At 70.2% G+C, this 54,866-nt stretch carries 56 protein-coding genes, 3 tRNA genes and 1 pseudogene (1 of these 60 cut by a window edge); 43 read left to right on the forward strand and 17 right to left on the reverse strand.

The genetic code is table 11. The features are described from left to right. The 4 genes from AAEX60_RS12260 to purE all read left to right on the forward strand — a co-directional run. On the forward strand, positions 1 to 270 hold the 3' portion of the coding sequence (locus tag AAEX60_RS12260; protein WP_342103840.1) for a biotin--[acetyl-CoA-carboxylase] ligase. It extends 528 nt beyond the left edge of the window; the window shows 270 of its 798 coding nt (coding positions 529–798); its start codon lies beyond the left edge, outside the window; the stop codon is at positions 268 to 270. A 36-nt stretch (positions 271 to 306) separates the two neighbouring features. Next, complete coding sequence (locus tag AAEX60_RS12265) at positions 307 to 840, forward strand: PH domain-containing protein (RefSeq protein ID WP_342103841.1); 534 nt, start codon at positions 307 to 309, stop codon at positions 838 to 840. A gap of 83 nt (positions 841 to 923) precedes the next feature. Beyond that, a complete protein-coding gene (locus AAEX60_RS12270) occupies positions 924 to 2,132 on the forward strand; it encodes a 5-(carboxyamino)imidazole ribonucleotide synthase (RefSeq protein WP_342103843.1) in 1,209 nt (402 codons plus the stop codon). Beyond that, complete coding sequence (gene purE / locus AAEX60_RS12275) at positions 2,125 to 2,655, forward strand: 5-(carboxyamino)imidazole ribonucleotide mutase (RefSeq protein WP_342103845.1); 531 nt, start codon at positions 2,125 to 2,127, stop codon at positions 2,653 to 2,655. The genes AAEX60_RS12270 and purE overlap by 8 nt, the downstream gene beginning before the upstream one ends. Positions 2,656 to 2,666: 11 nt before the next feature. On the opposite strand, the gene AAEX60_RS12280 is transcribed toward purE, so the two are convergent. From AAEX60_RS12280 to AAEX60_RS12290, 3 genes are all read right to left on the reverse strand, one after another. Then, a complete protein-coding gene (locus AAEX60_RS12280; RefSeq protein WP_342103847.1) occupies positions 2,667 to 3,650 on the reverse strand; it encodes a hypothetical protein in 984 nt (327 codons plus the stop codon). A gap of 1 nt (position 3,651) precedes the next feature. Further along, entirely contained in the window at positions 3,652 to 4,707 is a 1,056-nt protein-coding gene (locus tag AAEX60_RS12285) for an ABC transporter ATP-binding protein (protein ID WP_342103849.1), read from the reverse strand. 115 nt (positions 4,708 to 4,822) lie between these two features. Beyond that, positions 4,823 to 6,196 (reverse strand): LCP family protein, encoded by a 1,374-nt coding sequence (locus AAEX60_RS12290; RefSeq protein WP_342103850.1) that lies wholly within the window; start codon positions 6,194 to 6,196, stop codon positions 4,823 to 4,825. 186 nt (positions 6,197 to 6,382) lie between these two features. On the opposite strand from AAEX60_RS12290, the gene AAEX60_RS12295 reads away from it, so the two are divergent. Beyond that, complete coding sequence (locus AAEX60_RS12295) at positions 6,383 to 7,438, forward strand: glycosyltransferase family 2 protein (RefSeq protein WP_342103851.1); 1,056 nt, start codon at positions 6,383 to 6,385, stop codon at positions 7,436 to 7,438. Positions 7,439 to 7,446: 8 nt separating this feature from the next. Here the strand turns inward: AAEX60_RS12295 and AAEX60_RS12300 are convergent, their stop codons facing one another. After that, positions 7,447 to 8,151: a TIGR03089 family protein gene (locus AAEX60_RS12300; RefSeq protein WP_342103852.1), complete on the reverse strand. Its 705-nt coding sequence runs from the start codon at positions 8,149 to 8,151 to the stop codon at positions 7,447 to 7,449. Positions 8,152 to 8,250: 99 nt separating this feature from the next. Between AAEX60_RS12300 and AAEX60_RS12305 the strand changes: the two genes are divergently transcribed. The 5 genes from AAEX60_RS12305 to AAEX60_RS12325 all read left to right on the forward strand — a co-directional run bounded on the left by AAEX60_RS12305 (position 8,251) and on the right by AAEX60_RS12325 (position 15,007). Then, positions 8,251 to 9,330, forward strand: coding sequence for a mannose-1-phosphate guanylyltransferase (locus AAEX60_RS12305; protein WP_342103853.1), 1,080 nt, complete (start codon positions 8,251 to 8,253; stop codon positions 9,328 to 9,330). Between the two features lie 112 nt (positions 9,331 to 9,442). Beyond that, complete coding sequence (locus AAEX60_RS12310; protein ID WP_342103854.1) at positions 9,443 to 10,246, forward strand: hypothetical protein; 804 nt, start codon at positions 9,443 to 9,445, stop codon at positions 10,244 to 10,246. Positions 10,247 to 10,429: 183 nt separating this feature from the next. Then, a complete protein-coding gene (locus AAEX60_RS12315; RefSeq protein WP_342103855.1) occupies positions 10,430 to 10,687 on the forward strand; it encodes a WhiB family transcriptional regulator in 258 nt (85 codons plus the stop codon). Positions 10,688 to 10,751: 64 nt separating this feature from the next. Beyond that, positions 10,752 to 13,715, forward strand: a complete 2,964-nt coding sequence (locus AAEX60_RS12320) for a glycosyltransferase (RefSeq protein WP_342103857.1) — start codon at positions 10,752 to 10,754, stop codon at positions 13,713 to 13,715. Further along, entirely contained in the window at positions 13,712 to 15,007 is a 1,296-nt protein-coding gene (locus AAEX60_RS12325; protein WP_342103859.1) for a DUF5719 family protein, read from the forward strand. The genes AAEX60_RS12320 and AAEX60_RS12325 overlap by 4 nt, the downstream gene beginning before the upstream one ends. Before the next feature lie 30 nt (positions 15,008 to 15,037). Here the strand turns inward: AAEX60_RS12325 and AAEX60_RS12330 are convergent, their stop codons facing one another. Beyond that, positions 15,038 to 15,472, reverse strand: a complete 435-nt coding sequence (locus AAEX60_RS12330; RefSeq protein ID WP_342103861.1) for a metallopeptidase family protein — start codon at positions 15,470 to 15,472, stop codon at positions 15,038 to 15,040. A 25-nt stretch (positions 15,473 to 15,497) separates the two neighbouring features. Between AAEX60_RS12330 and AAEX60_RS12335 the strand changes: the two genes are divergently transcribed. The 6 genes from AAEX60_RS12335 (at position 15,498) to AAEX60_RS12360 (ending at position 19,595) form a co-directional block, all read left to right on the forward strand. Beyond that, positions 15,498 to 15,896: a DUF3499 family protein gene (locus AAEX60_RS12335; protein ID WP_342103863.1), complete on the forward strand. Its 399-nt coding sequence runs from the start codon at positions 15,498 to 15,500 to the stop codon at positions 15,894 to 15,896. A 60-nt stretch (positions 15,897 to 15,956) separates the two neighbouring features. Next, a complete protein-coding gene (locus AAEX60_RS12340; protein ID WP_342103864.1) occupies positions 15,957 to 16,151 on the forward strand; it encodes a Trm112 family protein in 195 nt (64 codons plus the stop codon). Positions 16,152 to 16,154: 3 nt separating this feature from the next. Next, positions 16,155 to 17,201: an SIS domain-containing protein gene (locus AAEX60_RS12345; RefSeq protein WP_342103865.1), complete on the forward strand. Its 1,047-nt coding sequence runs from the start codon at positions 16,155 to 16,157 to the stop codon at positions 17,199 to 17,201. Continuing rightward, complete coding sequence (locus AAEX60_RS12350) at positions 17,198 to 17,623, forward strand: type II 3-dehydroquinate dehydratase (RefSeq protein ID WP_342103866.1); 426 nt, start codon at positions 17,198 to 17,200, stop codon at positions 17,621 to 17,623. Before AAEX60_RS12345 ends, AAEX60_RS12350 begins: the two co-directional genes overlap by 4 nt. A 211-nt stretch (positions 17,624 to 17,834) precedes the next feature. Then, on the forward strand, positions 17,835 to 19,103 hold the full coding sequence (locus AAEX60_RS12355; protein ID WP_342103867.1) for a peptidase C39 family protein: 1,269 nt from the start codon (positions 17,835 to 17,837) through the stop codon (positions 19,101 to 19,103). A 126-nt stretch (positions 19,104 to 19,229) separates the two neighbouring features. Further along, positions 19,230 to 19,595 (forward strand): hypothetical protein, encoded by a 366-nt coding sequence (locus AAEX60_RS12360; protein WP_342103868.1) that lies wholly within the window; start codon positions 19,230 to 19,232, stop codon positions 19,593 to 19,595. Between the two features lie 76 nt (positions 19,596 to 19,671). Here the strand turns inward: AAEX60_RS12360 and AAEX60_RS12365 are convergent, their stop codons facing one another. After that, positions 19,672 to 19,938: a DUF3039 domain-containing protein gene (locus tag AAEX60_RS12365; RefSeq protein WP_342103869.1), complete on the reverse strand. Its 267-nt coding sequence runs from the start codon at positions 19,936 to 19,938 to the stop codon at positions 19,672 to 19,674. 245 nt (positions 19,939 to 20,183) lie between these two features. Between AAEX60_RS12365 and AAEX60_RS12370 the strand changes: the two genes are divergently transcribed. The 4 genes from AAEX60_RS12370 (at position 20,184) to malQ (ending at position 25,794) form a co-directional block, all read left to right on the forward strand. Beyond that, the gene (locus tag AAEX60_RS12370) at positions 20,184 to 21,572 is read left to right on the forward strand and encodes an MFS transporter (RefSeq protein ID WP_342103870.1); all 1,389 of its coding nucleotides are present in this window, start codon (positions 20,184 to 20,186) and stop codon (positions 21,570 to 21,572) included. 482 nt (positions 21,573 to 22,054) lie between these two features. Beyond that, positions 22,055 to 22,912 (forward strand): RDD family protein, encoded by an 858-nt coding sequence (locus tag AAEX60_RS12375; RefSeq protein ID WP_342103871.1) that lies wholly within the window; start codon positions 22,055 to 22,057, stop codon positions 22,910 to 22,912. Beyond that, on the forward strand, positions 22,909 to 23,580 hold the full coding sequence (locus tag AAEX60_RS12380) for a DUF2510 domain-containing protein (RefSeq protein WP_342103872.1): 672 nt from the start codon (positions 22,909 to 22,911) through the stop codon (positions 23,578 to 23,580). Before AAEX60_RS12375 ends, AAEX60_RS12380 begins: the two co-directional genes overlap by 4 nt. A 63-nt stretch (positions 23,581 to 23,643) precedes the next feature. Continuing rightward, the gene (gene malQ, locus AAEX60_RS12385; protein WP_342103873.1) at positions 23,644 to 25,794 is read left to right on the forward strand and encodes a 4-alpha-glucanotransferase; all 2,151 of its coding nucleotides are present in this window, start codon (positions 23,644 to 23,646) and stop codon (positions 25,792 to 25,794) included. Between the two features lie 231 nt (positions 25,795 to 26,025). On the opposite strand, the gene AAEX60_RS12390 is transcribed toward malQ, so the two are convergent. The 5 genes from AAEX60_RS12390 to AAEX60_RS12410 all read right to left on the reverse strand — a co-directional run bounded on the left by AAEX60_RS12390 (position 26,026) and on the right by AAEX60_RS12410 (position 30,032). Beyond that, entirely contained in the window at positions 26,026 to 26,598 is a 573-nt protein-coding gene (locus tag AAEX60_RS12390; RefSeq protein ID WP_342103874.1) for an isochorismatase family protein, read from the reverse strand. A 92-nt stretch (positions 26,599 to 26,690) separates the two neighbouring features. Continuing rightward, positions 26,691 to 28,052 (reverse strand): nicotinate phosphoribosyltransferase, encoded by a 1,362-nt coding sequence (locus AAEX60_RS12395; RefSeq protein ID WP_342103875.1) that lies wholly within the window; start codon positions 28,050 to 28,052, stop codon positions 26,691 to 26,693. 94 nt (positions 28,053 to 28,146) lie between these two features. Beyond that, complete coding sequence (locus tag AAEX60_RS12400) at positions 28,147 to 28,536, reverse strand: hypothetical protein (RefSeq protein ID WP_342103876.1); 390 nt, start codon at positions 28,534 to 28,536, stop codon at positions 28,147 to 28,149. A 430-nt stretch (positions 28,537 to 28,966) separates the two neighbouring features. Next, the gene (locus AAEX60_RS12405; protein ID WP_342103877.1) at positions 28,967 to 29,677 is read right to left on the reverse strand and encodes a hypothetical protein; all 711 of its coding nucleotides are present in this window, start codon (positions 29,675 to 29,677) and stop codon (positions 28,967 to 28,969) included. A gap of 1 nt (position 29,678) precedes the next feature. Then, positions 29,679 to 30,032 (reverse strand): PadR family transcriptional regulator, encoded by a 354-nt coding sequence (locus tag AAEX60_RS12410; RefSeq protein ID WP_342103878.1) that lies wholly within the window; start codon positions 30,030 to 30,032, stop codon positions 29,679 to 29,681. Between the two features lie 250 nt (positions 30,033 to 30,282). Between AAEX60_RS12410 and AAEX60_RS12415 the strand changes: the two genes are divergently transcribed. The 6 genes from AAEX60_RS12415 to AAEX60_RS12440 all read left to right on the forward strand — a co-directional run bounded on the left by AAEX60_RS12415 (position 30,283) and on the right by AAEX60_RS12440 (position 34,315). Further along, positions 30,283 to 30,546: a hypothetical protein gene (locus AAEX60_RS12415; protein ID WP_342103879.1), complete on the forward strand. Its 264-nt coding sequence runs from the start codon at positions 30,283 to 30,285 to the stop codon at positions 30,544 to 30,546. After that, positions 30,530 to 30,847, forward strand: a complete 318-nt coding sequence (gene clpS / locus AAEX60_RS12420; RefSeq protein ID WP_446721320.1) for an ATP-dependent Clp protease adapter ClpS — start codon at positions 30,530 to 30,532, stop codon at positions 30,845 to 30,847. The genes AAEX60_RS12415 and clpS overlap by 17 nt, the downstream gene beginning before the upstream one ends. Next, the gene (locus AAEX60_RS12425; protein WP_342103881.1) at positions 30,844 to 31,485 is read left to right on the forward strand and encodes a DUF2017 domain-containing protein; all 642 of its coding nucleotides are present in this window, start codon (positions 30,844 to 30,846) and stop codon (positions 31,483 to 31,485) included. The genes clpS and AAEX60_RS12425 overlap by 4 nt, the downstream gene beginning before the upstream one ends. A gap of 186 nt (positions 31,486 to 31,671) precedes the next feature. Next, positions 31,672 to 31,935: a FeoA family protein gene (locus AAEX60_RS12430; protein ID WP_342103882.1), complete on the forward strand. Its 264-nt coding sequence runs from the start codon at positions 31,672 to 31,674 to the stop codon at positions 31,933 to 31,935. Further along, positions 31,932 to 34,007, forward strand: coding sequence for a ferrous iron transport protein B (feoB, locus tag AAEX60_RS12435; RefSeq protein WP_342103883.1), 2,076 nt, complete (start codon positions 31,932 to 31,934; stop codon positions 34,005 to 34,007). The genes AAEX60_RS12430 and feoB overlap by 4 nt, the downstream gene beginning before the upstream one ends. Continuing rightward, the gene (locus AAEX60_RS12440; RefSeq protein WP_342103884.1) at positions 34,004 to 34,315 is read left to right on the forward strand and encodes a FeoC-like transcriptional regulator; all 312 of its coding nucleotides are present in this window, start codon (positions 34,004 to 34,006) and stop codon (positions 34,313 to 34,315) included. The genes feoB and AAEX60_RS12440 overlap by 4 nt, the downstream gene beginning before the upstream one ends. A 1-nt stretch (position 34,316) precedes the next feature. On the opposite strand, the gene AAEX60_RS12445 is transcribed toward AAEX60_RS12440, so the two are convergent. Beyond that, entirely contained in the window at positions 34,317 to 34,748 is a 432-nt protein-coding gene (locus AAEX60_RS12445; protein ID WP_342103885.1) for a hypothetical protein, read from the reverse strand. A 91-nt stretch (positions 34,749 to 34,839) separates the two neighbouring features. Between AAEX60_RS12445 and murI the strand changes: the two genes are divergently transcribed. From murI to AAEX60_RS12460, 3 genes are all read left to right on the forward strand, one after another. Next, positions 34,840 to 35,664, forward strand: a complete 825-nt coding sequence (gene murI, locus AAEX60_RS12450; RefSeq protein ID WP_342103912.1) for a glutamate racemase — start codon at positions 34,840 to 34,842, stop codon at positions 35,662 to 35,664. A 528-nt stretch (positions 35,665 to 36,192) separates the two neighbouring features. Further along, positions 36,193 to 37,281, forward strand: coding sequence for an S-(hydroxymethyl)mycothiol dehydrogenase (locus AAEX60_RS12455; protein WP_342103886.1), 1,089 nt, complete (start codon positions 36,193 to 36,195; stop codon positions 37,279 to 37,281). Between the two features lie 34 nt (positions 37,282 to 37,315). Further along, the gene (locus AAEX60_RS12460) at positions 37,316 to 37,927 is read left to right on the forward strand and encodes an MBL fold metallo-hydrolase (RefSeq protein ID WP_342103887.1); all 612 of its coding nucleotides are present in this window, start codon (positions 37,316 to 37,318) and stop codon (positions 37,925 to 37,927) included. A gap of 19 nt (positions 37,928 to 37,946) precedes the next feature. On the opposite strand, the gene AAEX60_RS12465 is transcribed toward AAEX60_RS12460, so the two are convergent. Next, positions 37,947 to 38,324 carry a DoxX family protein gene (locus AAEX60_RS12465; RefSeq protein ID WP_342103888.1) on the reverse strand — a complete coding sequence of 126 codons (378 nt, stop codon included), beginning with the start codon at positions 38,322 to 38,324 and terminating at the stop codon, positions 37,947 to 37,949. A gap of 98 nt (positions 38,325 to 38,422) precedes the next feature. On the opposite strand from AAEX60_RS12465, the gene rph reads away from it, so the two are divergent. From rph to AAEX60_RS12480, 3 genes and pseudogenes are all read left to right on the forward strand, one after another. Further along, positions 38,423 to 39,172, forward strand: a complete 750-nt coding sequence (gene rph, locus AAEX60_RS12470; RefSeq protein WP_342103889.1) for a ribonuclease PH — start codon at positions 38,423 to 38,425, stop codon at positions 39,170 to 39,172. Continuing rightward, positions 39,169 to 39,813: pseudogene (locus AAEX60_RS12475) on the forward strand (non-canonical purine NTP pyrophosphatase); the annotation flags it as partial. The gene rph and the pseudogene AAEX60_RS12475, both read left to right, overlap by 4 nt. 103 nt (positions 39,814 to 39,916) lie before the next feature. Then, positions 39,917 to 40,729 carry a thymidylate synthase gene (locus tag AAEX60_RS12480; RefSeq protein WP_342103890.1) on the forward strand — a complete coding sequence of 271 codons (813 nt, stop codon included), beginning with the start codon at positions 39,917 to 39,919 and terminating at the stop codon, positions 40,727 to 40,729. A 104-nt stretch (positions 40,730 to 40,833) separates the two neighbouring features. On the opposite strand, the gene AAEX60_RS12485 is transcribed toward AAEX60_RS12480, so the two are convergent. After that, a complete protein-coding gene (locus AAEX60_RS12485; protein WP_342103891.1) occupies positions 40,834 to 41,967 on the reverse strand; it encodes a TIGR03364 family FAD-dependent oxidoreductase in 1,134 nt (377 codons plus the stop codon). Positions 41,968 to 42,107: 140 nt separating this feature from the next. Here AAEX60_RS12485 and AAEX60_RS12490 point away from each other — a divergent pair, with 140 nt between their 5' ends. The 4 genes from AAEX60_RS12490 to AAEX60_RS12505 are packed head-to-tail and all read left to right on the forward strand — an operon-like array spanning position 42,108 to position 45,928. Further along, positions 42,108 to 42,869 carry a GntR family transcriptional regulator gene (locus tag AAEX60_RS12490; RefSeq protein ID WP_342103892.1) on the forward strand — a complete coding sequence of 254 codons (762 nt, stop codon included), beginning with the start codon at positions 42,108 to 42,110 and terminating at the stop codon, positions 42,867 to 42,869. Next, positions 42,866 to 43,552, forward strand: a complete 687-nt coding sequence (locus tag AAEX60_RS12495; protein WP_342103893.1) for a phosphonatase-like hydrolase — start codon at positions 42,866 to 42,868, stop codon at positions 43,550 to 43,552. The genes AAEX60_RS12490 and AAEX60_RS12495 overlap by 4 nt, the downstream gene beginning before the upstream one ends. 58 nt (positions 43,553 to 43,610) lie before the next feature. Then, positions 43,611 to 44,582 carry a dihydrofolate reductase gene (locus AAEX60_RS12500; protein WP_342103894.1) on the forward strand — a complete coding sequence of 324 codons (972 nt, stop codon included), beginning with the start codon at positions 43,611 to 43,613 and terminating at the stop codon, positions 44,580 to 44,582. Further along, complete coding sequence (locus AAEX60_RS12505; protein ID WP_342103895.1) at positions 44,579 to 45,928, forward strand: DNA polymerase IV; 1,350 nt, start codon at positions 44,579 to 44,581, stop codon at positions 45,926 to 45,928. Before AAEX60_RS12500 ends, AAEX60_RS12505 begins: the two co-directional genes overlap by 4 nt. A 301-nt stretch (positions 45,929 to 46,229) precedes the next feature. Here the strand turns inward: AAEX60_RS12505 and AAEX60_RS12510 are convergent, their stop codons facing one another. After that, complete coding sequence (locus AAEX60_RS12510) at positions 46,230 to 47,561, reverse strand: serpin family protein (protein WP_342103896.1); 1,332 nt, start codon at positions 47,559 to 47,561, stop codon at positions 46,230 to 46,232. 168 nt (positions 47,562 to 47,729) lie between these two features. Continuing rightward, positions 47,730 to 48,941 carry a GNAT family N-acetyltransferase gene (locus tag AAEX60_RS12515; protein WP_342103897.1) on the reverse strand — a complete coding sequence of 404 codons (1,212 nt, stop codon included), beginning with the start codon at positions 48,939 to 48,941 and terminating at the stop codon, positions 47,730 to 47,732. Between the two features lie 121 nt (positions 48,942 to 49,062). Here AAEX60_RS12515 and AAEX60_RS12520 point away from each other — a divergent pair. After that, positions 49,063 to 49,147: transfer RNA gene (locus AAEX60_RS12520), tRNA-Leu, on the forward strand. Positions 49,148 to 49,172: 25 nt separating this feature from the next. Here the strand turns inward: AAEX60_RS12520 and bcp are convergent. Further along, entirely contained in the window at positions 49,173 to 49,652 is a 480-nt protein-coding gene (gene bcp / locus AAEX60_RS12525; protein ID WP_342103898.1) for a thioredoxin-dependent thiol peroxidase, read from the reverse strand. A 163-nt stretch (positions 49,653 to 49,815) separates the two neighbouring features. On the opposite strand from bcp, the gene AAEX60_RS12530 reads away from it, so the two are divergent. From AAEX60_RS12530 to AAEX60_RS12555, 6 genes are all read left to right on the forward strand, one after another. Beyond that, positions 49,816 to 50,148, forward strand: coding sequence for a DUF3618 domain-containing protein (locus AAEX60_RS12530; protein WP_342103899.1), 333 nt, complete (start codon positions 49,816 to 49,818; stop codon positions 50,146 to 50,148). A 405-nt stretch (positions 50,149 to 50,553) separates the two neighbouring features. Then, positions 50,554 to 51,864, forward strand: a complete 1,311-nt coding sequence (locus tag AAEX60_RS12535; protein ID WP_342103900.1) for an ABC transporter substrate-binding protein — start codon at positions 50,554 to 50,556, stop codon at positions 51,862 to 51,864. Positions 51,865 to 51,955: 91 nt separating this feature from the next. Beyond that, positions 51,956 to 53,035: a carbohydrate ABC transporter permease gene (locus AAEX60_RS12540; protein ID WP_342103901.1), complete on the forward strand. Its 1,080-nt coding sequence runs from the start codon at positions 51,956 to 51,958 to the stop codon at positions 53,033 to 53,035. Further along, a complete protein-coding gene (locus AAEX60_RS12545) occupies positions 53,032 to 53,964 on the forward strand; it encodes a carbohydrate ABC transporter permease (RefSeq protein WP_342103902.1) in 933 nt (310 codons plus the stop codon). Before AAEX60_RS12540 ends, AAEX60_RS12545 begins: the two co-directional genes overlap by 4 nt. A 141-nt stretch (positions 53,965 to 54,105) precedes the next feature. Then, positions 54,106 to 54,181 (forward strand) — tRNA-Lys (locus AAEX60_RS12550). Between the two features lie 425 nt (positions 54,182 to 54,606). Next, positions 54,607 to 54,682: transfer RNA gene (locus AAEX60_RS12555), tRNA-Lys, on the forward strand. Positions 54,683 to 54,866 lie beyond the last annotated feature (184 nt).

Below are 54,866 nucleotides of genomic sequence, written 5' to 3' on the forward strand. Positions count from 1 at the left end.
CTGTCCGAGGACAAGGCGGCGGTGCTGGCGGCCATCTTCACCGAATTCGCCCGGCTGTACGAGCTGTGGGAACGCGACGGGCAGGTGCACGACGAGTACGCCGAACGCTGCGCCTCCATCGGGGCGGCGCTGCGGGTGATGGTGGACGAGCACACCAATGTGCTGGGCACGGGCGATTCGGTGGACCAGTGGGGCCGGCTGGTGGTGCGCACCGCGGACGGGTTGCAGGCCTTCAGTGCCGGCGACGTCTTCCACCTGCGTCTGCAGTAGTCAATCGGCTGACCGGGGCGCGGGTACTGTGGCAGCATGGCGAACTCTTCCCCGCGCAGCCGCAAACACCTGGGTGCCGACGAGCAGGTGGTGCGCCGGATGCACACCCACGCCAAGGCCCTGATCCTGCCGGTGATGGCGCTGTTGGCGCTGGCGCCGCTGGTTGGCTTCGGGCTGGCCTGGTTGCCGGCCGACGCGCAGCCGTGGGGGAGCTGGGCGTTGCTCGGTGTCGGGCTGGTCCTGCTGCTGGGCCTGGTGGTGCTGCCGATCCTGCGCTGGTGGTGCAATACCTGGACCCTGACCACCCGTCGGATCATCCACCGGCAGGGCATCCTCACGCGCAGCGGCCACGACCTGCCGCTGACCCGGATCAACGACATCGCCAGCGAGCGCGGCCTCATCGACCGGGTGCTGGGCTGCGGCACCCTCAAGCTGACCACGGCCGCGGAGGACCCGGTCTACCTGCGCGACATCCCCGACGTCGAACGGGTACACGTGATGCTCTCCGAGCTGCTGTTCGGCTCCCCGGACCAGGCCCTGGAGCAGGCCGACGAGGAATGGCGCGACTGAGCCGTCGTCGTCGGGCAGCGCACCCGTCGCCGCGGGGGCCGACGGGCATGCGGTCACGAAGGCCGACGAGGTAAGGTCTGCGCGTGGATTCCCAGAGCAGCAGCGCACGACGTCCCTATGTGATCGGCATCATCGGCGGGGGGCAGTTGGCCCGGATGATGCACCAGGCCAGCATCGGCCTGGGTGTGCGCGTCCGGCTGCTGGCCGAAGGGCCCGACGTCTCGGCCGCCCAGGTGGTGCGGGATGTCACCGTCGGCGACTACACCGACCAGCAGGCCACCCTGGACTTTGCCAGGGGATGCGACGTGGTGACCTTTGACCATGAGCACGTGCCCACCGAGCTGCTGCACCAGATCGAGGCGCTCGGGGTGGCCGTGCGGCCCGGCCCCGACGCCCTGGTGCACGCCCAGGACAAGGCCGTGATGCGCGCCAGGATGGCCGAGCTGGGCGCCCCCAACCCGCAGTGGCAGGTCTGTCAGGGCGTCGAGGAGCTGGTGGCCTTCGGGGAGCGGATCGGCTGGCCGGTGATCGCCAAGACCTCGCGCGGCGGCTACGACGGCAAGGGCGTGTGGAAGATCGACGGCCCGGACCAGGCCCGGGAACCCTTCGAGGCGCTGGCCCAGCAGGCCACCACCGTCGACGGCGGCGTGATCGACCGGAGCGGCACCGTGATCGTCGCCGAGGAGTTCGTGGACTTCGCCCGGGAACTGTCCTGCCTGGTGGTGCGCTCGCCGCAGGGCCAGGCCGTCGCCTACCCCGTCAGCCAGACCCTGCAGACCGACGGGATCTGCGCCGAGACCATCACCCCCGCCCCGGACATGTCCGAGGAGCAGGCCAGCGAGCTGCAACAGCTGGCGCTGCGGATCGCCGGGGAACTGGGCGTGGTCGGCTTGCTGGCGGTGGAGCTGATGCAGCGGCGCGACGGCTCGGTGGTGGTCAACGAGCTGGCGATGCGCCCGCACAACACCGGCCACTGGAGCATCGACGGCGCCAACACCAGCCAGTTCGAGAACCACCTGCGCGCCGTGCTGGATTTGCCGCTGGGCGACCCCGGGCTGCGGGCACCACACGTCGTGATGACCAATGTGCTGGGGGGGTCAGAGCCGGACCTGACCGGCGCCCTGCAGCACTGCTTCGCCCGGGACCGCCGGCTGCGGGCGCACCTGTACGGCAAGGACGTCAAGGCCGGCCGCAAGGTGGGTCATGTCACCACCTACGGTGATGACCTGGCTGACGTCACCAAGCGCGCCCGCCACGCCGCCGGCTACCTGATGGGAGACCGCAATGCCTGATCTGGAGAACACTGTCCCGGCCGGTGGGTCATCCCCGCTGGTCGGAGTCGTGATGGGCTCGGATTCGGACTGGCCGACGATGGAGGCCGCCACCGCCGCGCTGGACGAGTTCGGGATTGCCTGGGAGGCCGACGTCGTCAGCGCCCACCGGATGCCGGAGGACATGGTGCGTTATGGTCGCGAGGCGCACACCCGTGGGCTGCGCTGCATCATCGCCGGTGCCGGGGGAGCAGCCCACCTGCCGGGCATGCTGGCCGCGCTCACCCCGCTGCCCGTGATCGGGGTTCCGGTGCCGTTGAAGTACCTGGACGGGATGGACTCCCTGCTGAGCATCGTGCAGATGCCGGCCGGCGTCCCGGTGGCGACGGTGAGCATTGGCAATGCCCGCAATGCCGGCCTGCTGGCGGCCCGGATGATCGCCGCCGGTGACCCGGAACTGACCCAGAAGATGCTGGACTTCCAGGCCAGCCTGCGCGACGTCGCCCTGGCCAAGGGTGAGAAGGTGCGCGCGCGCAACCGCTGAGTGGGCCGCCGTCAGTTCACGTCGCGATGGTGGAAGACCGCCCAGCCCAGCGCGACGGCCAGCAGCGCCACCCCGAAGAGCACCGCGGCGCCGTCCATCCGGTCCAGGGTGTGGGCGGGCCAGGTGCAGTTGATCCGGCCCAGGTCGCAGACCTCCACGGTGTATTCGGCCTTGCCGGTCATCCACGCCTCGAAATTGGACAGCAGACCCCAGCGCTGCAGGCGGCTGCCGCTCCCGCCGTCGACCACCACGGTGAAGCCCAGCCAGACCCCGCACAGGGCCACCACGGCCGCGGTGTGCCGGGTGAGGAAGGCCAGTCCGGCGGCCGCCAGCCCGGCGGCGGTGGCCAGGATGGTGACCCGCCCCAGCCCGAACAGCACCGAGAGCTGGTTGCGCGGGGTCAGGTCCGGTTTGAGGTGGTTCAGCTGGGCCACCAGCCAGACCCCGGCCAGGTAGACCAGGCTGGCCGTCAGGCACAGCGCCACACAGCCCAGGGCCAGCGCCAGCAGCTTGGCCCAGAAGACCCGGCTGCGGCGGGGCTCGAAGACCAGCCAGCTGCCGATGTTGCCGGTGCCGAACTCGGCCCCGACGAAGCTGGCCCCGATCAGCAGGCAGGCCGACGACAGGCCGACGGCCAGCGCCATGTCCAACCCGACCACCAGGCTGGTCACCCCCTGCGGCTCCATCGCGGTGGGGGGCAGGCCGGGCCCAATGTTCGCCTCGGTGCAGGGCCAGGTGGGGGTGCCGTTCTGCCGCGCGAGGGCATTGTCCGCCTCGCACTGCTTGATGATCTGGGCCTTGTTCTTGTCCCAGTCGGCCTTGGCGGCCTGCCAGGACTGCAGGTACGCCTCCTGCTGGGCCTGGCTGGGCATTTTGGTGGACTCCCATGCGGCCCACCCCAGCAGGCCCAGACCCAGCAGCACCAGCAGCAGGGTGAGCAGGGTCAGCCGACGTCGGACGAGCCGGTGCAGTTCCGCGATGACCAGGCGTAGCATGTCAGTTCTCCTCGTCCGCGGGGCGGGCCTCGGTGATGCGGGACCCGGTGGGGCGGGACTCGGTGGAGCGGGCGACGATGTCGTCCCGCCGTCTCTGGCTGGGCAGCAGGGGTGGCAGCTCGATCCCCGGGCCGACGGTGGGTTCCAGCCCCTGCTTGCGGGTGAGCTCCAGGTAGACCGCCTCCAGGTCGCGTCGCACGCTGACCAGTTCCCGCAGGTAGAGGCCCTCGTCGGCCAGCAGCCGGGTGATCCGGGCCGGGTCGCCGGAGCCCTCCACCAGCAGGGCGGTGCCCTCGGGGATCACGGCCAGCCCCTGCTGCACCAGCAGCTGCGCGGCGCGGGTGGAGTCGTCCACCTGGATCCGCATCCGGCTGGCGCGGGCGCCCAGCAGGTCCACCACGGAGCCGCTGGTCAGCAGCCGGCCCTTGCCCACGATGCTCACCGTGTCCGCCATCTGCTCCACCTCGGACAGGATGTGGGAGCTGACCAGCACGGTGCGCCCCTCCCGGCCCAGGCTGCGGATGGTCTCCCGCACCTCGTGGATGCCCGACGGGTCCAGCCCATTGGTGGGCTCGTCGAAGATCAACAGCTCCGGGTCCTTGAGCAGCGTGGCCGCGACGGCCAGCCGCTGCTGCATGCCCAGGCTGTAGGTGCGGTAGGGGTCCTTGGCGCGCTCGGTCAGGCCCACCTGGTCCAGCACCCGGCCCACCCGGGCGCGGGGCACCCCGGCCGCGTCGGCGGCCAGCTCCAGGTTGAGCCGGGCGGAGAAGTTGGGGAAGAAGCGGGGGCGTTCCACCACGGCGCCCACCTGGCCAATCACCTCGGGCAGTCGACGCGGCACGGCGCGGCCCAGGATGGTCATCTGACCCCGGTCCGGGCGCACCAGCCCCAGCAGCATCCGGATGGTGGTGGTCTTCCCGGAACCATTGGGCCCCAGGAAGCCGTGCACGCCGCCGCGCGGAACCGCCAGGTCCAGGGAGTCGACGGCCACCCGTCGCCCCCGCAGGGTGCGGTAGCTCTTGCGCAGCCCGGCGGTGCTGATCGCCAGCTCGGTCATCTGCCCACCTTCGTCATCCTCGGCCCACCCTGGGCACGGTCCGACGCTAGGTGAGCGGAATCGGGGCTGTCAGCGTCGTCCGGGCAGACCAAGACCGTGGTCGTACCGGCTCACCTCACTTGGCGTACTGCTCCAGCCCGGAGGTGTCACCCTGCGCCATCTTCCCGAACATGGCGCCGGCCTTCTCATCGTCCCAGAGCACCGAGGAGCCGGCCTGGGTGTGGGCGTCGGGATTGCTCACCGGCACCGCCAGGGTGAGGCCCTCGCCGCTGGAGATCGCGCGCATCGCGTTGGCGGCGCTGGCGACGTCACCCAGCCCGGTGTCCTCACCGCGGCCGACGGCGTGCGCGCCGGCCATGTTGAGCCGCCAGTAGCGCACCGGGTTGATGAAGGTCCAGGGGCTGGTGGCCTTCTTCATGATGGCGCCGATCATCTCCCGCTGGCGCTTCATCCGGCCCAGGTCGCCCATCGGGTCGGCCTTGCGCATCCGGACATAGCCCAGGGCATTGGTGCCGTTCAGGTTCTGGCAGCCGGCCGGCAGGTTGGTGTGCGAGTCCTTGTCCACCATCGGCTTGTCCAGGCACATCGTGATGCCGCCCAGGGCATCCACGACGCCGGCGAAGCCGTCGAAACCGATCTCCATGTAGTTGTCTACCCGCAGGCCGGTGTCCTGTTCGACGGTCTTCACCAGCAGCTGCGGCCCGCCCAGAGAGTAGGCGGAATTCAGCTTATTGCGGCCGTGCCCGGGGATCTCCACGTAGGAGTCCCGGGGCAGGCTGACCAGCACCGGCTTCCCGCTGGGCGGGGTGTAGAGCAGCATCATGGTGTCGGTCCGCTTGCCGGTCTCGGTGCCGGTGCCCAGCTGCGCCTGCTGCTCCTTGGTCAGTGCCTCGCGGGCGTCGGACCCCACCAGCAGCGTGGTGGTCCCGGGCTGCTGGCCGGGACGCTCGCCGTCGGGCTGCTCCTTGACCTTGGTGCCGCTGGTCAGGGCGATCAACGGCACCACCACCAGCCAGACCAGCCAGGCCGCCAGCGCGATCAGCAGCCAGCGCAACCACGGCTTGCGGCCGCGGCCGCGGGCGCCCCGCGCGCCGGTGGGACGCGGCCCGGCCGGGCGGTTCCTGGGCTGCGGCGTCGACGGCTGGGCCGTGGCGGGGCGAGCGGCCTGCTGCTGCGGGATCCGCGGGGCCGGCTCGGGGCGCGGGCGGGGCTTGCTGGCGCTCGGGCGGGCACCGCTCACCTCCGCCTCGGTGTGCACCACCCTGGAGGGGCGGTCACCCGCACCCGCGGCCCGGTCCGGGTTGTCCTGGTTGGCGCGCTGGGCGGCCTTGGCGCCCGCCGCGGCGGCGGCACCCGCGGCCAGGGCGCGACGACGCTCCAGCTCGGCCAGCTCGCTGGCGTCCATGATCTTGGTCTTGTCATAGTTCGGCCGCTCGGAGCCGTACAACCAGTCCAGATCGGCCTGGCGGGAGTCGTCGCGAGAATCCATGACAACACCGTAGCGAGGTCATCCCAAGCGCTGGCTGAGGGCGGGCGGGCCGGCAGGGACCAATCAGCCTGCGCGCCTGGGTTGCGGCGCGGCAGGTGTCGCGGGGAAGCCAGTCCGGGCCCGGGCCGTGCTGGCTGCGGCGTGCCGGTTGTGGGGTGGCCCGCCGGGGCTGGAAGAATGTCCCCCATGACCAATTTGCCCTCCGACGCCGAGTCCGAAACCAGGCGTGCGGAGGCACGGCCGGTCAGCGTCGTCATGCCCGTGCTGAACGAGGAACGGCACCTGGCGGCCTCGGTGGCGGGCGTGCTGGCGCAGGACCACCCGATGGAGATCATCCTGGCCGTCGGCCCCTCGCAGGACCGCACGGAACAGATCGCCCGGGAGCTCGCGGCGGCCGATCCCCGGATCAGCGTCGTGCCCAACCCGTCGGGGACCACCCCGGACGCCCTGAACCTGGCGATTGCCGCCAGCCGGTACGACGTGATCGTCCGGGTGGACGCCCACGGTGAGCTGGCCCCCGGCTACATCGACAAGGCCGTGGATCTGCTGGAATCCACCGGCGCGGCCAATGTGGGCGGACTGATGGCGGCCCGCGGCACCACGCCCTTCGAGAAGGCCGTTGCGGTGGCCTACACCTCCAAGATTGGGCTGGGCGGCGGCAGTTTCCACCTGGCCAGCTCCAAGGAGGGGCCGGCCGATACCGTCTTCCTGGGGGTCTTCCGCCGCGACGCGTTGCAGGCCGTCGGGGGCTATGACCCCACCCTGCTGCGGGCGCAGGACTGGGAACTCAACTACCGGCTGCGCAAGCGGGGGGAGACCGTCTGGTTCTCGCCCGAGCTGGAGGTCACCTACCGGCCCCGCTCCACCGTGCAGGCCCTGGCCAAGCAGTTCTTCAAGACGGGTCAGTGGCGACGCGAGGTGATGCGCCGCAACCCGGACACCATCAGCCCCCGCTACCTGGCGCCGCCGGTGGCGGTGCTCGGCATGGGAGCCGGCACGGCGCTGGGCCTGGTGGGCCTGGCGACGGGCTCCCGCGCGCTGCGGCTGGGGCTGCTGCTGCCGGCCGGCTACGCGGCCTCCATCGGTTTGGCCTCGGCCCTGATCCGACGCGAGTTGGAGCCCGGGGTCAGGGCCCGGCTGCCGCTGGTGCTGGCGGTGATGCACCTGGCCTGGGGCGCCGGGGCGCTGAAGGGGCTGCCCTCGGACCAGCGCGACCGCGCCACGGACCCCGACCAGCCCTAGCACTCAGGTCACGGCAGGGCGCGCTCGGCTTCGACAATCCGCGCCAGCTCGGCTGGGGCCGCGTCGCCGCGCACCAGCACCACGGACCCACCGCCCAGCAGCGGGCAGATCAGCATTCGGGAGAGGTCCTGCCAGACGTCACCGCAGGGCTGCACCAGCCGGCGCCCGGCGTCGGGCCCAAGGGTGCCGAGCTCGGCGGTGGTGACGCGTCGTTCCCCGTCGTCCAGCCACAGGTCGGGGGCGTCATTGCGCCAGTGCACGTCGGGCTGGCTGAGCACCTCGGCATAGTCGGTGACCCCGGGCACCGGCGTGGGCAGCCCGGCGCCCAGCGGGTGCAGGGAGCAGACGACGGTCTCCACCCCGGGGACGGGATGGGCGCGCTGCGGGCCCACGACGGCCAGCTCCACCCGGTCCAGGTCATCGCGCGGCAGGGCCAGCACCCGGCCACCCACCTGCCAGGTGGCCATCGCCCAGACCAGGCCCACCCAGTGGCCCGGATGGGTGAGCAACAGCGGCAATCCGATGTCGCCACCCTCATCAAGCCCCAGCGAACCGATCAGGTTGGCCGTCTTGTCCACCCAGTTGGCGAAGGTGCGGGCGGAGAACTCCACCCGGGACCCGTCCGCGGCGTCGTAACAGGTCAGCAGGGGTTGGGCGCCATCGGCCTGCACGCGGGCTTCCAGCGCGGCGACCGGGTCGAGAGGGCTGCTCATTGGGCCATCGTAGGGCGCGGGCGCCGACGCGGGGCAAACGGGGGCGCGGGGCCAAGCGGGATGGGGCGGGATCGGCCGGCTTTTGGCTAGGCTCGCGGCATGAGACATGTGGTGATCATGGCCGGAGGTTCGGGGACCCGGTTGTGGCCGCTCTCCCGCAAGGGCGAGCCGAAGCAACTCCTGGAACTCATTGACGGCAAGAGCCTGCTGCGGCTGGCCTACGAACGCGTCGCCGGCACGGTGCCCGACGCCAACATCCTGGTGTGCTGCGGGGCGGCCTACACCGACGTGGTGGCGCGGCAACTGCCGGAACTGCCTGAAGACAACCTGTTGGGCGAGCCGGTGGGCCGGGACTCGCTCAACGCCGTGGCGTGGCCGGCGGCGGTGCTGCAGGCCCGCGATGCCGAGGCGGTGGTGGCGGTGCTCACCGCGGACCAGATCATCACCCCGGTGGCGGAGTTCACCCGGGCCTTGGACCAGGCCTTCCAGATTGCCGAGGCGGATGCGTCCGCGCTGGTCACCTTCGGCGTTGTGCCGGACAGTCCGCACACCGGCTACGGCTACCTCAAGCGGGGCGAGCCGGTGGCCGGCTTCCCGCAGGCCAGTCAGATCGTCGAGTTCAAGGAGAAGCCGACGCTGGAGGTGGCCGAGCAGTACCTGGCCAGCGGGGACTACTGGTGGAATTCCGGGATGTTCGTCTGGCGGGCGGCCACGGTGCTGGAGCAGCTGCGGATCCTGGAGCCCGCCACCCACGGCGGGGTGCTGGAGCTGGCCGAGCATCCGGACCGGCTGGACCAGATCTACCCGGAGCTGAAGAAGACCTCGGTGGACTACGCCGTGATGGAGCCGGTCAGTCAGGGCCGGGGCAGCGGGCATGTGGTGGCGGTGCCGCTGGAGATCGAGTGGTATGACCTGGGCGGCTATGCGGCGCTGGCCGAGCAGCTGGCCCACGACGAGCACGGCAATGCCCGGGAGGGGGTGACCGTCGCCCTGGACTCCAGCAACAACCTGCTGATCAACCGCGGCCGTCCCGGCACCGTGGTGGCCGTCGCCGGCCTGAGCGGGATGGTGGTCTGCGTCACCGAGCAGGCGACCCTGGTGGTGCCGCTGGCGGACTCCCAGCGGGTCAAGGAAGTGGTGGCCCTGGTGGCCGATCAGGTGGGCCCGGAACTGGCCTGAGCCTGTGCTGCCGCTCGGGTTTCGTCATCCCGCGTCGGATCAATCCGACGCGTCGTGACGCAACCCGAGCGGCTGACTTCTTTTGTCGGTGCTGACCTCTACGCTGTGATCCATGGCAGAGACCGTGAAGCGCATCCGCGAGACCATCGCCCGCGTCGTGCTGGCCGTCAGCGTCGGCTACATCCTCATCTCCCTGGTGCGCGGCGGCTACCTGCTGTACCGGCAGACCCCGCTGGCCGAGACTGCCCGCCTCCTGGGTGGGAGTTCGCTCAGCATCGTGATGGTGCTGCTGGTGGTGGCTTCGGGCCTGGCCTGCGTGCTGGTGCGCCCGGCCACCGCGCGGGGCAGCAAGCTGGCCCGGATGGGGGCCGTCGTGATCGGGGTGGCCGCGCTGCTGGAGGCCCTCTTCCTGGTGGTGGGCATGTTCCAGACCAGGGTCAGCCTGTTCGTCACCGTCCTGGAGGTGCTGGGCGGGGTGCTGGAGATTGCCATCAAGGCGGTGGCGGCGCACGTGCTGTGGCGGGCCAGCGCCGCGACGGCGGGTGCCCCGGCCGTCGAGCCCGTCGAGGCCAAGCAGTCCCAGCAGCCGGTGTCGGCCGCGGAACCGGCGCAGCAGGCCAGCTGGCGGGCCGACCAGGCCGCCGGTGCGGTGTGGACCCGGGCCGGCGATGCCGCCAGCGGTGCGGCCGCCAGCACCTGGGGTCACCCGGGTGCCAAGTCCGGTGGTTGGACGGTGCCCGATGGCCCCGCCGCGCTGGAGGCGCCCGCCCAGACGGCCCCGCGCGGCCCGTGGGCAACGGCCGGTGACCTGGCCACGGGAAGCGCCCTGCCGCCCGGTCAATCCGACGCTGACAACGCCGCGGAGGCTGCCCGCGCGGAGCAGGTGCGGTGGGAGCCCGTTCGACGCCCGGACTGAGGCTTGGCTGAGGGCTGTCAACTCGACGCGCTGATGCTGTTTGTCAAATCCTGATCCCGGCTTGACGCACGGCAACTACACGCATGTAATTAACCGCAGGGGACGCACATTTGCGATCCCCTGACGACGGTTTGGGCCGCCGTCGGTGCCCGATGCGCAAGCGCCGCCGAGAGGACATGAGGCATGGCTGAGCTGCTGACCCTGATCACGGAGGCCGAGGATGGAGTCCTCGGCTGGCAGGAGCGTGCCCTGTGTGCGCAGACCGACCCCGAGGCCTTCTTCCCGGAGAAGGGCGGATCCACCAGGGAGGCCAAGAAGGTCTGCCAGACCTGCGAGGTGAAGGCGGAGTGCCTGGAGTACGCGCTGGGCAATGACGAGCGGTTCGGCATCTGGGGCGGTCTGAGCGAGCGGGAACGTCGCAAGCTGAAGCGCCGCGCCTGAGACCATGACATGGTGATGGCATGACCTTGCACAGCCCCACCACCACCGGGACGGGTTGAGCGCAATGACCACTCCCCAACCGGAGGACGAGGCCCCGGGCCACGTCGCCCCCGATCCGGTGCAGGACTGGTCCTGGGCTCACCAGCCGGACGCAACCGACCCCCGAACGGTTGATCCGGCAGGCGTGGCCGCGGTGCTGGTGGTGCACAATGCCGATGCCTGGCTGGGCCGCAGCCTCGCGGCCCTGACCGCGCTGGATCCGCGACCCCACGTGCTGGCCGTCGACAATGGTTCCAGCGACGGCTCCGCCGACCTCCTGGCCGAGGCGCTGGCCGACGGCCGGATCGACGGGCTGATCCCGGGCCGGGCCGAGGACGGCTTCGGTGCCGCCGTCGCCCGCGCCGAGGCCGAGCTGGACCCACAGGTCGGGTGGCTCTGGCTGCTGCACGATGATCTGGAGCCCCGCCCGGATGCCCTCGCCCGGCTGTTGCTGGCGGCCGAGGAGGGACAGGACGTGGCCGACGGGGATTCCGCCCGGCCGGTGGGCGTCGTCGTCCCCAAGCTGCTGCAACCCCGCCGTCGCAACCATCCCGACCGGATCAGCGAGCTGGGGCAGACCATCTCCCGCACCGGGGAGCGGGTGCTCACCGTCGAACCGGGGGACCTGGACCAGGACCAGCTGCCGTCCGGCGAAGTGCTGGGCGCCTCCACCGCCGGCCTGCTGGTCAGCCGCGAGGCCTGGCGGCGGCTGGGTGGGATGAGCCCGCAGTTGCCGCTCTTCCGCGACGGGATGGACCTGGGCTGGCGGGCCCAGCGCGCCGGCTACCGGGTGCTGACCTGCCCGGATGCCGCCCTGTACCACCGTCGGGCCGGCCGCAACTGGGACCGCACCAGCGCCCTGGCCGGCAATCCGGCCCGCGCCGACCGGCTGTTCGGGATGCGGCTGGTGGCCGCCCACGCCCGGGTTCCGGCGCTGGCCGTGGTCCGGCTGGTGCTGCACAGCATGCTGGTGGCGCTGGGCCACCTGCTGGGCAAGGCTCCCCGTCAGGCCGCCGATGCCCTGGGCAGTGCCTGGGACCTGGCCCGGACCGGGGCCGCCACCACGTCGCTGCGAGACGAGATCCGCTCCGCCCCCGGCCAGCGGGAGGTGACCGCCCTGCGGCCGCGGCGCAGCCGGATGGTGCGGCTGCGCGCGGACCAGGCGGCCGGCTGGGTGGCCGACCGGCTGCTGCCGGAACGTGAGGGCGAGACCAGCCTGGACGAGTTGACCGCCGACGCCGCCGACCAGCGCAACAGCCGGCGCCCGCTCCTGGTGCCGGCCGCCATGACCGTCGTGGTGCTGCTCAGCCTGGTGGCCGGGCGACGCCTGTTCGGGATGGGGTCCTTGGCCGGGCCCGCGCTGGCCCCCGCACCGGAGACCCTGTCCGGGGCCTGGGATGTGTGGCTGCGCACCCCGCCGGGGGAGTGGGCCAATGCCGGCTGGCTGGGGCTTGGCGCGGTGGGGTCCACCCTTGCCCTGGGCCGGCCGGACTGGTTCGCCACCTTGGCCCAGTTGCTGGCCGTCCCCGTGGCCGCCGGCGCCAGCCTGCCGCTGTGGCGACGCCTGTTGCCGCGTGGCAAGCAGTGGCGACGCGTGCTGCTGGCCCTGTTGTGGGGGCTGGCCCAGCCGCTGGTGGGGGTCACCGGCGGCGGATCCCCCGGGGCGCTGCTGGTGGCCTGCCTGGCGCCGCTGGCCGCCAGCGCCTGGCTGGACTGGCGACGCCAGGAAGCCGAGGGTGCGGAGGCCCTGCGGGCGCCGGCCCGCTATGCGCTGTGGGGTGGCTTGGCCTGCCTGGCTGTCCCGGTGCTGTGGTTCGCCGTGGCGGTTGGTGCGCTGGTGGCCGGCACCGGCCGACGCGCGGTGGACCTGCGCGGCATCCTGGTGGCCTTGCTGGGCCCCCTGGCCCTGCTGGCGCCCTGGGGACACCGGCTGATGACCGAACCGGTCCGCTGGTTCACCACCACCGATCCGCTGCTGGCCGGTAGCACCATGGCGGCGCTGCCGGGGTGGGGCAACACCCCGTGGTGGTTGCTGCTGCCGGCCGGGCTGCTGCTGTGGGGGCTGGCCGGCTGGGCGCTGCTGGGCCGGTCCGGCGCGCGCCCGGCTCCCGTGGGACGTCGTGCTGGCGCCCATGCCGTGCCGCAGCCCGGGCCGGGCACCGAGGGCCTGTGGCTGGCGCTGGCCGCCGCCCTGTGCACCTTCCTGGGGCTGTTCGCGGGGCGCAATCGGCTGACCCTGGATGGCACCGCGGTGCACCCGGACCCGCAGGTCTGGCTGCTGCTGGCCGTGCTGCTGCTGCTCTGCCTGACCAGCAACCTGCTGGCCCGCTCCCCGGCGCTGCGCCAACCCGCCCCGATCCTGCTGTGCCTGGTGCTGGCCATCCAGGCCGGCTGGTGGCTGAGCGGCGCCGGCGCCCCGGTGCATCGTCAGGCCAGCGCCCTGCCCGCCAACATCACCGCCGTGCAACACACCACCCGGGCCACCCGGGCGCTGCTGGTGGAAGCCTCCAGCCAGCCCGTGCGGTGGTCGATCACCGCCGCCGACCAGCCCCGGTGGGGCAGCGCGGAGTTCCCCGTAGTGCCCGACGCGCGGCAGCGTGCCACCGCCCAGGCCCTGGCCACCAGTCTGGCCGAAGGTCGCGGCTCGGACGCGCTGGCCCAGCAGGCCCGGGAACTGGGGATCGGGCACCTGTGGCTGAGGGGAGCCAGCCCGGACGCCGTGGCCGCCGTCTCCGACAGCCCCGGGCTGGGGCCGGCCGAGGACCGGGGGGAGGCTCACAGCTGGACCGTCACCGGCCTGGTCAGCCGCACCCCGGCCACCGAGTGGTTTGGTCCGCGACGCTGGTGGCCCGCCGCCGCCCTGTTCGCGACCCTGGCGGTGCTGCTGGTACTGGCAGCGCCCTCCTCGGCGGGGGACCAGGGGCCCCGACGGGCCGCCGTCGAGCGCTCCGGACGCACCCCCAGACACCGCGCGGGAGGAAACCAATGACCGCCGCACGTGACCTTCTGCCCGCCGTCGGGGTCTTGCTCACCGCCGCCGGGCTGACAGTGGCTGCCCTGACTGTGCCGCCACTGAGCACGGGCGCCGATGGGGCGCCGGGGGCGGGTGGCAGCCAGAGCCTTGCGCCGCAGCCGAGCACCCACGCCCTGGCCTGCCCCAGCGCGCCGCCGGGGCAGAGCGCCGCGCAGCTGCTGGACAACTCCGCCTCCGCCGAGAAGGTGGCGGTGGGCCACGTGGGCAACGACGTGGCGGCTGCCGCCCGGCTGCTGCCGGCCGGCCAGCACCAGGCCGTCGGCGGGGTGTGGCTGACGGGGGCGCCCCGGGCCGATGTCAGCTGGTGGGGGCCGTGCCTGCCGGGGGCAGCGGACCAGCTGGTGCAGCTGGCCAACCCCACGGGTGCCAAGCTCCTGCTGGCCAATCCCGGCGCCAGCGACGCCCGGGTGGACCTCACCCTGTACGGCGCGCAGGGGCCGGTCAGGGCCATCGGGACCTCCGGGATCACGGTGCCGGCCGGCGCCCAGCAACTGGTGCCGATCTCCGTCCAGGCGCCCGCCGGGAAGCCCGTCGGGGCCCGGATCGTCGCCTCCCAGGGGCGGGTGGCGGCCTGGGCGATGGTGGACGACGGCGGCGGGGCCGACTACCTGCCCGCAGCCACGGTACTGGGCAGCCAGGTGCTGCCCGCGGTGCCGATGGGGGGCACCAGTCAGGTGCTGCTCACCAACCCGGGGGAGCAGCGGTCCACGGTGAAGCTCACCGCGCACGGTCGGCGCGGCGCCTTCCAGCCGACGGGCGCCGCCGAGACCATCGTCGAGCCCGGCAGCACGGTGCTGGCCGATGTCAGCCGCTCCTTCGCGGGGGAGGTGGGCTCGCTGAGCCTGGCCTCCGACCAGCCGGTGGCCGCCAGCCTGTGGTCCCGGGTGGGCAAGGACCTGGCCCTGGCCCCGGGCATGCCGCTGCTGGGCGGCGGTGAGCTGGTGCTGCCGGCCGCGGCGACGGTGATCCTGACCAATCCCGCCGGGGCTGACCAGCAGGTGCAGGTCCGCCAGAGCGACGGCAGCCAGAAGGAGTGGACGGTGCCCGGTGGTGGGGTGGTGACCATCGAGCCCCAGCCGACCACCGGCCAACCCGGGACGGCGGCACCCGGGCTGATCCGATTCACGGGTGGCCAGGTGGCCGCGGGAGCCGTGGTGACCGGCGCGGGCACCAGTCTGGTGCCGGCGCAGGGGGCCGCCGCGGCGCGCGGGGACTCGACCCTGCGGCAGGACCCGGCGCTGCGCTGAACCCGCCGGCGCTGCGCTGAGCCCGGCCGCTCAGTCCTCGTCGTCCAAGGAGGGGTCGATGTCCCGGACATGCTGGGCGGTCAGGGCCGCCAACTGTTCCACCAGCGTGCGGTGGACCAGTTCCCGCAGCTCGGAACGGGTACTGGCGCGGTGCTCCAAGGGACGTCGGTAGACCACGATCTGGGCCGGCCGCAGGCTGGTGGCCTCGACGCAGACCGCCAGCGGCACCCGGTCACCGCTCCACATGGTGGCCAGGTAGGGCACCTCCTCGACGCCCACGTCCACCCCGTCCAGCCCGCCCGGATAGGTGTCGGCAATCCGGGCGAGGGCATCGGTGACGGCCTCGGTGAAGAACTCCTGCCGGCTCACCCCGCGACGCAGCGGCACCTGCCGTCCGGTCAGGGCATTGGGCAGGGCGATCGGCCCGCGAAGGCCCCGGTCATGGCGGTCACGTCGGCGAGGCATGGCGCCACTGTAGTACCCTCGCCCGGTGGCCCTGAGACGCTGTACGAAGACCGGTTGCGGTAGTGCCGCCGTCGCCACCCTCACCTATGTGTACGCCGATTCCACCGCGGTGCTGGGCCCCCTGGCCCCGGAGCACGTGCCTGGCAGCTACCACCTGTGCGTGCAGCACTGCCGGGACCTCTCGGCCCCCCGCGGCTGGGAGGTGATCCGGCTGCCCGGGGCGGGTCAGCCCGTCGCGCTACCCGCCGACGACGATGACCTGCTGGCCCTGGCCAATGCCGTGCGGGAGGTGGGCACTCTCCCGGAGGAGGTGCCGCTCGTCGCGCCGCAGCAGCAGCCCGTACCCGATGACGAGGCGCAGGTGGTGGTGCTGGCGCAGAAGCGGCACCTGCGGATGATCGGCGACGTCGACGGCCGCCGCTAGGGCCATAGACTGGCCCAGCCGGCCCGAACCTGCGGGCGCCCAGCCACGACGGAGACCAACATGCCCGACCAGATGGAACTGTCGCCCACGTTCCTGGAGATTGCCGCCTGCCCGGCCTGCCACAGCAAGTTCGCCGTCGACTATGACCGGCATGAGCTGGAGTGCACCAACAATGCTTGCCGCCTGGCCTTCCCGGTGCGCGACGGGATTCCGGTGCTGCTGATCGACGAGGCGCGCCGACCCGAGGGCAAGTGACCCGTGGCCGCGCCCGCCTTCGACGACAGCCGGTTGGATGACCCGGTGGCCCTGCAGGCCATCGACGACCAGCTGCGCCAGCTGGCCTCCGCCGGTGCCCGGGTGCGGGTGCTGGGCGACGCCGCCCGCCCCGCCGACCCCGCCTGGCTGGAGGTCCGGCCGCGGGGAGTGGTGGCGCTGGGCGCCGAGGCGCGGCTGGTGCGGGCCATGCTGGAGCCGGTCTGCCCGGTGCCCTTCGTCGCCTGGCCGGCCGGCGGCCTGCCCGGCTGGGTTGGCCCCCTGGACCTGGTGGTGGTGCTGGCCAGCGAGGGCAGCGAGCCCGACCTGATGGGCACGGTGGCCGAGGCGGTGCGCCGCGGCGCCCTGCTGCAGGTGGCCGCCAACCCGGATTCGCCGATCGCCGAGCGGGCGGCCTCCCGCAACACCTTCGTCCTGCCCACCGGCCACAGCGACCCGCTGGCCACCGTCGTGGTCACCCTGGAAGTGCTGCACCAGCTGGGCTTGGGGCCGGCCGTCAGCCACCAACGGGTTGCCGACCAGGCGGACCTGGTGGCCGAACAGTGCTCACCCCACCGGGACCTGGCGCAGAACCCGGCCAAGGACCTGGCCGTCGCCCTGGCCGAGGCCCAGCCGCTGGTCTGGGGCGGTTCCGTGCTGGCCGCGCGGGCGGCCCGTCGGATCGCCGAGGCCCTGCGTCGGGCCAGCGGCCGGCCGGCCCTGGCCGCCGACGCGAGTGCGCTGTTGCCGGTGCTGGAGGCCTGCCAGCCGCGCGATCCCTTCCGCGATCCCTTCGACGAGGAGAGCGCCACCCTGCCCGGTGTGTTGCTGCTGGTGGACGACGGGGTCCTGGACGAGCGGGTGCGACGGGAGCGCGGCCAACTGGTCAGCGCCGCCGAACGGCACGGGGTGCGGGTCTGCGAGATCGGCTCGGGCACCGCGGAATCGCTGTCCTCCCTGGACCGGTACGTGGAGCTGCTGCAACGGGGCCGCTATGCCGCCAGCTACCTGGCGCTGGGGCTGGCCGAGAACGAGGGGAGTATCCCGCGATGAAGGTACTGGTGTTGAACGGTGTGAACCTGGGTCGGCTGGGCAAGCGCCAGCCGGAGGTCTACGGCGCCACCACCCACGCCCAACTGGCCCAGCGGCTGGTGGCCGTGGGCGCCGACCTGGGGTTGACGGTGGAGGTGCGCCAGACCGACGTCGAGGCGGAGATGATCGGCTGGCTGCACGAGGCGGCCGATTCCCAGACCCCGGTGGTGCTCAACCCGGCCGCCTGGACCCACTACTCGATTGCCCTGGCCGACGCCGTGGTGCAGGTGCCCCGGGTGATTGAGGTGCACATCAGCAATGTGCACGCCCGGGAGGACTTCCGTCGCCACAGCGTGGTCACGCCGTATGCCGAGGGTGTGATCGCCGGGCTGGGGCTCGGCGGCTATGAACTGGCGCTGCGCCACCTGGCCGTCACCTCCTGAACCCTCGCCCACGGTCCCGGGCCCGCAACCCCGGTCCCTGGGCTGGTCGGACACGTTCCCGAGCTGGTCGAAGCCACGTTCCCCGAGGTGGTCGAGGGGCGGCTCCGGGGTCCGAAGCACGTCCGATCCCTGAGCGCGTCGAAGGGGTCCGGCCCCGGCGCGGCGGCCACGACCCTTGGTTCCATGCAGGTCGTCATGGTTGACTGCCGCCATGGCCGAGAATTTCCCCCGATTCCTGGGCGCCGACCCGCGCGGTGCCGCCCTCACCCGTCGCTCCCTGTTGGGCGGCGCTGGCGCCGCGGCGCTGCTGCTGGCGTCCGATCTCTCGTCGGCCCAGGCGGCCGGCAGCCGGACCAGCTCGCTGGCCCGATTCACCGGGATCCGGTTCGGCGTCACCCGCCGCCGCAGCTACCGCGACCCGCACGCCGGGCGCACCCTCACCCATGACGTGTCCACCTGGCGCAGCCGCCCGACCCTGACCGGGCTGGCCGCCACCCAGCTGGTCGCCTCCTGGAGCGCCTCGACCCCGCCGGGAACCGCCGTGCGGATCCAGCTGCGGGCACGCTCCCGCTCCGGCGCGTGGTCCCGCTGGTTCACGATGGGGCTGTGGGCCTCGTCGGCGGCCTCGGCCACCACCCCCACCCGCACCAGCGTCAATGACCAGTCCGACGCCATCGCCCGGGTCAGCACCGACACGCTTAAGGCCCAGTCCGGGGTGACCATCGACGCCTTCCAGGTGCAGCTGGAGCTGATGCGGCCGCCCGGCACCCGGCTGGCGCCCAAGGTCTGGCAGGTCTGCGTCGCCTCCTCGACGACGCCGGCCAGCACCACCCCGGTCAGCCCGGCCGGCGTGGCCCGCGGGGTCAACCTGGCGGTGCCCGCCTACAGCCAGATGCTGCACGTGGGCCACTACCCGCAGTGGAATGGCGGGGGAGAGGCGTGGTGCTCCGCGGCGTCGACGGCGATGGTGCTGGACTACTGGAAGGTGGGTCCCACCGCCACCGAGACCGCGTGGGTGCGGCCCACCCCGCACACCAATCCACAGGTGGAGCAGGTGGTGCGCGGCGTCTGGGATGCCGGCTACCAGGGGACGGGAAACTGGCCGTTCAACGTGGCCTACGCCTCGGCCCGCGGCCTGACCGGCTTCGTCACCCGGCTGCGCAGCCTGAATGAGGCCGAGCGCTTCCTCAAGGCCGGCATCCCGCTGGTGGTTTCCACCAGCTTCAGCCGGAGCCAGCTGACCGGCGCGGGCTTCGGCACCAATGGGCACCTGATGGTGATCCGCGGCTTCGACGACGCCGGGAATGTCCGGGTCAATGATCCGGCGTCGGGCATGCAGGCCAGCAATGGGCTGGTGCCCCGCACCTACAACCGCGCCCAGTTCGAGTCGGCCTGGGGCCGCAGCGGCGGGCTCACCTACGTGATGCACCCCTTCGGCCGGGCGCTGCCCGCCCGTCCCGCCGGGCTGGCCGCCTGGTGAGGCATGTCGTGAGCCAGATCGCCTGACACCTGCAAGTCCTTTCACCAGCCGGTGGACTGCCCTTGCTCCGGTGAGACGCTCCCGGGAGACCCGGCCGGCGCGTGTCCTGCGGGCTACGCTCGGGTCATGAGGACACGGAGCCTGGTGGTGGTGCTGATCGCGATGAGCGCCAGCGCGGGCTGCCTGAAGCCGGCGCCACCCCTGGCCGAGGATCCGCACGCCGTGCTGAGCGCCCACACCTATGGCCGGCCCACGGGTAGTTGGAATCCCACGCAGGAGTCCCGGCTGGTCTTGCGGGCCAGCTGCACCGGCAAGGGCACCCTGCACGTCGAGGCCCAAGGGCAGGACCGGCTTTCGGTGGACCTGGCCTGCCCCGGCAACCTGGAGCAGGCCGGAGTGGCCGTTGCCGTCCGGCGGACCGTCACGCTGACGGTCCGCGGGGATGCGAAGACCGTCGATGGCTGGGCCCAGTTGGTCCCGGCCCGCAGCTGAACACCCCCCCCGGGCGCCGCTCAGCGGTTGGCGTGGCGTCGGTCCTGGTGCGCCTGCTGAGCCACGGCCCCGCTGCTCAGGCGTCGGGATCCTTGGGGCCACCCTTGTCATTGAGGCTTTCCCAGATCTCCTTGCACTCCGGGCAGACCGGGAACTTCTCCGGGTTGCGGCTGGGCACCCAGACCTTGCCGCACAACGCGACGACGGGGGTGCCCATCACCATGGCCTCGGTGAGCTTGGCCTTGGGGACGTAGTGGCTGAAGCGCTCCTGGTCTCCCGCCTCCATCTCCTGGGTGCGTTCGTCGATGACCGTCTGGGAACCGGGTGCCAGCTGTTGACTCATGCGCCCCAGTCTAGGCAGGCCTGGTCAAGGCTGTTCCGCTCGCGGACCGGGAGGGCTTCGCCGCCAGGTCAGGGGCCCCACTGCACCGGTGAGGGGGCCACGGGCTGGGTCAGGATGCGTTGCCGGGGTCAGGGTGCGCCACCGGGGCCGGGTGCGGTGCGGGTCGTCGTGCCCCAGGGATGGCGCCGGGCGACCCCACCCGGTTGTCGCTTGTCCGTGCGGCCCGGCTCTGGTGGGATGACCGGGTGACCCAGCCCGACGCCAGCACCCCCGACGCCCCGGTCGCGGGGCGTGCTGCCCTCACCGTGGGCCTGCTCGCTGGGGTGGTCTGCGTCGCCTTCGAGACGGTGGCCGTCGCGACGGCCATGCCGCAGGCCGCCAAGGAGCTGGGCAACCTGGGCCTGTACGCCTGGGCCTTCACCCTCTTCGTGCTGGGCATGGTCTTCTCCACCGCGCTGGCCGGCCGGCTGGCGGACCGGGTGGGGCCGGTCAGGCCGCTGGCCATCGGCACCGCCCTCTTCCTGGCCGGCCTGCTGGTGGCCGGCGCCGCCCCGTCGATGCTGATCCTGGTGCTGGCCCGCTTTCTCCAGGGGGTGGGTGGCGGCGCGATGAACCTGTGTCTGATGGTGGTGGTGGCCCACGCCTTCGACGAGCGGCAGCGCGCCGGGATCATGACCTGGTTCAGCGTGTGCTGGGTGATGCCGGCCTTCCTCGGGCCGCCGATCTCGGCCGCGATCACCCACCGCTGGGGTTGGCACTGGGTCTTCTGGGCGCTGGTGGCGCCGCTGGTGGCCGCCACCGCCCTGGCGGCCCGGCCACTGGCCCGGTTGCACGCCGAACACCGGGCGCCCGACCCCGGCCAGGCCAAACCGGTGCCCCTGTGGGCGGCGGGGCTGGCGGCCCTGTCCGTGGCCGCGCTGCAGGGCGCCGGGCAGATCCTGGGCTGGCGAGGGGCTCTGCTCGGAGCCATGGCGCTGCTGGGCCTGGGGGTGTCGGTGCCGCCGCTGATGCCCCCGCGCTTCCTGCGGGTGGGGCAGGGCCTGAGCGCCGTCGTGTGGAGCCGGGCCGCGCAGGCCGGCGCCTTCTTTGCCACCGAGGCCTTCCTGCCGCTCAGCCTGGTGGAATTGCGCGGGATGACGCTGTTTCGGGCCGGATTGGCGCTGACCATCGGATCCCTGGGCTGGACCGTCGGCTCCTGGGTGCAGTCCCGCCCGTGGCTGCGGCTGCGACGAGACCAGATCATCCTGCTCGGGGTGGGCTGCAGCGCGGTGGGGATCGCCGCGATGGCCCTGTCCGCCTGGCATCCCCAGGGCACCCTGCCGCTGGCGGCGGTGGGCTGGACCGTGGGCGGGTTCGGCATGGGTCTGGCCATCGCCAGCGGATCGCTGGCCGTGATGACCCTCAGCGAGCCGGCCCAGCTGGGCCGCAACACCTCCTCGCTGCAGACGGCGGAGGGCCTGGGCAATGCGCTGATCGGGGCCCTGGCGGGCACCATCTTCCACGCCCTGCACGCCAGCTCGTCGGAACAGCGGACCTTCGGCCTGGTCTTCGCGGCGACGGCCGCCTGCGGGCTGTTCGGCATCCTGACCGCCGGCCGGATCGGCCCGGTGCGCAATGCCTCGGCCGCGGACTGAACCCCAGCCCATGCCCCGTTGACCGCCCGGTGCGGAAGGCTGACGTCTGCCTGGCCCCACCCAGGTGGCCGCGCAGCCGAGTTCCAGTGACGGGCGATCGAGGCTGGCGTCTGGCCCCACCCAGGCGGTCATGCAGCACCTGACCGATCAGGGCCGGCGGTCGCGCCATGAATGTCCAGGCGGCCGCCCCGGGGCTGTGCAGCCCGCCACAACAAATGCGGCAGGTCAGATGTCCAACGCGCTCGTGGGCCACTTGGACATCTGACCTGCCGCATTTGTTGTGTTCGATGCCCGGTGCCTGCTTGATGCCCGGTCCCTTCTTGATGCTCAGTGATTGCTTGATGCCAGTGTTTCCTTGGTCTTCCGTGTCTTCCTGCTGCTCGGCGCCCGGTTCGCTACGCAGCGTCCCGTGGGCCGGCGGCGTTCCGGCCGCTGTTTTGCCCGCATGAGATATTGGGGTGGTGACCTCGAACAACCCGCCCATGGACTGGTACCCGGACCCGGCCGATCCCGCGCGCGAGCGCTATTGGGACGGCGAGCGCTGGACGCACAACACTCGGCCCGTCAACAATCGCCCGGCGCCCCAGGCGCCGCCGACGCAGGACCCGTGGGCCGCCGCCCAGCCGATGCCCGGACAGGCCGGCCCCGGCCAGTCGGTCGGCAACCCGCAGGGGCAGTGGACGCAGCCGGGGCAGGGCGGCCAGTGGGCTGGCCAACAGCAGGGTTATGGCTACGGCCCCTACCAGGGCGGCGTGCCCGCCCCGGGGTCGGGGGTCGGCCCCTACACGCCGCTGGTGGGCGGCAAGGCGCAGCAGACCGCCGACGGAGTGCCGCTGGCGGGCTGGTGGCCGCGAGCCTTCGCCTGGTTGCTGGATTCCGTGCTGCTCACCCTGGTCACCCTCGGCCTGGGCTGGAAGTTCGCCCAGCAGCTGTTCACCAACTGGTCCACCATGTGGCGTGAGCTGTTCGCGCAGGCCCAGGCCGGCCAGGAGCCGCCCAGCCAGGCCGAGTTGATGACCAAGTACCACCTGACCGACGGCATCTACAGCCTGCAGGCCATCAGCATGGCCGTGATGCTGGCCTACCTGGTGCTGATGTGGCGCTTCCTGGGCGCCACCCTGGGGCAGCTGCTGCTGGGCATCCGGGTGGTTCCGGTTGACCGGGGCCGCGCGCCCAAGCAGCTGGGCTGGGGCGCTGCGCTGGGTCGGGGCATCGCCTTCACCCTGCTGGGCCTGATCTGGTTCATTGCCCTGGTCAACTACCTGATGCCGCTCGGCACCGAGAAGCGCCAGGCCCTGCATGACATGGTTGCCCGCACCCAGGTGGTCCGCGGCCGGTGACCACTCCCGTCGCCGGCTGGTATCCCGACCCCAGCGGCCAGGCCCCGCTGCGCTGGTGGGATGGCGCCGGATGGAGCGGCACCGTCACCTGGGGGCCGGCGCCGTCCGTCGCCGCCCAGCCGTGGCGCACCGCCGGCTGGTGGGCGCGGGTGCGCGGCTACCTGCTGGACGCCAGCCTGCTCTGGCTGGCCTCCTTCTTCCTGCTGCAGCGCTGGCACACGCCCTTCGTGAACGAGCTGGTGGGCATCGTGCGGATGTCGATGATGACCGGCGGCGGGAAACTGCCCGGCCCGGCGCTGTGGTGGGACTACGGCCTGATCCAGATGTGGCTGGTCACCGCCATCCCCGGCGCGCTGATGCGGGTGGTCCATGACATGGCCTTCCTGGTCTGGCGGGGCGCGACGATCGGCCACCAGCGAGTCGGGCTGCGGGTGGTGGCCCAGGACCATCCCGACGGCGTGGCCCCGCCCGGGGGCGGCCTGGTCTGGCACCGGGCGCTGCGCCGCAGCCTGGTGCTCCGGCTGCTGGCGCCCACCTGCCTGGGCTGGCTGCTGTGCGTGCTGTGGCCACTGGCCGACGCCCGGTCCCGCACCCTGGCGGACCTGGCGGCCGGCACCCGGGTGATCGCTGCCAGCGAACCGGGTCCCGGACACCAAACATGGGCGTGATCCGCCCGTCGGTGCGGCTAGGCTGGCCGGGACCGCTCACCTGAACGACGGACTGGACCCACGATGGCACTTGACAACCCACTGCTCGCCGAGCTCGCGGACCACTTCGGGATCGCCTCGGAATTCTGGGACTGGAAGGGTCGCCAGACCCAGATCAGCGAGGAGACCGTCGTCGCCGTGCTGAAGAGCCTGGAGATCGACGCCTCCACTCCGCAGAAGGCCCAGGAGGCCGTCGACGAGCTGCGGATGCGGCCCTGGCGGCGCAGCCTGCCGCCGTGCGTGGTCTTGGAGCAGGGGCAGCCCGGCTGGGTGAACGTCCACGTGAACTCCGGCGCGGACGCGGAGCTCTACCTGCGGTTGGAGAATGGCGAGACCCGCCCCACCTGGCAGAGCACCAATGACGCGCCCGACCGGGAGATCGACGGCCAGTGGATCGGTGAGGCCACCTTCCAGCTTCCCGCCGACCTGCCGCTGGGCTACCACCGGATGGTGCTGCGCAGCCAGGGCGTGGAGGTGGAGTCCAGCCTGATCATCACGCCCAGCTTCCTTGGCCTGCCGGCCAGCATGAACAACCGTCGGATCTGGGGCTACGCCACCCAGCTCTACAGCGTGCGCTCCAAGAACTCGTGGGGTGTCGGGGACCTGACCGACCTGGCCGACCTGAGCGTCTGGTCTGCCACCCAGCAGTTCGCCGGCTATGTGCTGGTAAACCCGCTGCACGCCGCCCAGCCGATGCCGCCGCTGGAGCCCTCGCCCTACCTGCCCACCAGCCGGATGTACGTCAACCCGCTCTACATCCGGCCGGAGGCGATCGAGGAGTACGCCACGCTGTCGGAGGCCGACCGGCGCCAGATCCAGGTGCTGCGCGACGAACTGCTGCAGGAGCTCGGCGATGTCGACGAGATCCGACGCAACCCGTCGTGGGAGAAGAAGGCCGAGGCGCTGCGCCTGATCTTCGCCAGCGGACGTCGGGCAGCCCGGGAGATGGCCTTCAACGACTTCATCCGCCGGGAGGGGCGCCAGCTGCGCGACTTCGCCACCTGGTGCGCGCTGTACGAGGTGCACGGCCCGGACTGGCGGCAGTGGCCAGCCGAATTGCAGCGCCCCACCTCCCCGCAGGTGGCCGAGTTCTACCGCGCCAACCAGCAGCGGATCCAGTTCTACAAGTGGCTGCAGTGGATCGCGGAGAACCAGCTGTCCAGCACACAGCAGGCCGCGCGGGACGCCGGCATGCCGATCGGCATCGTGAGCGATCTGGCGGTCGGTGTGAATGCCGCCGGTGCGGAGACCTGGATGCTGTCCGACGTCTTCGCCCAGGGCTGCACCGTGGGGGCGCCGCCGGATGCCTACAGCCAGCTGGGCCAGGACTGGGGTCAGCCCCCGTGGCGGCCCGACCGGCTGGCCGACCTGGCCTACGCCCCCTTCCGGCAGATGGTGCAGAACGTGCTGCGCCACGCCGGTGGCCTGCGGGTGGACCACATCATCGGCCTCTTCCGGCTGTGGTGGGTGCCGCAGGGCAAGACCGCCAAGGACGGCACCTATGTCCGCTACGACCACGACGCCCTGATCGGGATCCTGGCGCTGGAGGCCCACCGGGCCCAGGCGCTGGTGATCGGTGAGGACCTGGGCACCGTGCAGCCCTGGGTGCGGGAATACCTGAGCCGCCGCGGGCTGCTGGGCACCTCGGTGATGTGGTTCGAGCAGGGTGACGACGGCCACCCGCTGCCGCCGGAGAGCTGGCGGGAGTACGCCATGAGCTCGGTCACCACCCATGACCTGCCGCCCACCTCGGGCTACCTTGCCGGGGACCACATCCGGTTGCGGGACAAGCTGGGAATGCTCACCGAGAGCCTGGAGAGCGAGCTGGAGCACGGCCGGGCGGAGCAGCAGGCGATGATCGAGGCGCTGCGCAACCACGGCGCCCTGTCCCAACAGGACTATGAGAGCCGCGACGTGGAACAGATCGTGCTGGCGATGCATCGGATGCTGACCTGGACCCCGTCGAAGGTGCTCAACGCGGCCCTGGTGGATGCGGTGGGGGACCGGCGCACCCAGAACCAGCCCGGCACCATCGACGAGTACCCCAACTGGCGGGTGCCGCTGTCCGGGCCGGACGGAGCGCCGATGCGGTTGGAGGATGTCTACGCCAGCGAGCGGGCCACCCGGTTGGCCGCCGTGATGAACGGCTACAGCCAGCTCCCCGACAAGCGCTGACACACGGCGGCACGGCGGCACGGCGGCCGAGCTTGTCGAGGCCCCAAGGAGGGACCCCTCGACAGGCTCGGGGATCGTGGTTGCGTGAGTTGATCACGGCGGCCGGGCGCAACCACGGCGGCCCAGCACATTCGGGGCCCGGCGCAACGACGGCGGCCGAGCTTGTCGAGGCTCGGGGATCGTGGTGCGACAGGCTCCCGGGCTTGTGGAGCGTCCTGGCCCTCGGCCCGTTCAGCCGATCCGGATGTCGCTCTCCAGGAACTCGTCGCGCACCCGCTGGAGGTTGCCCGGGTCCACCGCGGCGGTGAGGTCCAGCAGCACCGTGGTGGCAAAGCCTTCCTGTGCCGCATCCAGCGCAGTGGCGCGCACGCAGTGGTCGGTGGCGATCCCCACCACGTCGACGTGGCTGATCTTGTGCCGCAGCAGCCAGTCCACCAGGGTCTCGCCGTCCTCGTGGCCACCGATGCTGCCCTCGAAAGCGGAGTAGGCGGCGCTGTAGGAGCCCTTGTCGAAGACGGCGTCGAAGTCCACGTCGGCCAGCGCCGGGTGGAAGTCCTGTCCCGGGGTGCCGACCACGCAGTGCGGCGGCCAGCTGTCCTTGAAATCCGGGGTGGCGCTGAAGTGCGGCCCCGGGTCGATGTGGTGGTCCCGGCTGGCCACCACCCGGGCATAACCACCCCGCTCGGCGGCCAGGAAGTCGGCGATCCGGGCCGCGACGTCGTTGCCGCCGTCGACGGCCAGGGCTCCGCCCTCGCAGAAGTCCTGCTGCACGTCGACGACGATCAGGGCGGTGGTGCTGGCCATGGAAGCCTCCTCGTTGGGGGACGGTGACCGAGCCCTTCGAAGATCAGGGCAGGCCCGTTGAGGCCACCCTGCCACAGGCGTGGGGCAGATGGTCAGATGTTCGTCGGCGCAACCGAGTGCAGGTACGGGTTGTAGGCCTCGTCGCCCTCGGAGTCCAGGATGATGGTCGGGATGGCCGGCTCACCCTTGCTCACCCGCAGCGCCGCCAGCGGGAGCTCCTTGCGGGAGGCCTCGTGCCGGTCCCGAGCCGCCTGCAGGTCCTCCCGGCCGACGACATTGCCGTTCTCCACCAGCGGCACCATCAGCTGCCGGTCATTGGAGTCTCCGCTGGGCGGGGTGCCGATCCCGATGATCTCGGCCGCGGCCACGCCGCGCTCGTCCAGCCGTCGCATGGCGAACTTGCGGCCGCCCACGGTGTTCTTGTTGCTGGACTTCTTGGCGACGGGGTAGAGCTCCGCGTCCGTGGCGTCGGAACTGCCGCGGGCCACCAGCTTGTAGACGAAGCCGCAGGTGGGGTGGCCGGATCCGGTCACCACCGACGTGCCGACCCCGAAGCCGTCGACGGGGGCTCCGCGCAACGCGGCGATCTGCCACTCGTCCAGGTCGCTGGTGACGATGATCCGGGTCTTGGTGGCGCCCATGTCATCCAGCAGGTCCCGGGCCTGACGGGCCATGATGGCCAGGTCCCCGGAGTCCAGCCGGATGGCGCCCAGCCGGCCCTCGGTCAGCCGGACACCGGTGCGGATCGCCTCGTCGATGTCGTAGGTGTCCACCAGCAGCGCGGTGTTCTCGCCCAGCGCGGCGATCTGGGCCTTGAAGGCCTCCTCCTCGCTGTCATGCAGCAGGGTGAAGGAGTGGGCGGCGGTGCCGGCCGTGGGCACGCCCCAGCGCTTGCCCGCCTCCAGGTTCGACGAATTGTTGAAGCCCGCAATGTAGGCGGCGCGGGCAGCGGCGACGGCGGACTGTTCCTGGGTGCGTCGCGAACCCATCTCGATGCACGGCCGGCCCTCGGCCATCGCGGTCATCCGGCTGGCGGCCGAGGCGATCGCCGAGTCGTGGTTGTAGATGCTCAGCAGCAGCGTCTCCAGCACGCAGCACTCGGCGAAGTTGCCCTCCACCCGCAGCAGTGGTGAGCCGGGGAAGTAGACCTCGCCCTCCGGGTAGCCCCACATGTTGCCGCTGAACCGGAAGTCCCGCAGCCAGGCGGCGCACTCGTCGTTCACCACGTCGGTCTTCAGCAGCCAGTCGACGGTCTCGGTGTCGAAGCGGAAGTCCTCCAGTGCCTCCAGCATCCGGCCCACCCCGGCCACGACGCCATAGCGCCGGCCCTCGGGCAGGCGTCGGGGGAAGAGCTCGAAGACGCTGCGCCGAAACGCGGTCCCCGACCCCATGGCCGCCCGGACCATGGTCAGCTCGTAGTGGTCGGTCAGCAGTGCGGTGGTCATGGATTGCACACTATTGGACGATCAGCCCTTGCGACAGGGGCTTTCGCCCGAGGCGTGGATGTGCGCCGGCGACTCCGCACGTCGAACTGGCGGCGAGCCACTCTCAGGTGGTGGGTGCTTGGCACTCGGACTGGTCTGGGTGCCCCAGTCCCAACAGCTCACACTCATGCGCATTCAGGTCAAGCTCGTAGCCCACTACGACGGGCAGGTCGCGGTGCGCGTGATGGAGGGCGCCGAGGGGAATTCGCACATCCTTCTGAACAGCGGTTCGGCGCCAGACCTGATCGCCGGTGAGTTCGAAGAGCTTTGCGGCGTCACGCCTCAGATCGTCGGACACAGGAAGCTCCTCGAAGCCGCTGGGAGCGTCAGCCAGCAGCTCACCAACCGTGCGGACATGACGCCCCGCCTGGCGGGTCATTTCCACGGTTTGCCGGAAACGATCCTCGGCGGAGTCGTCGACGGCGATGGCGAAGGTCTTGATCTTTGTTTTCATGGCGTACTCCTCGTCTAGTCCGGATACCGACATGGACCTTCATTTTGGGTCCATGTGCTTCCGCATTGTGCACTGCACACACTGCAACGGTTGCTGTACATCATGATCATTCGAGCGTTGGTTCCGCCGGAACACCATGAGTCTTCGAGCCTTACATAGGTCTTGGAACAATGCCCAGCATGAGCTGCAAGTGCATCGGGGGCTCTTCCAGCGAAAGGCCAAGCGGCAGCCAGGAGCGACGCCAAGGTGCCCTTGAGTATGGCCCGTCGAGTTGCCGATGGTGACGAATTGATCTGTGTAGTCATCATGGTGACCTCCTTGTCATGTTCAGGGTCCCCCCCCCATTTCGGGAGAAAGTCAAGGGGTTGTCTGCTCAGATTGAAGGCCACATCAGCCAAGGGCTCGGGGCCGCTCGCACCTTCTTTCTTGGTCACTTGGCCATCCACAGCGGGATCGCGGTGATCAAGCCCGTGGCAGCAGCGACGATCGGGAAGAGCCAGATGGTGAGGATGCTCAGCAGGGGGCTGGTGCGCTGACGCGTGCGGGGGTCGATGATCGGGTCGTCCAGGGCGTGGCGCTGCCAGCGCAAACCCAGCACGGATGCCACCAGGCAGGCGATCGTCAGGGCGACGGCCACCACCACGGGCAGGGTGCTGGCGGTGCCCGGCAGGAGGATGGGCAGCATCGCCATGGCCGCCACCGCCCCGCCGAAGAAGAGGATTCCCGTCAACTTGTTCTGCAGCAGGGCGTGCAGGTACTTGATGGAGACTGCCACCACGAGCGCGAGCGTTGCGAGGGCCGCCAGGTCACCCCAGCTGATGGTGACCGACGAGTGGTCGAAGAGGGCGCGCACGATTCCTGGGGCCAGGCTGACCCCCACCATGCCCGCCGCGATGGGGGCCAGCACCTTCGCCCAGCTCTGGGCGCTGGTGTCGGAGATCTGCGACGGGGCGAAGTCCAGGGCCCGCGCGTATTCGCGGGGATTCCCGAAGGCCTCCGCGGGCCGCTCCCCGGATTCGGCGCAGTGGGTCTCCACCGCGGCCACCGCGTCTCCAATGGCGGTTCCGTTGATCTCGCGGAGTCTCAGCTCGATGACCATCTCGTCGAGCCACTGCTTGTCGGTGAGCTTGTTCGCGTTCATGTCATGCCTCCGGGATCTGGTCCGTGGTCAAGGGGTTGATGAAGTCGACGGTGTGGGCGCAGAACTCGCGCCAGAGCACGGATTGCGACGCGTACTGCGCGCGGCCGGAATCGCTGAGCAGGAAGTACTTGCGGCCGGGGCCGCCCTCGCCCTCGCGCCACTCCGTCTCCACCAGGCCATTGGTCTCCAGCCTGCTGAGCAGCGGGTACAGGGTGCCGCCCTTGATGGCGCCAAAACCGGCATCCTCCAGGGCATTGGCGATGGCATAGCCATAGGTGGGGCCGTCGGCCAACACCCGGAGCACCGCCAGGGTGAGGGTGCCGCGGAGCCATTCGCTGGGCCAGGGTTGCTTCATGACTCCATCGTGACACTAATTAGTCACACTGTCTAGTGTGGCTGGCTAGTGGGTCCGGCTGGGTGGGCACGCGCTCCGCGCTGAGGAGGCCGGGGGTGGGCGCGGAGTTGGTCAATCGCCCAGTTATCCCGATAGAGCGAATGCCGGGGGTCATTGCCACAGTGGCGTTGGACATCGCCATTCGCTCTATCGGGATAACTGGGCGGCCGTCCAGATTGGTGCTCGGGTCCAGTGACGTAGCGTGGCGGTCATGGGTAGCATTCCACGAACCACGCCGGTGCCCGAGCGGGGCTGGCTCTCCTTTGTCGGCCTGTTCCTGATGAACCTGGTGATCATGTTGGTGTTGCGTCTGGTTGCCAATGCGATCGGCTGGTGGCGGGCCTCCCTGTCCGAGATCCTGGTCTTTGCGCCGCTGTGGGCGGCGATGATGGTGCTGGCGGACCTGTTGTTCTACTGGCTCGCCCGGCGTCGCGCCCGCTCCGCCGGAGTGCGTCACAATGGTGGGCATGAGTAGCGAGCCCACCATCACGCCGTCCGGTGGCACCGCCGTCGCGGAGCGCATCGACGAGCAGACCGCGGCGCAGCAGCCCTGGGTGACGCTGGTCTGGGATGACCCGGTGAACCTGATGAGCTACGTCACCCACGTCTTCCGCAGCTACTTCGGCTTCCCCAGGGAGAAGGCCGAACAGCTGATGCTGCAGGTGCACAATGAGGGCAAGTGCGTGGTCTCCAGCGGCGGCCGCGAACAGATGGAGCGCGACGTCAACGCCATGCACGGCTACGGCCTGTGGGCCACCATGGAGCACGCGGAATGAGGGGGGTCGAGCCCGACGAGGGCAAGTTGATCATCCATTTCGACGCCGAGGAGCCCGGCCTGCTGGCGGGGATTGTGGACCAGTTGGCGGAGCTGCTGACTGACCGGGATCTGATTGCCACCCCGATGGACCACGACGCTTCCTCGTCGGATGACGACCGGCTAGGGGAGAAGCCGGTCGCGGATCCCTTTGCCCAGTGGGAGGCGGAGTTCAGCCTGGAGTCCCAGACGGTGGAGAGCCTCGGCGAGGGGGAGGGCGACGACCCCGAGGAGATTGACCCGGTGATCCGCCGGCTCTTCCCCGACGCCTATCCCGACGACCCGGCCGCCTCGCACGACTTTCGGCGCTTCACCCAGGCCCAGCAGCGCAGCCTCAAGGTGGCCGATGCCCACGTCGTGGTCAATGACCTGCAGCACACGGACCGGCGCGGCCGGTGCACGGTGCCCCAAGCGCACGTCACCGCCTGGCTGAAGACCCTGACCAATGTCCGGCTGGCGCTGGCGGTCCGGCTGGACATCACCGACGAGATCAGCGCCGACGAAGCGGCCCAACGCCCCGAGACCGATCCGCGCTCCTGGCTCTACGAGGTCTACGCCTGGACCGGCTGGCTGCAGGAGCTGGTGCTGGAAGCCCTCTGAGCAACCCAAATTGTTGGCCACTTGTCCTGAGGTCTTTTTGGTGGCGACTATGCAACACAAATGTCCTCAGGACAGGTGACCAAGTGTTGGCGGGCTCCCCGGCTGCCATGGAATCACACGGTCGAGCCTGTGATAATCCCCACCCCGGCTAGCTTAGGCTTACCTAAGACGTCTATCGTGATTCCCATGAATCCGATCAGCCTCGCCACCGCACCGTTGCGGAAGCCACTCACCCTGGTTCGCGCCGAGGGGGCGCCGGACCTCTGTCGCCGACTCTCGGCACTGGGGATCCGACGCGGGGCACAGGTGGTGCTGGTGCACACCACCGCCGGCGGCGGGCGCGTGCTGCAGGTGGCCGGCTCCCGGATTGCCCTGGACAAGACCATGCTCTCCCGGCTCTTCGTCGAGCCGATGCTGACCCCCGAGGACCTGCCGGAGGTCGCCGCGTGAGCATCGACGTCAACTCCCCGCAGCTGCTCCAGGTCAGCACCCGCAAGAAGATTCCCAGCGTCAAGGCCACCTGTCACAGTGAGGGTTCCGGTGACGGCGCCGGAACCGACGCGCCCGTGGTGGCCCTCGTCGGTGCCCCCAATTCCGGCAAGTCCACCCTGTTCAACAGCCTCACGGGGTCCCGCGTGACCATGGGCAACTGGCCCGGCACCACCGTCAGTGTCTCCCGAGGCGTGTGGCGCACGAGCGTCGAGGGACGCACCTGTGACTGCGTCGACTGCCACTGCGAGAACATGGCAACGGGCCCCAAGCGGTTGGACCTGACCCTGGTGGACCTCCCCGGCGCCTACTCCCTGGACCCGGTCAGCCCCGACGAAGCCCTGACCCGGGAGTTGTTGGTCGACGGCCCGGCCGAGGAGCGGCCCGACGTCACCGTCGTGGTGGCGGATGCCGCCCACCTGGCGCGCAGCCTCTACCTGGTTGCCCAGCTGCGGGAACGCGCCATGAAGGTGGTGGTGGCGCTGACCATGCTGGACGTGGCACGGCACCGCGGGATCGACGTCGACACCTTTGCCCTGGCCACCGAGCTGGGCTGCCCCGTGGTGGCGCTGGACCCCCGGCACCGTCGTGGCGACGACAACCTGACCCGGGTGGTGCACGAGGCCCTGGCCGCCCCGGAGGCGCAGCCGCGCCCGCTGACCGAGGTGCCCAGCCCGGAGCTCACGGTGCTGGACGCCGACCTGGTGCGGGAGGACGAGCGCTTCGGCTTCATCGAGAATGCGGTCTCCGCCGGAACCCGGGACTCGGGCCAGGCTCGCGCGTCCCTCAGCGACACGGTGGACCGCTGGGTCACCGCGCCGGTGATCGGCCCGCTGATCTTCATGGCCGTGATGTGGTGCGTCTTCCAGATCACCACCGTTGTGGCCGCCCCGATGCAGGACTTCCTGGACGGGCTGTTCGCGGGCCCGGTCAGCGACGGCGTCACCTGGGCGCTCAGCCAGATTGGGCTGGGGGAGAGCTGGGTGCAGGGCCTGCTGGTCGACGGCCTGGTGGCCGGCGTCGGCATGCTGCTCACCTTCGCCCCGCTGATGGCGCTGATGTTCCTGCTGCTGGCCCTGCTGGAGGATTCGGGCTACATGGCCCGCGCCGCCGTGGTCACCGACCGGATGATGCGCTCCCTGGGCCTGCCCGGCCGCGCCTTCCTGCCGCTGGTGGTGGGTTTCGGTTGCAATGTGCCCGCCATCTCCGCGACGCGGATCCTGCCTCAGGAGCGCCAGCGGATCCTGACCGCGCTGCTGGTGCCCTTCACCAGCTGCACCGCCCGACTGACCGTCTATGTGCTGGTGGCCACCACCTTCTTCGGCAAGTGGGCCGGCACCGTGGTCTTCGCGATGTACCTGGTCAGCATCCTGATGGTGGTGCTGTGCGGGTTGGCGCTGCGCAAGACGCTGTGGCGCACCATGGGCGCCGAGCCGCTGGTGCTGGACCTGCCGCCCTACCAGCGGCCCACCGCGCGGCTCACCGCCAGCGTCACCTGGGTGCGGCTCAAGGGTTTCCTGCAGACCGCGTCCGGGATCATCGTCGCGACGGTCTGTGTGGTCTGGTTGCTGCAGTCCCTGCCCACCAACAGCCACGAGACCTTTGGCGAGGTGCCGGTGGAGGACTCCGCCTACGGTGTTGCCGCGCAGGCCGTCAGCCCCGTCTTCCGGCCTGCCGGTTTCGACCAGTGGCAGACCACCTCCGCCATGGTGGTGGGCTTCGTCGCCAAGGAAGCCGTGATCTCCTCCTGGGCACAGACCTATGCCGTCGACGAACCGGAAGAGGGGGGAGACCCCGGCACCCTGGGCGAGCGGATCACCGCGGACTTCGAGAAGTCGTCGGGTGGTCACGCGTTGCCGGCCGTGATCGCCTTCCTGGTCTTCCTGCTGGCCTACACCCCGTGCGTCGCGACGCTGGCCGCGCAGAAACGGGAGATCGGCTGGAAGTGGACCGTCTTCGGGGTGGCGATGCAGCTGGCGGTTGCCTGGGTCAGTGCCGTGGCGGTCTTCCAGATCGGGAAGCTGTTCTGGTGAGTGCCTCGACGAGTGCCCCGCAGCGGCCGCTGAGCGCCGTGCTGGCCGCCTTCGAGTCCGGCGCCACCAGCCTGGAGGAGATCGGGCAGCGCACCGGGCTGGGGCCCGACGTGGTGCAGACCTCGATTGACCACCTGCGACGGATGGGTCGGATCGAGGCCAAGGAACTGGCGATGGGCTGCCCCAGCGGCGGTTGCGGGACGTGCGCCTCGGGACGCTCCGACGGGAGCGCGGGCTGCGGCTCCGACGGCCCGTCCACCCAGCGCACCGGCCCGGTGCTGGTGCAGCTCAGCCTGCGTCGCCCCTGACTTACTTCTGCGCAACGGTGATCGGCTTCCCGTCGCGGTCCACGAAGGGGCGCTTGCGACGGGGGGAGGCCAGCTCGATCTCGAAGCTCTGCTCCTGGCCATCGGCAGCGGCCCCGCCCCGGCCCGCGCTGGAGGTGGTGATGTCCACCGCCAGCACCACCCGGTCACCGTGCTCGTCGATGGTCACGTCGGCTGAGTCGAAGTCCTTGCCCACGGGGTAGTAGCCGGTGAACAGCCGGTCCGCCTCGTCATTGGCCGGCACCACACGCTCCACCACGCCGGGCTTGACCTGGCGCATCCGCACGCAGCCACTCATGATTCCGGTGGCCGCGGCCGCTGCCAGGGCGGCGGTCCGCCGGGCGATCGGACGCTCGGTGGCCAGCCGGTACAGGCCACTGGTGCGGCCGGAGGGCTTCGGGCGGGCGCCGGTCATCGGTGTCTCCTCAGGCAGGCGTGTTGGGTGTGGTTCGGGCCGAACCTGCCATCAGAACTATCATTGCTCGGGTTGAAAGGAAGTGCGAGTGATCCCCTTCGAGTCAGAGATCGGCAGTGATGCACCGATCGGCATCTTCGACTCCGGCTTCGGCGGCCTGACCGTCGCCCGGGCCATCGTCGACCAGCTGCCCAATGAAGACGTCATCTACCTGGGCGACACCGCTCGCACGCCCTACGGCCCCCGGCCGATCGCCGAGGTGCGCTCCTACGCCATCGAGTGCATGGACCGGCTGGTCACCCACGGCGTGAAGGCCCTGGTGATTGCCTGCAATTCCGCCTCCTCGGCCGCCCTGCGCGACGCCCGGGAACGTTACAACGTGCCGATCATCGAGGTGATCCTGCCCGCCGCCCGACGCGCCGTCGCTGCCACCCGCAACAACCGGGTGGGCGTGATCTGCACCGAGGCCACCGCTAATTCCCGCTCCTACAACGACGCCGTCGTCGTGGCCCCCGAGGTGCAGTTGATCACCCAGGCCTGCCCCCGCTTCGTGGAGTTCGTCGAGGCCGGCATCACCGGTGGCGACGAGCTGCTGGGCGCCGCCCGGGAGTACCTGGAGCCGATCCAGCGCGCCGGGTGCGACACCCTGATCCTGGGCTGCACCCACTACCCGCTGCTGCAGGGCGTGATCAGCTATGTCCTGGGCGACGAGGTGACCCTGGTTAGCTCGTCGGAGGAGTGCGCCAAGGCCACCTACACCGCGCTGCAGCGCCGGGAACTGCTGCACCACACCCCACGGGAGGCGCAGCGGCTCTTCCTCACCACCGGCAGCGACCACGACTTCGAGGGCATCGGCAGCCGGCTGATGGGCGGCTTCGTGCACGACGTGCAGCAGATCGCCCTGGGCAAACACTGACCCGCGCCGCGCCCGGGCCATACCCGCGCCTGGCCAGGCAGTGGCAGGATGGTGGGCAGCACACCACCCGATGTGAGGAGACACCCATGTGCCACAAGATCACCTGCGAGAAGTGCGGCAAGCCCACCTGGGAGGGCTGCGGCCAGCACATCGAGGAAGCCCTCAAGGACGTCAAGCCCGAGGATCGCTGCACCTGCCCCCGCTGACCCCGCGGGGCCTTTGACCTGGCAGCCGCTGCCGCTTGCGCTCGCATCCGACGGCGGCTGCGCCATGTCCGAGGTGTCCGGGCCGGCGCTGCCGGTGCCCGAGCCTGCCGAAAGTCACCGCCAGATTGCTTCCGCCACAGCCGTCGAAGCCACCCACTGAGCCCTCCCACTGGCTGAACCAGCCGAAGCCAGCCCCAACCCCTCGCCAAAGTTGGCAGCCTGGTGGACACAGAAAACTATTGGCACGTGCAACATCCAAAAGGCTGCCCACTTTGACGCACCATTGGCAGCCCACCCCCAAGATTTCGTCGAAAGGACCCCCATGTCGCAGACCGTGAAGGCCGTGATCGCCCGCAGCAAGGACGCCGATATCGAGCTGGTGGACATCGTCGTCCCCGATCCGGGGCCCGGCGAGGCACTGGTGAAGGTCCAGGCCTGCGGGGTCTGCCACACCGACCTGCACTACAAGCAGGGCGGGATCAACGACGACTTCCCCTTTCTGCTGGGCCACGAGGCCGCGGGCGTCGTCGAGGCCGTCGGTGAGGATGTCACCAATGTGAAGCCCGGTGACTACGTGGTGCTCAACTGGCGCGCCGTCTGCGGCCAGTGCCGGGCCTGCCTCAAGGGCGAGCCGTGGTACTGCTTCGACACCGCCAATGCCACCCAGAAGATGACCCTGGCCGACGGCACCGAACTGACCCCGGCGCTGGGGATCGGCGCCTTCGCCCAGAAGACCCTCGTCGCGGCGGGCCAGTGCACCATCGTCGACGAGCGTGCCGAACCCGCCGTGGCCGGGCTGCTGGGCTGCGGCGTGATGGCCGGTCTGGGCGCCTCGCTGAACACCGGCCAGGTCAAGCGCGGCGAGAGCGTCGCGGTGATCGGGCTGGGCGGGGTCGGGATGGCCGCCGTGGCTGGTGCCGTGCTGGCCGGGGCGGCCACCGTCGTCGCCGTCGACGTGGATGACCGCAAGCTGGAACAGGCCACGGCGTTGGGGGCCACCCACACCGTGCACTCCACCGACGAATCGGTGGTGAGCCAGATCCGCGAGATCTGCGACGGCTTCGGCGCCGACGTCGTGGTGGACGCGGTCGGCCGCCCCGAGACCTTCCAGCAGGCCTTCGAGGCGCGGGACCTGGCCGGCCGGGTGGTGCTCGTCGGCGTGCCCACCCCGGACATGACCTGGGAGGTCCCGCTGATCGAGATCTTCAGCCGCGGCGGCGCCATCAAGTCCTCCTGGTACGGCGACTGCCTGCCCAGCCGGGACTTCCCGATGCTGGTGAACCTCTACCTGCAGGGTCGGCTGCCGCTGGACGCCTTCGTCACCGAGAAGATCGGCCTGGGCGACGTGGAGCAGGCCTTTGCCCGGATGAAGTCCGGCGACGTGCTGCGTAGTGTGGTGGTCATCGACTGAGAGCGCCCGCTGCCCCCAACCGGAGGAGAACCCCATGACCCTGCGCATTGACCACGCCGTCGTCAGCGGCACCTTCAGCCTGGACGGCGAGACCTTCGACGTCGAGAACAACATCTGGGTGCTGGGCGATGACACCGAGTGCCTGGTGATCGACGCCCCGCACGACGTGGACACGATCCTGGACGTGGTGGGGGAGCGACGGGTGGTGGCGGTGGTCTGCACCCACGGCCACGACGACCACGTCCGCAAGGCGCCCGAGCTGGCCGAGAAGGTGGACGCCCCGGTGCTGCTGCACCCCGACGACCTGCCGGTCTGGCACCTGACCCACCCCGAACGGCTACCCGACCTGGGGCTGGCCGACGGTCAGCTGCTGCAGGTGGGTGGCAGCGACGTGCGGGTGATCCACACCCCGGGTCACGCCCCGGGCGCGGTCTGCCTGTACGTGCCCTCGCTGGGCGTGCTGTTCAGCGGTGACACGCTCTTCCAGGGCGGCCCCGGCGCCACCGGCCGCTCCTTCAGCAGCCGGGAGGTGCTGGAGGACAGCATCCGTCGCCGGCTGTTCGCCCTGTCCGACGAGACGGTGGTACACACCGGCCACGGCGAGTCCACCACGATCGGCGCGGAGGCCGAAGCCCTGGGCCGCTGAGTGATCGCGTCGCCGCTGCTCAGGCGCCCTTGGCGACGATGCGCGCACGACGCACCAGATCCGCCTGGAGTGGCAGCCGAGCCAGGGCCATCGCCTGCTGCCAGGCCGGGCGATCCCGCCAGTCCCTCGCCATCTTGAGATTGCCCGGGAAGACCCCGACGAACAGGGCAGCCGCGGCTCCACCGCCCAGACGCCGCGTGGCAGGCACTGCCAGCAGGCCGGCCACAGCCAGCTCGGCCATGCCGGAGCCCAGGGTCCAAGCGCGGGGTCTTCCCGGCAGCGGGTCTGGGATGAGCTGGTCGAAGGGTTCGGGCCGGACGAAGTGCAGGACGCCCATCGTGCTGCACAGGGCGGCCAGGCCCAGTGCATTTCGGGTGGCGTCATCGGGTGTGGGCATGTTCCCGACGTTAGCGCATGCCGCCCACAGCGCTCCTGCTGACGGTTGGGGACCGTTGGGGAGGAAAACTGTCGGTGGCACGCGATAGCTTTGGGGACATGGCAAATGAGCAGACCTCCACAACCCGAATCGACGGCCGGGCGGCCGACCAGTTGCGCGAGGTGAAGATCACCCGCAACTGGCTGGACCATGCGGAGGGCTCGTGCCTGATCGAGTTCGGCAAGACCCGCGTGCTGGTGGCCGCCACCGTCGAGGAGGGCGTGCCGCGTTGGATGAAGGGCCAGGGCAAGGGCTGGGTGACCAGCGAGTACGAGATGCTGCCGCGCTCCACCCACACCCGCAGTGGCCGCGAGTCCCGCAAGGGCAAGATCGGCGGCCGCACCCATGAGATCAGCCGGCTGATCGGGCGGGCACTGCGCGCCGTGATCGATTATGAGGCGCTGGGGGAGAACACCATCGTGATCGACTGTGACGTGCTGCAGGCCGACGGGGGCACCCGCACCGCGTCGATCACCGGCGCCTACGTGGCGCTGGCCGACGCGATCGAGCACCTGCGCGGCAAGGGTGCCCTCAAGGGCGAGCCGCTCAAGGACTCCGTCGCCGCCATCAGCGTGGGCGTCGTCGACGGCGTCCCGATGCTGGACCTGGCCTACACCGAGGACTCCACCGCCGACACCGACATGAACATCGTCGTGGCCGGCAATGGTGACTTCATCGAGGTGCAGGGCACGGCCGAGGGCGTGCCCTTCGACCGGGAGACCCTGAACACCCTGCTGGACCTGGGCCTCAAGGGCTGCGACGAGCTGAAGCAGCTGCAGGTCGCCGCCCTGACCGAGGACAAGCGATGAGTGAGCAGCAGCCGGAGACCACCCGCCCGCAGGTGGTGCTGGCCACCAACAATGCCAAGAAGCTGCGCGAGCTGCGCGCCGTCGTCGAGGCCGCGGAACTGCCGATCGACATCTTGGGTCTGGCCGATGTCGAGCCCTACCCGGAGCCGGCCGAGACCGAGCGCACCTTCGAGGGCAATGCCCTGATCAAGGCCCGCACCTGCGCCCTGCGCACCGGGGTCCCTGCCCTGGCAGATGATTCCGGGATTGAGGTGGACGCCCTGAACAACTGCCCCGGGGTACGCTCCGCCCGCTGGGCCGGCCCGGAATGCGACGACGAGGCCAACAATGACCTGCTGCTGGCCCAGATCAGCGATGTGCCGCTGGGCCAGCGCACCGCCCGCTTCGTCTGCGCGATGGCCTTCGTCGTGCCCGACGGGATGGAGGGCATGCGCCATGCCGAGAGTGTCCGCCGGGAATGGCCCGGCGACATCGCCTTTGAACGGCACGGCGAGAACGGCTTCGGCTACGACCCGATCTTCTGCCCCGACGACGCGCCCGAGGTGGATGGCCGTCGCCTCACCAGCGCGGAGCTGGCCCCGGAGGTCAAGAACCGGATCAGCCACCGCGCCCAGGCAGTCCAGGCGATGCTCCCCACCGTCGCCGGGCTGCTGAACCTCAAGCTGGCCACCGAACGGGCCGCGCGCAGTGATGGTGATCAGCCCGGCGAGGAAACAGAGGCCGACGGCCAGCAGGGGGATGCCGATGCAGCAGTATCGTGACCTGCTCCGCACGGTGATGGAGACCGGCGTCGACAAGTCCGACCGGACCGGCACCGGCACCCGCAGCATCTTCGGCCACCAGATGCGCTTCGACCTGGCCGAGGGTTTCCCGCTGCTGACCACCAAGAGGCTGCACACCCGCAGCATCTTCGGCGAGCTGTTGTGGTTCCTGCGCGGCGACACCAATGTCGGCTGGCTGCACGACAACGGCATCACTATCTGGGACGAATGGGCCGACGAGAATGGCAATCTCGGCCCGATCTACGGCTATCAGTGGCGCAGCTGGCCCACCCCGTCGGGGGAACACATCGACCAGATCGCCGCCGTCATTGACCAGATCAAGCACACGCCGGATTCCCGCCGGCACATCGTCAGCGCCTGGAATGTGGCCGACGTGGAGAACATGGCCCTGCCGCCCTGCCACGCTCTCTTCCAGTTCTACGTCACCCCCGCCACCGACGCAGGCAAGGCCAAACTGTCCTGCCAGCTCTACCAGCGAAGCGCCGACATCTTCCTGGGCGTCCCCTTCAACATCGCCTCCTATGCCTTGCTGACCCACCTCGTCGCGCAGGTCTGTGACCTGGAGGTGGCCGACTTCGTGCACACCCTGGGCGATGCGCACATCTACTCCAACCACTTCGAGCAGGTGGCGCTGCAGCTGAGCCGCGAGCCGCGTCCCTTGCCGCAGCTGCAGCTCAACCCCCACGTCACCGAGATCGACCGGTTCGAGCTGGCCGACATCGAGGTCCTGAACTACGACCCGCACCCCGGCATCAAGGCGCCGATCGCGGTCTAGTCGATGAAGGGGGCTTCCAGCCCCCTTGAACCCCTGGTGGACTCGCGCGCACCGCTCCTCGCAGGCTCGGAGCTGCGCTCGTCCAGCGGCACGCTGTCGGGAGGTCAGAGCGCGTCGAGGCTCTGGCGGGCCAGACCGAAGGACAGCGTCATGCCGACGCCGGAGGTGACGGTCACGACGCGCACCCCGGGCAGGGGCTCGGCCACCAGCAACGGACCCCGGTTGCTGTTGGCGTAGACGCCCTGCCAACGTTCCAGGACGTCCAGGTGGTCGACGCCCAGCACGGCCGCCGCCTCGTCGAGCACCAGGCGGGAGCGCTGCTCGGGGACGAAGGGCAGGGGAGAGTCGGCATAGTCGTGGGTGTCGCCCACCAGCAGGCTGCCGTCGGGAAGCTGGGTGAACATCACGTTGGCGACGGCCTGCAGGAGGTCCGGGCGGGTGGCCCGGACCTGGCGACGCAACTGGTCGGCGGCCGGCTGCTCGGTGAAGGCGCCATAGCGCAGCATCGACGTCGTGGTGAGCACCGCGGGGCTGATCCGGGCCTGCCCCGGCGTGGCGACGCGGTGCATCGCCAGGGTGCAGCGCTGCACCTGGTGGGACTCGGCCAGGTGGGGCAACAGGTGTACCAGGTCATGCCCGGTGGCGATGATCACCTGCTCGGCCCGCAACTCGCCCCGGTTGGTCACTAGGACCGCCCCGGAGCCGTCGCTGGTCAGGGCGCCCACCTGGGTGGCGCGCAGGAAGTCCACTCCCTGCCCGGCCAGCCAGGCGGCCAGCCGGTCAACGGTGGTCCGCGGGTCCACCCGGACGTCCAACGGCAGGTGGGCGCCGCCAACCACCTCGGGGGAGCCCAGACCGCCCAGCAGGTAGCGGGTTCGCGACGCCGTGAGCAGTTCCACCCGTTGGCCGCCGCGTGCCTCCCGCAACTGGGCCAGCAGCTCCGCCTCCAGCTCGGAGCGGGCCACCACCAGGGTGCCGCACTGCTCGGCGGTCAAGCCGGTGGTCCGGGCGGCCTCCAGCCAGCCGTCGCGGGAGGAGGCCGCCAGCTCGGTCAGGTCGGTGGGCTGGGCAGAGAAGCAGGCGTGGCCAAAGTTGCGGACCGACGCTCCGGTGGCCCGGTGTTCCCGGTCCACGACGGTGACCCGGAGCCCACGGCGGTGGGCCTCGAAGGCGTGGGCGAGGCCGATGATCCCGGCCCCGATGATGACCAGCTGACGGCGCTCGGGGGTGATGTCCATGGCTTCATCACACCCCGCGTCGCCCGCCACAGGCAAGCCGATCAGCTTCTTGTATGGACAAGTTAACCCATCGTTCACGGAGCAGCCGTGGATTGAAGGGGTGTTTGTGCGAGATGAGGCGTAACTTGTACAGTCAAGATGTGCACCGTTGTGAACCGCTCCACAGTCAGCTGGCGCAGGACTTCCGCCAGCGCATCGCGAGCGGCGCCTGGCCCGCGGGTGAGCGCGCCCCCAGTGAGGCGGAGCTGGTTCGGGCGACGGGCGCCTCACGCGGCACGGTCCGCCAGGCGCTCAACGCACTGCGCACCGAGGGGTTGCTGGTGGGCGGCCAGGGGCGCTCGCCCCGGGTGCGCCAGGCCCCGCCCGCGCAGTCCTTCAGCCAGTTCATCTCCTTCAGCCAATGGGCGCTCGCCATCGGCCGCACCCCCGGCCAGCACCTGCACGAGATGGCGCGGCGCGCCTGCCCCGCCGAGATCGCGTCGGAGCTGGACCTGGACGCCGGGGAACCCGTTGTGCAGCTGCTGCGCCAGCGCAGCCTGGATGGTGTCCCCACCATGGTGGAGCGCACCACGTTCGTGCTGCACGTGGGCCGGACCCTGTTCGACTTCGACACCGACTCGGGCTCGATCTTCGCCCATCTGGCCAGTCAGGGCGTCGATCTGGCCCGGGGTCGGCACACCATCGACGCCGTCGCCGCCGACCAGACCGACGCGCAACTCCTCGGCATCCAGCCCGGGGAGCCGCTGCTGCGGGTGCGGCGGGTCACCTTCACTCCCGATGAGCGGCCCGTCGAGTATTCCGACGACCGCTACCTGCCCGGCCGGACCACCTTCACCATCGAGAACACCGCCCAGCACCGGGGCGCCCTGCTCCACCTCAACCCCACGGAGGATCCCTCATGACCACCACTACTCCCATCCGCCTGTGCGCCTTTGACATGGCCGGCACCACCATCGACGACCGCGGACGCGTCTACGACGCCCTGCGTGACAGCGTCACCAATCGCGGCGCCACCGTCGCCGACGGTGACCTGCAGACCTGGATGGGCACCGAGAAGCGCGATGCCATCACCAATCTGCTGCGCCTGGGCGGTGTCGAGCCCACCGCCGAGGTGGTGGACCAGACCTATGCCGACTTCGTCGACCTGCTGCGCCGCTACTACACCCAAACCCCACCGGTCCCGCTGCCCGGCGTGGCCGAGGCCTTCGACGCGCTCCGAGCAGCCGGGATCAAGGTCGCCCTGACCACGGGCTTCTCCCGGGAGGTGGCCGAGCCGCTGCTCACCGCCCTGGGCTGGGAGGTCGGCCAGCAGCTGGACGCCGTGGTCTGCGCCGACGAGGTGGCCGCCGGCCGTCCGGCGCCCTACATGGTGCACCGTGCCCTGGAGCGCACCGGGGTTGACTGCATGACCACGGTGCTGGTGGCCGGGGACACCGTCGCCGACGTCAAGGCCGGGCTGCGCTCCGGCGCCGCCCAGAGCATCGGCGTGCTGACCGGCCAGTTGAGCCGGGAGGCGCTGGCCGGGGCCGGGGCGACGGCCGTGCTGGACGGGGTCAAGGACATCCCCGCCCACCTGGGCCTGTGATCACGAAAACTGTCGGGGGCGGATGGCAGGATGGTGCCATCACGAGGAGGTAGAACCCATGCGCGTCATCGCCATCGCCGTCGTCGGGCGCAATGGTGTGATCGGTGACGGTCACGACCAGCCCTTCAAGTTCCGCGAGGACTTCGAGCGATTCAAGGCGGTGACCATGGGGCACCCGATCATCATGGGTCGCCACACCCACGACGCCATCGGCAGCTACCTGCCCGGCCGCACCACCATCGTGGTCAGCCGGGACCCGGAACAGATCGAGCTGAGCGACCGGGAATCGGCGCCCAGTTTTGCCGTCGGTTCGGTGGAGCTGGCGCTGGAGTTGGCCGCTGCCCTGGACGACGTCTGTTTTGTCTGCGGCGGCGGACAGGTCTACCGCAACACCTGGGACTACCTGACCGAGCTGGACATCACCGAGGTGCACGACGAGGCCCCCGGCTCGGTCACCTTCCCCGACGTCGACCCCGACGAGTGGCGGGAGCTCTGCCGCGACGCCCGCGGCGAGTTCGACTTCACCCGTCGCTTCCCGATCACCCGCACCGAACGGCTCACCCTGGTGCCCGTCGGCCCCAAGGACCTGGACGACTGGGCCCGGCTCTACTCGGCACCGGACCTGCCCGCGGTGCCGATCGAACGCCACATGGCCGGTATCCAGGCCAATGTGGAGCACTGGCTCAATGATGGCCTGGGCTACTGGCTGGTCCGCGACAGTCTGCACGACGCCCCGGTCGGCGTCGGTGGGGTGCGCCGCAGCAAGGAACTGCCGGAACGCACCTGGAGCCTGTACTACCGCTTCCAGGAATCCGCCCGGCAGCAGGGTTATGCCGTGGAGGTGGCCGAGGCCGGGATCCGGGCGTTGAAGGTGGTGCAGCCCCAGGCCGAACTGCGCGCCACCCTGCGCCCGGACAATGCCGCCGCGACGGCCGTCGCCCAGAAGGTGGGGTTGGAGGTCACCGAGGAACGCACCGACGAGCGGGGACCGCTGCAGGTGTGGTCCGCCAAGGTCTCCGAGCTCGGTTGAGGCCCACCGCCAGCATCCTGCACCTGGACCTGGATGCCTTCTTCGCCGCCGTCGAGCAGCGGGACAAGCCGTCGTTGCGCGGCAAGGCCGTGATCGTCGGCGGGGTGGGGCAGCGCGGGGTGGTCTCCACCGCCAGCTATGAGGCCCGGGCCTTCGGGGTGCGCTCCGCGATGCCCTCGCACGAGGCGCGACGCCGGGCGCCGCACGCCGCCTTCCTGGGCGGGCGGTTCGATGCCTACCGTCAGTCCAGCCGGATCGTGATGGCCTTGCTGCACGAGCTCTCCCCGCTGGTGGAACCGTTGAGCATCGACGAGGCCTTCGTGGACCTGGAGGCGGGCGGCCATGACTGCCATGACCTCGAGCAGCTGCGCGCCCTGGGCCAGCGGCTGCGTGCCGACCTGTACGAGCGCACGGAGGGGCTGACCGCCAGCGTCGGGGTCGGCTCCAGCAAGTTCATCGCCAAGGTGGCCTCGGAGATGGCCAAGCCCAATGGTCTGGTGGTGGTACCACCCGGGGGCGAGGTGGCGGCGATCTCCCCGCTGCCGGCCCGCGCCGTGCCCGGCGTCGGTCCCGTGACGATGGAGAAGCTGGACCGGCTGGGGATCAAGACGGTCGCCGACCTGCAGCGGGCCGAGGTGGCCGAGCTATCCCGGGAAGTTGGCCGTAGCTGGGGCGAGCCCTTGCACGAGCTGGCCTTCGCCCGCGACGACCGGCCGGTCAGCCCCCATCGGGAGGCCAAGTCCATCAGCGTCGAGGACACCTTCGAGACCGACCTGACCGACCGGGCCGAGCTGGAGCGGATCGCCGTCCGCGATGCCGGGATCGTTGCCGGCAGGTTGCAGGCGTCGGGCCAGTTTGCCCGCACCATCACCCTCAAGGTGCGCCTGGGTGACTTCACCACCTGGACCCGGTCCCGCACCCTGCACGGCGCCACCGACAATGCCGAGCGGGTGGCGCAGGTGGCGCGGGAACTCCTGGCCGCGCTCGACGTCCGGGAAGGGGTGCGGCTGCTCGGCGTCGGCGTGGCCAACTTCACCCAGGCCGCGCAGGAGGAGCTGTTCGTCTTGGACGGCGACGAGGTGGTGATCGAGGACCACACCAGCACCGAGCCGCCACCGCAGCGCGTCCGGCATCGCGGGGACTGGTACCCGGGCAGTGAGGTGGAGCATCCGGACTTCGGCCGCGGCTGGGTCTGGGGCTCCGGTCTGGGGCGGGTGACCGTCCGCTTCGAGACCCGGCTGACCGGCGTCGGGCCGGTGCGCACCTTCCGCACGGACGACGAGAACCTGACCCGCCCCGATGGCCCCGTCCCGATGACCTGGGAGGTCACCGAACCGGGGGAGTGACCGGTTCGACGTGGGGCCTCGACAAGCTCGGCCGCCGTGGTTGGGTTGGTCAAAAGTGGGGTGGAGTCACTTCGGCGGGCTCGGTCGTCGGGTTGGGTCGGTGGCATTGGGCTGGAGTCACTTCGACGGGCTCGGCCGCCGTGGTTGGGTTGGCGGCATTGGGGTGGAGTCGCTCCGGCGGGTTCGGTCGTCGGGGTTGGATTGGCCGCCCTGGTGCGGAACCACTTCGACGGGCTCAGCAACCGGTTGCCGAAACACCCGCCGCACCACGGCGGCCGAGCCTGTCGAGGCCCACCCGGGGTCAGGGAACCGGGTTGGCCACCCGTCCGACGAAGAGCGGAGTCGCCGTCTGCCGGTCGAAGATCACGTACCAGAAGGGCCGGTTGAGCACCAGTTCGTGCCGTTCGCGTGGGGCCTCGGCGGAGGTGGCGCCCACCATTGCGGCGGTGGCGGCGGCGGCCTCGGTGCCCTGCTCGTCGACCGCGATCCAGGTCTTCTGGACCACGCCGGAGACGGCGAGTGGCTCCTCCCGGATCCCGGTCAGGTCCACCTGTTGCCCCGGGAACAGGTGGGTGATGCCCAGCTGCTTCAGGGTCTCGACCAGATTGAGGCTCTGCTCGTGCTTCCACACCGGCACGGTCAGGTTCACGTCGGCAGCCCGCCAGCCGGTCAGCAGCGCGTGGAGGCCAACGTCGGCCCACTCATCCAGCAGCGCCTGCTCCGCGCCCTTGCCGGGCAGGACGAAGGCCATCGCCAGCTCCTCACCCAGATAGTCCAGGGCGGTGGCCTGCCAGCCCTCGCCCTGGGCCCAGTACTGGGTGAACGGCTTGAAGACTTCCGGCCGGGTGGTGCCGCCGTCGTCCTTGGTGAACGGGATGGTGCCCTGCTTGGAGAACTCCTTGGCCCACGGCGCCTTGAACCAGACCGTGTTGGTCAGCACCAACCGGGTGTCCTCATTGACGGCGTCCTGGGTGAGCAGGTCCTTGATCCGGTCATGGGTCTTCTCCGCCGCCCAGTCATTGATCTGCTGGACGGTCCGGGCAGCGTCGGTGAAGTCGACGCCGTGCAGACCGGCGCCGTACCACCGGGCCGTCTGGTCCAGGAAGCCCTGCTTCACCGGCGTCTCCTGCTGCGCCCACAGTGCATTGGTCAGCTCCAGCTTCACCTCGCCGGAGCGCGGCCGGTCCTTGATCTCCACATTGCGAGCGGCCAGTGCGTGCTGCAAAGCGCTCAGCTGAGTGTTGAGCGACGCCAGATCTCGGTACCTCAGGGCCTTCAGCAGATCGGCCAGCGTCTTGCCCTTGGCGCCATTGGCCAGCATGGCCAGCGGCAGCGCCAGCGAGGTGGGGGAGACCAGCAGGTCCCCCTGCCGCTGGGCGAACAGCGTCCGGGCCAGCGCCCCGGCAAAGGTGCACGACGGCCTTCCATCACCGGGCTGGGCCGCCGGTTCCCGGGAGGTCTCGGCCAGGTTCTCGCCGGAACCCAGCAGCACCATGCCCGCGGGCGCCGGTCGTTGGGGATCCGCGCCGGGGTCGCGGACGTCCTGGCCGCGGCAACCCGCCAGGACTCCGGCGACGGCCAGACCCGCGATTCCCAACACCTGACGACGACGCATGCTGCCTCCCTGGCTCATCACCAATCGTGACACTATCGGGTGCCACAACGGGGCCTGGCTGGGTCACGATCAAATCACGGCCCGGTCGCGGCGGGGTTTGGCCGTCTGAGGTGCCCGCCTCCGCTGGTTTGCGCCGCAAACTGCATTCTGAGTGGCACTCAGTGCCTATGGTGCACTGCCCCGGATTCAGAAGGTGGTTTGTGGCGCAGACCGGAGGTCCGCCGCGCGCAAGGAGCCGAAACCGATGCGTCCGAGCCGCTTCTGCCAGGCCGCCTCCACGATCCGTTCCCGGTAGCCCAGCTGGTCATTGATGGCCAGCATCCAGGAGTTCTCCCCGGCATTCCAGGTGTGTACCCGCCGCCGTTCGGGGTGATGCTGATGCACCGCCCGGTGGTTGGCGATCTTGACCAGCAGGCCCAGCCGGTGGCCGCGGTGCCGGCTGTCCACAACGGTCATCTGCTGGAAACAGACCGCCGGGTGGGTGCCGTCGGTGGTGATGTCGGTGGCCGCCACCAGCTCTTGGGTCTGGCGGTGCAGCGCGACGGTGGTGACCGCCTCCCGCCCAGCGGCGGCGCGCTGGGCCTCCCCGCGACGGATCCTATCGGCATCCCAGCGCTCCGGCTCCACGTCCAGCCCGGCATTGGGCATCTGTTCGGTGAAGTGCTCCAGCAGCTGGGCGTAGCGGTCCACCAGGTCATCCGGGATCCGGCCCGCGATGGTGCGGATCTGGTAGTCGAGGGCGTGCGGCAGCGCCTCGGCCCACAGCCGGTCCTGCTGCTCCACGTCGCCGGGCAGCTCGCAGACCGAGTGCCGTTCGCACTGCTCCAGCCCGTAGCCCGACGCCTGGGCGAAGCGGCCGGCGCGATCCAGCGGCACCGCGCCGAAGCCGGTGGGCGGGACCAGGTGGTCTTCTCCCGGCTCGGGGCGGTGGTGATCGCTCCAGGACTGGACGGTGCGGCATCCGCGCTGACTGGCCAGGGTCTCCGCGGCGGCCAGCAGCGCGCTGCCGATCCCGTTGCGACGGTGCTCCACCGCGACGATCACACTCAGCTCGGCCAGCTGCACATTGTCGGTGATCCCGCCGCTCACACTGACCAGGCCCAGCACCCTGCCTTCGGTGGGCGCCTGGTCGGCCTCCCAGCTGAGCAGGGGCAGGCCGTCTTCGCCGTGGGGGAGCGCGGCGGTGTCCAGCCCGGCTACGGCCACCAGGATGGTCTGCCACTCGTCGACCTGCCGACGCAGCCCGTGCACCCGGAGCGCCAGTGGCAGGTGGAAGTCGGGCTCGCCCAGCACCTCGGTGGCGTCGGTCAGCAGGATCGCGTCGGTCTGGGCCATCACCCACGACGGGTCGAAGCTGTCGCGGCTGGGCACGGCGATCTGGCAGATGGTGAAGTCCACCCGCTCATCCTTGGGCACGACGGCTGGGCGGCGCCACCCATTTTCGGGCCCACCCCGGAATCATCCGCCGGCTGGCGCCATGGCTGGACTCCGGGGCCCGTGCCCTAGACTCAGTCCCCGAGCCGGAGTGGTGGAATTGGCAGACACGCAGGATTTAGGTTCCTGTACCGCGAGGTGTGAGGGTTCAAGTCCCTTCTCCGGCACCAAACCAACCAACGTCACCAGAGCAGGTCAGACGCCCAGTTCCCGGCGGAGCTTGGCGACGTGACCGGTGGCCTTGACGTTGTACTGGGCCACCTCGATGGTGCCCCGCCCTTCGGCGCCGACGTCGATCACGAAGGTGGAGCGGATCACGCCCTCGATCTCCTTGCCGTACATCATCTTCTTGCCGAAGGCGGCGTAGGCCTGCAGCACCTCGCGCTCGGGATCGGCCAGCAGCCGGACCGCCAGCTCCTCCTTCTCCCGGAACTTGGCCAGTTTGGCCACCGAGTCCGGGCTGATCCCCAGCACCTGGTAGCCGGCGGCGCACAGCTCGTTCAGCGACGCGGTGAAGTCGACGGCCTGCACGGTGCAGCCAGGGGTCATCGCGGCCGGGTAGAAGTACAGGATCACCTTCTTGCCGGCGAAGTCGGCCAGGCTGACCCGCTGGTCATCGGCGTCGGGCAGGGTGAAGGCGGGCGCGGGGGAGCCCGGCGTGAGGCGCTCGGTCATGGGCCTCAGCGTAGCCACGGTTCGCCCACAGCGCACAGCTCCCAACGGGTGGGAAGCGCACACCCGCCGTCGGGTGGGCATAGTCTGGTACGTGAACTTCGGGTCCGCGCCAACCAGCGCGCCACCAGGGCCCGTCGCCCGTAGTGCCAGACAGGAGAACCCCATGGCTGACAAGAAGACCGATCCCCGTTCGGCGAAGCAGATCCAGGCCGACATCGCCGCGGCGCGCGCCCGGATGAGTGCCAATGTGGAGGGCCTGGTCACCGAGGTGCACCCCAAGGCGGTCAAGCAGCGCAGCGTCGACGAGGCCAAGGCCTTCGTGATGAACGAGGTGGACTACGCCAAGAGCACCGCCAAGAATGCCGTCAAGGATGACGACGGTTGGCGCACGGACCGGATCAGCCTGGGCAGCGGTGCCGCCGCCGTCGCGCTGGTGGCCCTGCTCACGGTGCGCGCCATTGTGCGCAAGGTCACCAAGAAGGGCAAGCGCAAGTGAATTGATCGTCCGGCCCGCGTGGCCGGACGATGCAGTCAGGGGCGGCCACCCAAACCGGTGGCCGCCCCTGTTGTGTGCCCGGCCGCAACCGCAGGCCGGCTGCCGTTCACGGCGCCATTGGACGTGGCGAGACCCGGGCTCGACAGGAATCCCTCAACCGCTGTCTTTCCACCTGGTCAGTTGCGGGTGGGCGGGGCGAATAATTGGAACCTGCCAATGCCTTTTGACTAGGGATTTCTCTGCTAGCGAAAGGGGCCGATTGTCTTGAAGTGAAGAGACAAGGCGGCGGTCTATAACGGTTTCGTGGCAATGCGTGGATTGGTTACGGGGAAGGGTGTTGCAACGGATACTCTTCTGCCGCAGACCCCGTACTCCCGGGGCCCACAAAGAAGTGAGGATCCACCCATGTCAACCACCAAGAAGGCGCAGCGCTTCGCCGTTGCCGGTCTGTCCATCGCCGCCGTCCTGGCCACCGCCGCCTGCGGTGGCGGAGACTCCAAGTCGGGCGAGTCCGCCGCGGCCCTGAACTGGGACCAGAAGGGTCCGATCACCTTCGTCCAGGGCAAGGACAACAACAACCTGGTCCAGCCGCTGCTGGACCAGTGGAACAAGGAGCACCCGAACGAGAAGGTGACCTTCGTCCAGCTCTCCGCCTCGGCCGACGAGCAGCGGCAGAAGATGGTGGACAATGCCAACACCAAGGGCGCCTCCAACTACGACGTGCTCTACCTGGACATCGTGTGGACCGCCGAGTTCGCCGCCAAGCAGTGGGTGCACGAGCTGCCCAAGGACATGTTCCCCACCGACGGCATGCTGAAGCCCGCCGTCGACGGTGCCACCTACTTCAACAAGCTCTACGCCTACCCGACCAGCTCGGACGGCGCCATGCTCTACTACCGCAAGGATCTGCTGGATAAGGCCGGTATCAAGGAGGCCCCGAAGACCTGGGCCGACATGAAGGCCGCCTGCACCAAGGTCAAGGCACTTCCCGAGGGGAAGGGCCTGGACTGCTACGGCGGCCAGTTCCAGAAGTACGAGGGCATGACCTGCAATGTCACCGAGATCGTCAACTCTTCCGGTGGCGAGTTCCTCGACAAGGACGGCAAGCCGCAGGTGAACTCCGAGGCCTCGCTCAAGGGCGTGCAGTGGCTGCAGGACTCCTTCAAGGACGGCACCATCCCCAAGGCCGCCACCACCTGGATGGAGGAGCCGTCGCGTGAGGCCTTCCAGCAGGGCAAGCTGGTCTTCCTGCGCCAGTGGCCCTACATCTACTCCCTGATGCAGAAGTCCGACGGCAGCTCCAAGGTGAACGACAAGTTCGGCATCGCCCCGCTGCCCGGCCTGGACGGCCCCGGCGTGTCCACCCTGGGTGGCCACAACCTGGCCATCTCCAAGACCGCCAAGAACCTGGGTACCGCCCGGGACTTCATCAAGTGGTACGGCGAGGAGGCCCAGCAGAAGACCGCGGCGCAGAAGGCCACCCTGGCTCCCACCCGTGAGTCGCTGTACACCGACGCCGAGCTGGTCAAGCAGCTGCCCTACCTGCCGGTGCTGAAGGAGTCGATCGCGACCGCCAAGCCCCGCCCGCAGGTGGTGCAGTACAACGACGCCACCAAGGCCATCCAGGACGCCACCGCCAATGTGATCGCCGGCAAGGCACCCAAGGAGTCCTTCGAGGGGCTGCAGACCAAGCTCACCGAGCTGACCAAGAAGTAAGGCCTGACAGCATTGCTGCCCGGCACGGACCGCTCCAGGTGGTTCGTGCCGGGCTGCATGCCAACCGCTTGATTCCCAAAGGAGGGAAAAGATGGCAACCGCTGTCGAAACCACCGGGGCCTCCACCAAGAAGGTGAAGAAGAACGCCCTCAGCGACGGGCAGGGCACGCTCGCGTGGATCCTCGTCGCCCCCACCCTGGCCGTGATCCTGTTCGTGGTCGGCATCCCGATCGTGCTCAGCGTGATCGAGTCCTTCTACAAGACCAGCAATGGCATCGACCCCACCACCGGCATGGCCGAGACCGGCACAAAGTTCGTCGGCCTCGAGAACTACCTCAGCGCCCTGACCAGCAACTCCAATGCCGTCGACGGCGTCTTCGGCTCCATGGGTCGACTGCTGAATGCCTTCGTCAACAACATGTACTTCACCGTGATCTGCGTCTCGATCGAGACCATTCTCGGTGTCGCGATGGCGCTGATCATGGCCCGGGCCTTCAAGGGCACCGGCTTGGTGCGTGCCGCGATCCTGATTCCGTGGGCCATCCCCACCATCGTCTCCGCCAAGCTGTGGTCCGTGATCTTCGACACCAGTGGCGTGATGAACAAGGTCTTCGGCAAGCAGATCCTCTGGCTGGGTGACTCCGCGGCCTCGCAATGGGCCGTGATCATGGCCGACGTGTGGAAGACCGCCCCCTTCATCGGCCTGCTCACCCTGGCCGGCCTGCAGACCATCCCGGCCGAGGTCTACGAGGCGGCCAAGGTGGATGGCGCCACCGCCTGGCAGCAGTTCACCCGGATCACCCTGCCGATGGTCAAGCCCGCGCTGGTGGTGGCCGTGCTCTTCCGCACGCTGGACACCATGCGCATGTTCGACCTGCCCTACGGCTTGATCGGACCCAACAAGTACTCCGTCGAGACCCTGAGCATGTTCGCCTACCAGGAGGCCGTGAGCCAGCGCTACGGCCCGGCCGCCGCCTACTCGATCCTGCTCTTCCTGCTGATCTGTCTGGTCGCCTTCCTGTTCATCAAGTTCCTCGGAGCCGACGTCGTCGGCGACGACGAGTCCCGGGCCAGGAGTGATCAGCGCAAGCGGCTGCGCAAGCTGCACAAGCAGCAGGTGGCGCGCACCAAGGCCAACCAGACCATCACCAGTGGGGAGAGTGTGGTATGAGCACCATGAATCTCGCGGTCCCCGAGGGCCAGGAACTGCTCACCAAGCGTGAGCTGGAGACGCTGAACAAGCCCAAGAAGTCCGGTGCCCAACTGGCCGGCGGCATTGCGTCGCTGTTGGGCATCGCCTTCATCATCACCTACTGCATCCTGCCCTTCCTCTGGATGGTGATCACTTCCCTGCGGCTGCCGACGATGGGGCTGAGCACGGACTTCATCCCGAACCCGGTCTCGGTGGAGAACTACAGGATCGCCTTCAACGAGAAGAACAACTTCCTCACCTCGCTGGGCAACTCGGTGCTGATCGCCACCGTCACCACGGCCCTGACCCTGCTCTTCGGCATCGTCGCGGCCTACGCCCTGGCGCGGTTGCGGTTCACGGGCAAGGCGCTGGTGCTGGCCATCATCATCGGCTGCTCGATGTTCCCGGCCATCACCATCCTGGTGCCGCTGCTTAAGATGTTCACTGGCAACTACGACTGGCTGCCGATCAACTGGATGAACCAGTACCAGGCGGCGATCATCCCGTCGCTGTCCTTCGGTCTGCCGCTGTGTGTGTGGAACCTGACGGCCTTCTTCCGGCAGCTGCCCGTCGAGCTGGAGCAGGCGGCCATGGTGGACGGTTGCACGCCCACCACCGCCTTCCGCAAGATCATCCTGCCGTTGGCCGCGCCCGGCATTTTCACCACCATCATCCTGACCTTCATTGCCGTCTGGAATGAGTACATGTTCGCCATGACCTTCCTGGCCGACAAGGGCAAGATGACCGCCCCGGTGGCTCTGGCGGGCTTCCAGGGTGACGCCGCCTACAACATCCCCTATGGCGCCATCATGGCCGCTGGCGTGGTGGTGACGGTGCCGTTGCTGGCCATGGTGCTGATCTTCCAGCGCCGGATCGTCGCGGGCCTGACCGCCGGTGGCGTGAAGTGATGCGGTAGTACCAGGGCTCGTGCAAGACCGCGCGAGGGGCGTCGGGGAGTTCTCCCCGACGCCCCTCGTCGTGTTCGCATCGGGTCCCGTGGGCGCGATTTGTACGATCAGATCCACCCCGCGTATAGTTGGTCAACGCGCGCACCGCTAGCTCAACTGGCAGAGCAGCTGACTCTTAATCAGCGGGTTCAGGGTTCGAGTCCCTGGCGGTGTACCAACTCAGTAGGGCCCCGGTCGATTGGCCGGGGCCCTACTGCGTCTCCGGGGACGGCTCGCCGCCATCGAGGGAGGGGCCTCGACAAGCTCGTCCGCCGTGGTTGGGCCCTCGCATGGCCCAACCCACCTGCGTTCCGGATCTATCGGCGACGGCCAACCTCGTTCCCCGAACCTGTCGGGGGGGGGCTGCCACCACCTCATCTCGGATCCCGTCGGAGGCTGCCACCACCTCATCGCGGAACCCGTCGGGGGCTGCCACCACCTCATCTCGGATCCCGTCGGAGGCTGCCACCACCTCATCGCGGAACCCGTCGAGGGGTCCCGGACGAGCTGCTCCCACGCCCCGAGCCTGTCGAGGGGCCGGCCGCGTCTGCAACACCCCGATTTGCGCTGCAGCAGCCACGGGCGTAATGTTCCTTCTCGCGCGCACCGCTAGCTCAACTGGCAGAGCAGCTGACTCTTAATCAGCGGGTTCAGGGTTCGAGTCCCTGGCGGTGTACCAGACAGCAAGGCCCCGATCACTCGATCGGGGCCTTGCTGTGTCACCGGGGGAGCGCCGGGAATCCTCCTGTCCGACGGCACCACGGCCCAACTGCACACTGCGCAGCGGTTCCTGTCACTGTGCAGCCGTTCTAGCGGCTGCCCCTGGCATCAACGGCTGCGCAGTGGGCGCGGGACGCCGTCGG

This window comes from Luteococcus sp. H101 (assembly GCF_038433155.1).
Classification (GTDB): domain Bacteria; phylum Actinomycetota; class Actinomycetes; order Propionibacteriales; family Propionibacteriaceae; genus Luteococcus.

Coding starts and splice junctions, on each gene's coding strand:
- malQ (WP_342103873.1), top strand. CDS start 23,644: ATGGCACTTGACAACCCACTGCTCGCCGAGCTCGCGGACCACTTCGGG.
- AAEX60_RS12415 (WP_342103879.1), top strand. CDS start 30,283: ATGGGTAGCATTCCACGAACCACGCCGGTGCCCGAGCGGGGCTGGCTC.
- AAEX60_RS12425 (WP_342103881.1), top strand. CDS start 30,844: ATGAGGGGGGTCGAGCCCGACGAGGGCAAGTTGATCATCCATTTCGAC.
- AAEX60_RS12495 (WP_342103893.1), top strand. CDS start 42,866: ATGACCACCACTACTCCCATCCGCCTGTGCGCCTTTGACATGGCCGGC.
- AAEX60_RS12500 (WP_342103894.1), top strand. CDS start 43,611: ATGCGCGTCATCGCCATCGCCGTCGTCGGGCGCAATGGTGTGATCGGT.
- AAEX60_RS12465 (WP_342103888.1), bottom strand. CDS start 38,324: ATGCCCACACCCGATGACGCCACCCGAAATGCACTGGGCCTGGCCGCC.
- AAEX60_RS12325 (WP_342103859.1), top strand. CDS start 13,712: ATGACCGCCGCACGTGACCTTCTGCCCGCCGTCGGGGTCTTGCTCACC.
- AAEX60_RS12310 (WP_342103854.1), top strand. CDS start 9,443: ATGGCAGAGACCGTGAAGCGCATCCGCGAGACCATCGCCCGCGTCGTG.
- AAEX60_RS12510 (WP_342103896.1), bottom strand. CDS start 47,561: ATGAGCCAGGGAGGCAGCATGCGTCGTCGTCAGGTGTTGGGAATCGCG.
- AAEX60_RS12350 (WP_342103866.1), top strand. CDS start 17,198: ATGAAGGTACTGGTGTTGAACGGTGTGAACCTGGGTCGGCTGGGCAAG.
- AAEX60_RS12540 (WP_342103901.1), top strand. CDS start 51,956: ATGGCAACCGCTGTCGAAACCACCGGGGCCTCCACCAAGAAGGTGAAG.
- AAEX60_RS12455 (WP_342103886.1), top strand. CDS start 36,193: ATGTCGCAGACCGTGAAGGCCGTGATCGCCCGCAGCAAGGACGCCGAT.
- AAEX60_RS12300 (WP_342103852.1), bottom strand. CDS start 8,151: ATGAGCAGCCCTCTCGACCCGGTCGCCGCGCTGGAAGCCCGCGTGCAG.
- AAEX60_RS12355 (WP_342103867.1), top strand. CDS start 17,835: ATGGCCGAGAATTTCCCCCGATTCCTGGGCGCCGACCCGCGCGGTGCC.
- AAEX60_RS12295 (WP_342103851.1), top strand. CDS start 6,383: ATGACCAATTTGCCCTCCGACGCCGAGTCCGAAACCAGGCGTGCGGAG.
- AAEX60_RS12410 (WP_342103878.1), bottom strand. CDS start 30,032: ATGAAGCAACCCTGGCCCAGCGAATGGCTCCGCGGCACCCTCACCCTG.
- AAEX60_RS12285 (WP_342103849.1), bottom strand. CDS start 4,707: ATGACCGAGCTGGCGATCAGCACCGCCGGGCTGCGCAAGAGCTACCGC.
- AAEX60_RS12320 (WP_342103857.1), top strand. CDS start 10,752: ATGACCACTCCCCAACCGGAGGACGAGGCCCCGGGCCACGTCGCCCCC.
- purE (WP_342103845.1), top strand. CDS start 2,125: ATGCCTGATCTGGAGAACACTGTCCCGGCCGGTGGGTCATCCCCGCTG.
- AAEX60_RS12305 (WP_342103853.1), top strand. CDS start 8,251: ATGAGACATGTGGTGATCATGGCCGGAGGTTCGGGGACCCGGTTGTGG.
- AAEX60_RS12290 (WP_342103850.1), bottom strand. CDS start 6,196: ATGGATTCTCGCGACGACTCCCGCCAGGCCGATCTGGACTGGTTGTAC.
- AAEX60_RS12460 (WP_342103887.1), top strand. CDS start 37,316: ATGACCCTGCGCATTGACCACGCCGTCGTCAGCGGCACCTTCAGCCTG.
- AAEX60_RS12430 (WP_342103882.1), top strand. CDS start 31,672: ATGAATCCGATCAGCCTCGCCACCGCACCGTTGCGGAAGCCACTCACC.
- AAEX60_RS12445 (WP_342103885.1), bottom strand. CDS start 34,748: ATGACCGGCGCCCGCCCGAAGCCCTCCGGCCGCACCAGTGGCCTGTAC.
- rph (WP_342103889.1), top strand. CDS start 38,423: ATGGCAAATGAGCAGACCTCCACAACCCGAATCGACGGCCGGGCGGCC.
- AAEX60_RS12375 (WP_342103871.1), top strand. CDS start 22,055: ATGGACTGGTACCCGGACCCGGCCGATCCCGCGCGCGAGCGCTATTGG.
- bcp (WP_342103898.1), bottom strand. CDS start 49,652: ATGACCGAGCGCCTCACGCCGGGCTCCCCCGCGCCCGCCTTCACCCTG.
- AAEX60_RS12365 (WP_342103869.1), bottom strand. CDS start 19,938: ATGAGTCAACAGCTGGCACCCGGTTCCCAGACGGTCATCGACGAACGC.
- AAEX60_RS12545 (WP_342103902.1), top strand. CDS start 53,032: ATGAGCACCATGAATCTCGCGGTCCCCGAGGGCCAGGAACTGCTCACC.
- AAEX60_RS12330 (WP_342103861.1), bottom strand. CDS start 15,472: ATGCCTCGCCGACGTGACCGCCATGACCGGGGCCTTCGCGGGCCGATC.
- AAEX60_RS12405 (WP_342103877.1), bottom strand. CDS start 29,677: ATGAACGCGAACAAGCTCACCGACAAGCAGTGGCTCGACGAGATGGTC.
- AAEX60_RS12340 (WP_342103864.1), top strand. CDS start 15,957: ATGCCCGACCAGATGGAACTGTCGCCCACGTTCCTGGAGATTGCCGCC.
- AAEX60_RS12280 (WP_342103847.1), bottom strand. CDS start 3,650: ATGCTACGCCTGGTCATCGCGGAACTGCACCGGCTCGTCCGACGTCGG.
- AAEX60_RS12485 (WP_342103891.1), bottom strand. CDS start 41,967: ATGGACATCACCCCCGAGCGCCGTCAGCTGGTCATCATCGGGGCCGGG.
- AAEX60_RS12360 (WP_342103868.1), top strand. CDS start 19,230: ATGAGGACACGGAGCCTGGTGGTGGTGCTGATCGCGATGAGCGCCAGC.
- AAEX60_RS12400 (WP_342103876.1), bottom strand. CDS start 28,536: ATGAAAACAAAGATCAAGACCTTCGCCATCGCCGTCGACGACTCCGCC.
- AAEX60_RS12535 (WP_342103900.1), top strand. CDS start 50,554: ATGTCAACCACCAAGAAGGCGCAGCGCTTCGCCGTTGCCGGTCTGTCC.
- AAEX60_RS12530 (WP_342103899.1), top strand. CDS start 49,816: ATGGCTGACAAGAAGACCGATCCCCGTTCGGCGAAGCAGATCCAGGCC.
- clpS (WP_446721320.1), top strand. CDS start 30,530: ATGGTGGGCATGAGTAGCGAGCCCACCATCACGCCGTCCGGTGGCACC.
- AAEX60_RS12265 (WP_342103841.1), top strand. CDS start 307: ATGGCGAACTCTTCCCCGCGCAGCCGCAAACACCTGGGTGCCGACGAG.
- AAEX60_RS12480 (WP_342103890.1), top strand. CDS start 39,917: ATGCAGCAGTATCGTGACCTGCTCCGCACGGTGATGGAGACCGGCGTC.
- AAEX60_RS12315 (WP_342103855.1), top strand. CDS start 10,430: ATGGCTGAGCTGCTGACCCTGATCACGGAGGCCGAGGATGGAGTCCTC.
- AAEX60_RS12390 (WP_342103874.1), bottom strand. CDS start 26,598: ATGGCCAGCACCACCGCCCTGATCGTCGTCGACGTGCAGCAGGACTTC.